Annotated in this window: 43 protein-coding genes (1 of these 43 running past the window's edge); 12 read left to right on the top strand and 31 right to left on the bottom strand. The window is 45.4% G+C overall.

Annotation, left to right across the window (positions count from 1 at the left end):
- Nucleotides 1-90: 90 nt before the first annotated feature.
- From QUB25_RS21660 to QUB25_RS21675, 4 genes are all read right to left on the bottom strand, one after another.
- Entirely contained in the window at nucleotides 91-816 is a 726-nt protein-coding gene (locus QUB25_RS21660) for a hypothetical protein (protein WP_333185944.1), read from the bottom strand.
- 18 nt (nucleotides 817-834) lie between these two features.
- Complete coding sequence (locus tag QUB25_RS21665) at nucleotides 835-2142, bottom strand: glutathionylspermidine synthase family protein (RefSeq protein WP_333185945.1); 1308 nt, start codon at nucleotides 2140-2142, stop codon at nucleotides 835-837.
- A 62-nt stretch (nucleotides 2143-2204) separates the two neighbouring features.
- Nucleotides 2205-2858, bottom strand: coding sequence for a DUF1190 domain-containing protein (locus QUB25_RS21670; protein WP_333185946.1), 654 nt, complete (start codon nucleotides 2856-2858; stop codon nucleotides 2205-2207).
- A 220-nt stretch (nucleotides 2859-3078) separates the two neighbouring features.
- The gene (locus tag QUB25_RS21675; protein ID WP_333185949.1) at nucleotides 3079-4134 is read right to left on the bottom strand and encodes a UPF0104 family protein; all 1056 of its coding nucleotides are present in this window, start codon (nucleotides 4132-4134) and stop codon (nucleotides 3079-3081) included.
- A gap of 383 nt (nucleotides 4135-4517) precedes the next feature.
- Between QUB25_RS21675 and QUB25_RS21680 the strand changes: the two genes are divergently transcribed.
- A complete protein-coding gene (locus tag QUB25_RS21680) occupies nucleotides 4518-6563 on the top strand; it encodes a S8 family serine peptidase (protein WP_333185951.1) in 2046 nt (681 codons plus the stop codon).
- 139 nt (nucleotides 6564-6702) lie between these two features.
- Here the strand turns inward: QUB25_RS21680 and QUB25_RS21685 are convergent, their stop codons facing one another.
- From QUB25_RS21685 to QUB25_RS21725, 9 genes are all read right to left on the bottom strand, one after another.
- A complete protein-coding gene (locus tag QUB25_RS21685) occupies nucleotides 6703-7182 on the bottom strand; it encodes a hypothetical protein (RefSeq protein WP_333185954.1) in 480 nt (159 codons plus the stop codon).
- Nucleotides 7183-7359: 177 nt separating this feature from the next.
- Nucleotides 7360-9030: a glycosyltransferase family 39 protein gene (locus tag QUB25_RS21690; protein WP_333185957.1), complete on the bottom strand. Its 1671-nt coding sequence runs from the start codon at nucleotides 9028-9030 to the stop codon at nucleotides 7360-7362.
- 36 nt (nucleotides 9031-9066) lie between these two features.
- Entirely contained in the window at nucleotides 9067-10683 is a 1617-nt protein-coding gene (locus tag QUB25_RS21695; RefSeq protein ID WP_333185958.1) for a glycosyltransferase family 39 protein, read from the bottom strand.
- Between the two features lie 120 nt (nucleotides 10684-10803).
- Nucleotides 10804-13779 (bottom strand): L-glutamate gamma-semialdehyde dehydrogenase, encoded by a 2976-nt coding sequence (gene pruA, locus QUB25_RS21700; protein WP_333185961.1) that lies wholly within the window; start codon nucleotides 13777-13779, stop codon nucleotides 10804-10806.
- Between the two features lie 84 nt (nucleotides 13780-13863).
- Nucleotides 13864-14793 carry a hypothetical protein gene (locus QUB25_RS21705; protein ID WP_333185964.1) on the bottom strand — a complete coding sequence of 310 codons (930 nt, stop codon included), beginning with the start codon at nucleotides 14791-14793 and terminating at the stop codon, nucleotides 13864-13866.
- A 190-nt stretch (nucleotides 14794-14983) separates the two neighbouring features.
- Nucleotides 14984-17647, bottom strand: coding sequence for a protein-arginine deiminase family protein (locus QUB25_RS21710; RefSeq protein ID WP_333185967.1), 2664 nt, complete (start codon nucleotides 17645-17647; stop codon nucleotides 14984-14986).
- 414 nt (nucleotides 17648-18061) lie between these two features.
- On the bottom strand, nucleotides 18062-19471 hold the full coding sequence (locus tag QUB25_RS21715) for an NAD(P)(+) transhydrogenase (Re/Si-specific) subunit beta (protein WP_333185970.1): 1410 nt from the start codon (nucleotides 19469-19471) through the stop codon (nucleotides 18062-18064).
- Entirely contained in the window at nucleotides 19468-19761 is a 294-nt protein-coding gene (locus QUB25_RS21720) for an NAD(P) transhydrogenase subunit alpha (protein ID WP_006633295.1), read from the bottom strand. The genes QUB25_RS21715 and QUB25_RS21720 overlap by 4 nt, the downstream gene beginning before the upstream one ends.
- A gap of 298 nt (nucleotides 19762-20059) precedes the next feature.
- Nucleotides 20060-21208 carry a Re/Si-specific NAD(P)(+) transhydrogenase subunit alpha gene (locus tag QUB25_RS21725; protein WP_333076316.1) on the bottom strand — a complete coding sequence of 383 codons (1149 nt, stop codon included), beginning with the start codon at nucleotides 21206-21208 and terminating at the stop codon, nucleotides 20060-20062.
- A 448-nt stretch (nucleotides 21209-21656) separates the two neighbouring features.
- Here QUB25_RS21725 and QUB25_RS21730 point away from each other — a divergent pair, with 448 nt between their 5' ends.
- On the top strand, nucleotides 21657-22169 hold the full coding sequence (locus QUB25_RS21730) for a DUF2808 domain-containing protein (protein ID WP_333035270.1): 513 nt from the start codon (nucleotides 21657-21659) through the stop codon (nucleotides 22167-22169).
- A gap of 288 nt (nucleotides 22170-22457) precedes the next feature.
- On the top strand, nucleotides 22458-23729 hold the full coding sequence (locus tag QUB25_RS21735; protein ID WP_333185973.1) for an MFS transporter: 1272 nt from the start codon (nucleotides 22458-22460) through the stop codon (nucleotides 23727-23729).
- Nucleotides 23730-24038: 309 nt separating this feature from the next.
- Here the strand turns inward: QUB25_RS21735 and QUB25_RS21740 are convergent, their stop codons facing one another.
- The 3 genes from QUB25_RS21740 to QUB25_RS21750 all read right to left on the bottom strand — a co-directional run bounded on the left by QUB25_RS21740 (nucleotide 24039) and on the right by QUB25_RS21750 (nucleotide 26348).
- Entirely contained in the window at nucleotides 24039-24806 is a 768-nt protein-coding gene (locus QUB25_RS21740; RefSeq protein ID WP_333185976.1) for an ATP-binding cassette domain-containing protein, read from the bottom strand.
- A gap of 154 nt (nucleotides 24807-24960) precedes the next feature.
- Nucleotides 24961-25839: a glycine--tRNA ligase subunit alpha gene (glyQ, locus tag QUB25_RS21745; RefSeq protein ID WP_333185980.1), complete on the bottom strand. Its 879-nt coding sequence runs from the start codon at nucleotides 25837-25839 to the stop codon at nucleotides 24961-24963.
- 179 nt (nucleotides 25840-26018) lie between these two features.
- A complete protein-coding gene (locus QUB25_RS21750; RefSeq protein WP_333185982.1) occupies nucleotides 26019-26348 on the bottom strand; it encodes a hypothetical protein in 330 nt (109 codons plus the stop codon).
- Between the two features lie 155 nt (nucleotides 26349-26503).
- Here QUB25_RS21750 and QUB25_RS21755 point away from each other — a divergent pair, with 155 nt between their 5' ends.
- Entirely contained in the window at nucleotides 26504-30256 is a 3753-nt protein-coding gene (locus tag QUB25_RS21755) for a hypothetical protein (protein ID WP_333185985.1), read from the top strand.
- Between the two features lie 73 nt (nucleotides 30257-30329).
- Here the strand turns inward: QUB25_RS21755 and QUB25_RS21760 are convergent, their stop codons facing one another.
- On the bottom strand, nucleotides 30330-30545 hold the full coding sequence (locus tag QUB25_RS21760; RefSeq protein ID WP_333185988.1) for a hypothetical protein: 216 nt from the start codon (nucleotides 30543-30545) through the stop codon (nucleotides 30330-30332).
- Between QUB25_RS21760 and QUB25_RS29895 the strand changes: the two genes are divergently transcribed.
- Nucleotides 30475-30675, top strand: a complete 201-nt coding sequence (locus tag QUB25_RS29895; protein WP_445251977.1) for a DUF2887 domain-containing protein — start codon at nucleotides 30475-30477, stop codon at nucleotides 30673-30675. The genes QUB25_RS21760 and QUB25_RS29895 overlap by 71 nt on opposite strands.
- Nucleotides 30676-30721: 46 nt before the next feature.
- Here the strand turns inward: QUB25_RS29895 and QUB25_RS21765 are convergent, their stop codons facing one another.
- The 7 genes from QUB25_RS21765 to QUB25_RS21795 form a co-directional block, all read right to left on the bottom strand.
- Nucleotides 30722-31009 (bottom strand): NfeD family protein, encoded by a 288-nt coding sequence (locus QUB25_RS21765; protein ID WP_333185990.1) that lies wholly within the window; start codon nucleotides 31007-31009, stop codon nucleotides 30722-30724.
- 113 nt (nucleotides 31010-31122) lie between these two features.
- A complete protein-coding gene (locus QUB25_RS21770) occupies nucleotides 31123-31410 on the bottom strand; it encodes an NfeD family protein (RefSeq protein ID WP_333035279.1) in 288 nt (95 codons plus the stop codon).
- Between the two features lie 933 nt (nucleotides 31411-32343).
- Complete coding sequence (locus QUB25_RS21775) at nucleotides 32344-32814, bottom strand: GNAT family N-acetyltransferase (protein ID WP_333185993.1); 471 nt, start codon at nucleotides 32812-32814, stop codon at nucleotides 32344-32346.
- A gap of 280 nt (nucleotides 32815-33094) precedes the next feature.
- Nucleotides 33095-34474 (bottom strand): amidase, encoded by a 1380-nt coding sequence (locus tag QUB25_RS21780; RefSeq protein WP_333185996.1) that lies wholly within the window; start codon nucleotides 34472-34474, stop codon nucleotides 33095-33097.
- A gap of 211 nt (nucleotides 34475-34685) precedes the next feature.
- Nucleotides 34686-35315, bottom strand: coding sequence for a type I restriction endonuclease (locus QUB25_RS21785; RefSeq protein ID WP_333185998.1), 630 nt, complete (start codon nucleotides 35313-35315; stop codon nucleotides 34686-34688).
- 43 nt (nucleotides 35316-35358) lie between these two features.
- Complete coding sequence (locus QUB25_RS21790; RefSeq protein ID WP_333186001.1) at nucleotides 35359-36408, bottom strand: DUF1611 domain-containing protein; 1050 nt, start codon at nucleotides 36406-36408, stop codon at nucleotides 35359-35361.
- Nucleotides 36409-36566: 158 nt separating this feature from the next.
- Entirely contained in the window at nucleotides 36567-37637 is a 1071-nt protein-coding gene (locus tag QUB25_RS21795; protein ID WP_333186003.1) for a dipeptide epimerase, read from the bottom strand.
- A gap of 121 nt (nucleotides 37638-37758) precedes the next feature.
- On the opposite strand from QUB25_RS21795, the gene QUB25_RS21800 reads away from it, so the two are divergent.
- Both QUB25_RS21800 and QUB25_RS21805 read left to right on the top strand, forming a co-directional pair.
- Nucleotides 37759-38472: a hypothetical protein gene (locus tag QUB25_RS21800; RefSeq protein WP_333186006.1), complete on the top strand. Its 714-nt coding sequence runs from the start codon at nucleotides 37759-37761 to the stop codon at nucleotides 38470-38472.
- A 48-nt stretch (nucleotides 38473-38520) separates the two neighbouring features.
- Nucleotides 38521-38967 (top strand): NADAR family protein, encoded by a 447-nt coding sequence (locus QUB25_RS21805; protein ID WP_333186046.1) that lies wholly within the window; start codon nucleotides 38521-38523, stop codon nucleotides 38965-38967.
- Between the two features lie 453 nt (nucleotides 38968-39420).
- On the opposite strand, the gene QUB25_RS21810 is transcribed toward QUB25_RS21805, so the two are convergent.
- Nucleotides 39421-40125, bottom strand: coding sequence for a hypothetical protein (locus QUB25_RS21810; RefSeq protein ID WP_333186008.1), 705 nt, complete (start codon nucleotides 40123-40125; stop codon nucleotides 39421-39423).
- Between the two features lie 275 nt (nucleotides 40126-40400).
- Between QUB25_RS21810 and QUB25_RS21815 the strand changes: the two genes are divergently transcribed.
- The 3 genes from QUB25_RS21815 to QUB25_RS21825 all read left to right on the top strand — a co-directional run bounded on the left by QUB25_RS21815 (nucleotide 40401) and on the right by QUB25_RS21825 (nucleotide 46763).
- Nucleotides 40401-41546, top strand: coding sequence for a hypothetical protein (locus QUB25_RS21815; RefSeq protein WP_333186011.1), 1146 nt, complete (start codon nucleotides 40401-40403; stop codon nucleotides 41544-41546).
- Between the two features lie 114 nt (nucleotides 41547-41660).
- Complete coding sequence (locus QUB25_RS21820) at nucleotides 41661-45326, top strand: tetratricopeptide repeat protein (RefSeq protein ID WP_333186015.1); 3666 nt, start codon at nucleotides 41661-41663, stop codon at nucleotides 45324-45326.
- 87 nt (nucleotides 45327-45413) lie between these two features.
- Nucleotides 45414-46763, top strand: a complete 1350-nt coding sequence (locus QUB25_RS21825; RefSeq protein WP_333186018.1) for a 16S rRNA (cytosine(967)-C(5))-methyltransferase — start codon at nucleotides 45414-45416, stop codon at nucleotides 46761-46763.
- 23 nt (nucleotides 46764-46786) lie between these two features.
- On the opposite strand, the gene QUB25_RS21830 is transcribed toward QUB25_RS21825, so the two are convergent.
- The 6 genes from QUB25_RS21830 to QUB25_RS21855 form a co-directional block, all read right to left on the bottom strand.
- Nucleotides 46787-49366 carry a PBP1A family penicillin-binding protein gene (locus QUB25_RS21830; RefSeq protein WP_333186021.1) on the bottom strand — a complete coding sequence of 860 codons (2580 nt, stop codon included), beginning with the start codon at nucleotides 49364-49366 and terminating at the stop codon, nucleotides 46787-46789.
- 239 nt (nucleotides 49367-49605) lie between these two features.
- Entirely contained in the window at nucleotides 49606-50616 is a 1011-nt protein-coding gene (gene chlG / locus QUB25_RS21835; protein WP_333035306.1) for a chlorophyll synthase ChlG, read from the bottom strand.
- A 627-nt stretch (nucleotides 50617-51243) separates the two neighbouring features.
- Nucleotides 51244-51981 (bottom strand): helix-hairpin-helix domain-containing protein, encoded by a 738-nt coding sequence (locus QUB25_RS21840; RefSeq protein ID WP_333186025.1) that lies wholly within the window; start codon nucleotides 51979-51981, stop codon nucleotides 51244-51246.
- A 105-nt stretch (nucleotides 51982-52086) separates the two neighbouring features.
- Nucleotides 52087-52434, bottom strand: coding sequence for an NINE protein (locus tag QUB25_RS21845; RefSeq protein ID WP_333035309.1), 348 nt, complete (start codon nucleotides 52432-52434; stop codon nucleotides 52087-52089).
- 94 nt (nucleotides 52435-52528) lie between these two features.
- Nucleotides 52529-52741: a hypothetical protein gene (locus tag QUB25_RS21850; protein WP_333067199.1), complete on the bottom strand. Its 213-nt coding sequence runs from the start codon at nucleotides 52739-52741 to the stop codon at nucleotides 52529-52531.
- A 353-nt stretch (nucleotides 52742-53094) separates the two neighbouring features.
- Nucleotides 53095-54687 carry a CPBP family glutamic-type intramembrane protease gene (locus QUB25_RS21855; protein ID WP_333186028.1) on the bottom strand — a complete coding sequence of 531 codons (1593 nt, stop codon included), beginning with the start codon at nucleotides 54685-54687 and terminating at the stop codon, nucleotides 53095-53097.
- A gap of 215 nt (nucleotides 54688-54902) precedes the next feature.
- On the opposite strand from QUB25_RS21855, the gene QUB25_RS21860 reads away from it, so the two are divergent.
- Entirely contained in the window at nucleotides 54903-56264 is a 1362-nt protein-coding gene (locus tag QUB25_RS21860; protein ID WP_333061481.1) for a histidine phosphatase family protein, read from the top strand.
- A gap of 181 nt (nucleotides 56265-56445) precedes the next feature.
- A protein-coding gene (locus QUB25_RS21865; protein ID WP_333186031.1) for a dihydroorotase crosses the window boundary here: on the top strand, nucleotides 56446-57671 show its 5' portion. It continues 88 nt past the right edge of the window; 1226 of the gene's 1314 nt are visible here — the first part of the coding sequence; it begins with the start codon at nucleotides 56446-56448; its stop codon lies off the right edge, out of view.

The following is a 57671-nucleotide window of genomic DNA, read 5'->3' on the forward strand; positions in this document are numbered from 1 at the left end:
CGTTTTGGCATTCTTTATTTGATGGGGGTGGTGTTCCTCCCGATCATATCATGGTTAATCGACCGGACATGATATAACTTGGTAATTCTGTTAGAAAAAAGAGAGAATTCTTTGAATCACTTGGGTATTAAAATTTTTCGGAAAGCGGTGTCTTTCCTGAGCGTGATCGAGAAAGAAAGTCTTGGGATAATAAGCAAGACCGGCTTCCATCTCGCTAATTTTTTCTAATAAGGGTTCGATCTGATCGATTTTGTCGGGATGGCGATGTTGGATGAGAGTCGCAGCATTCCTAAAATGCCGCCCCTCATCCTGCGTCACCAAATGTCCTACGCGAGCAAAGCCGTTCCCATAGTGTTGGTAGAATTCCTTAATATCCCGGTGATAAGACCACACGGAACCCATTTCGTCAAACATTAAACCAACTAGAATGGTGAATTCGTTCTCAATCAAAAACGAGATCGGTTCGAGTTCATGCACCCGACTCTGGTTTTTTTGGTCGATCGCCTCTGGGGACAAACCTGATACCATGTGATAGACCTTACGTAGAGCAACGTAGTGCCGTAATTCGTCTTGCAGCCAAAGTTCGATCGCACTCATGAATTCTAACGAGAACTCCGAACTGCGAGATAGCAGATGCTCGTAGAGTGGCTGACTGTCTCCCTCAGAGAACACATCTCGGCTCAAGAGATCCATAAATCCAGCCTGAATTGTAGGCGCGACTTCGGGAATTTTCAACTCATCGGCAATAAATTCATCTACACTCCACTCACTGCTAAGAATCGGAATTCCCCGGACATCATGAGTTTGTAATTTCATAGTTTTTCTGATTAGAAGTTAAGTATTCACCAGACGATCGCTCACGATATGCGGAACGATTAAGCAATGTCGTCCGGTGATCGGATTGGTATCTCCGCGCAATACGATGCCAGATGGAGTATCGCCGACAATCCAGGAACCTACGACGAAGTGGTAGCCAAAATATTCGGGCAAGGGTTGATAGGACTGAATAATGAATCCTTCGCGATCGTAGCCCATCGCCTCGCGGGCGTGAACTGCTCCGGCAACAAAATCGCCTGTTTCAATAGAAACCCCAACACCTTCTAGACCAACGAGAGGCTTTTTGACGTGCATTTGGGTCAGTAATGCTGTGGATTCGATCGAGATAGTATCTGTGAAGAAAGTGGGTAGCAAGAATTGAGCGTACACTGGGTGGTTGCCAAATAATTCCCACATCCAGACCATCGATCCTTTATTGCTTAAAATCTGTTTCCACAGCGGTTCAATGATTTTCACGTCCCCTGCTATCAGGCGCGATGCAAGGGCTTCCTCTGCGTTAAAAGATTGGGTGGCGAGTTGCAAATCCAGCCAATCGACGATTTTCCACAGCCGCAAGATGCGATTATTGAATTGATCGACAAAAAATCCTTCTTCATCCACGCCCAGATGGTTACGCAATCCTACAAGTTGGGTGAAAAAGCGATCGTTACCCAATTCTTGATTAATAATTTCCACCAGTTGTCCTGCCATCTCGGTATCTTCTGACAGATGCTCGTCAATTAACAAGCTCAGACCGAACTGCTTTAAATCATAATGACGACTTAGAGTGCGGAATCGACCCGCAACTTCATCCCAAAAGTTGTTGAACTGATCGGCATCGTTGGGGAGCGATCGCAAATCTCGGCTGTTTTTTTTCATGTCATCTAACCACAGCCATTGATAGACTGTTTCTGCACCCAAGAGAGGAGTTTCCCCGTTGATTTCTAGAAGGCTAATTTTTCCATCTTCAGTGACTGCAAGATCGAAACGGGTATAAAGAGACATATCTTCTGCTTCGTCAACCCGATCCCACGAAACCTGAATTGCTTCCCAGAAAGCAGGGGGAATAGCGAGTTTTTTCATCCGATTTTCTAGGCCATCAGCGGTGAAAAACCAGTCCAAAAACTCCCGACACATATCCCACAGAGCCTCAGTAGCATCCCAGATCCTCGCCTCTTCCTGGCGCGAAAACATCACCCCAAAGGGACGGTCTAAGGCTTCTGCCCAGTAGCGTTGGTTGATGTCTGCAAGAGGCTGACATTGGTAGGCGTTCTCTAATACGTGCTGCTGCCAGTTGCGCCGTCGCTGGAACAAAAAGGGATACATGGATGAAGCACCTTGCTAGTGAAACTGGAGAATATGGAAAAATAGATAAAAATCGGTCTTGGTTACTTGCCTCCGCTTCCCAAAGGAGCCGTGGAACGGACTGCGCTACCAAACCTCCCTCGTCCTTTGATGGTTCCCTGAGCTGCGTGGCCTGCGGGGCGATTTGGGGTGTCGCCACTGGAGGAAAAGTAGGGAGAATCTAGCGGTATGCCCTGTAGGGGACGAGTAATCTGGGTTCTATCGGGAGTTACAATTCCGATGTTGGAGCGGTAAACTGGTTGCACTGGATAAACCGTGTAGGAGCCGCCGTTGACGCCGTTGACCACTGTTGGAGGGGCATCATCATCGACATCATCGGTGAAATAGAAGCCGCCGAACTCTGGTCGCCATCCGGGGGTAGCAGCGCTGGAATTCGATACCTGCGAGCAAATGCTTGCTGTGTCTTCTTGGCATTCTGGCTGCGTGCGATACACGGGCGTAATGCGTTCGTATTCCTGCATTGCGTACCGGAACTGGGCCTGACACTGCTCTTTGGTGAACCCGTTGCTTTGGTTCATCGCATCTACAATACATTGCTGTTCGGATTCGTAGTAGCGTACTTCGTTGCGTTGGTGCAACATGGTATAAGCAAGATAGCCTAATCCACCGATCGCCAGTACACCTGATGTAATTAGAAGGTAACGAATTGTTGTCGTTCGATTGTTGTTATGAGTCATGGCTAACCGGAGGTTAGAGTCATTATTTCAAAGAACCTGTAATGTGATGAATTTGCTGCCACTGAGATGATTGGATTTACACGGTCAGCCACAGTTCAAGTAATTTACCTAAGTCTGTGAGTTGGAACTCAGGACTTTGATTATAGCTTTTACTACATGGCCCGATTCAGGGTTTCCTCGATCGCAGCAAATTATCTTCCTCAAATATTTGATTTCAAATTCACCTTTTTTGACTGCGCTGATTTCGCTGGCGATCGAGCTTTGCCAAAGCAGCACCGGAAACATCCGCGAGAATGCTAATTATCCGATACAAAGCCACCGCACTCAGAATTATACCCGTAGAAAAGCGATCGGACAGCAGGGCGATCGCCGTTGCTTCAAATACTCCCATTCCCCCCGGTGCACCCGGTACGACTAAACCGACAACAAACGCAAAACAAAAAGCACCGAACAAGTTGGGAATATTGCTAAAGTTCACTGGAGTTAAAGCCGTTACAGTTAGCAAAAAACCGCAGCCCCGCAATCCGATAAAACACATTTGTCCGATTAACGGCACTAAAGGATAGCGTTTAATTGGCAAATTAATTTGGCGGCGGGACTTGACACCCAATGTTTTTTTAGTTAGATTGGAGCTAGACTCTGTAGGAAAATTTAGTTGATCCTCCGCCACCTCCTCAGCCTTTGAAATTTCCCCATCGTTCTTGGATAACTTCAACCGCTCTACAAAGAGAACGATCGGATTTAAAATGCGGGGATGAATCGCCGTTAAAATAGCAGCCCAACCGACAATCCGCAAAAACCAATTGATTTTGTCAAAACAAATCAACCCAATCAAAACGCCCGCAGAAGCCATCAGCAGCGGTTCCAGCAACACGCTGAGAGTAGCAGCTTTGGGGAAAATTCCTGCCTTTTTTGCGTCCAATATTCGACCCCAAAAATGCCAAATATTCCCCGGTAAATACTTGGCAATATTAGTTTTGAGAAAAACTTGAATCGCCCAGGCGGCAGTTACAGGTTGGCGGAATTCTCGCAAAATCAACATCCACACCCAGCCGACAAAAATTAGAGACAATAAAGTGACGCCGAGGGCGATCGCCAGCAACGGAAAACTTTCGGCTCGAATTTGGATATTCGCGACTTCTCGCCAGTGAGTTAAAAAAGCTTTGGCAATAAATAAAAACGTTCCGCCCAAAATCAAATAGCGCAAATAAGGCTTTAAATGCGACTTCGCGATCTTCAAAAAATTCTGAATTCGATGCAAGTGTGGTTTTCCCATTTTCCGATCCCGATTTTGAATTTGGGATGAAGTTATACTGTTTTAGATTTTATGTTTTAGAGAGGGTAAAGCGGAATTGTGGTTAATTTACACGGCATGAGATGACGGAATAAATCTGTTTAACCTGAGATGTTGCACCCTTGTCAAGAACGGGCAAGATGCCCGTTCCACAAAAAATGAATTTTCTTGTGGAACAGGCATCTTGCCTGTTCCTAAACAAGTAATTGAGAATGGTGGAACATCTCAGTTTAACCTAACCTATGCAGACCTCTACAGACTGTGCCTAATGCCCGCCTTACGCACTATTTAGGGCATTTTTAACCACAAACTTAAATTTAAAATCTAAAATTTAGATCGATATACCTCGCTAGGAGTACATTTCTATGCCCGGCCCGAGCCCTGACGGTCTTTCCTATCTTTTAGATGATAGCCCCAATAGTTTCGCCTTGACTCCGGGCTTTTTGACTCCTTATCCTAACGGATTTTTTGCCCTTAGCGGCAACGATTTTATTATCGGTTCGTCGGATGCCGATCGCATCAGCGGCGATAATGGTAACGATCGCATTCTCGGCGGCAGCAATTCCGATACCCTGTTCGGGGGTGCAGACAACGATGTACTTAACGGCGGTGTCAGCAGCGACATCTTGTTTGGCGATGCCGGCAGCGATACCTTGCAGGGAGGTAAGGGAGATGACGCCCTCAACGGTGACTCCGGCAGCGACGTTTTAGTGGGCGATGGCGGCAAAGATATGCTGACAGGGGGTTTAAGTCCAGATACCTTTGTACTCCGCAGCGACTCCGCAGTCACCGATCCGGCTGCTGCCGACGTTATTACTGACTTTAACAGTTTTGTGGATTCGATCGGACTGACTGACAACCTTACCCAAGCTGACTTGATTCTCGAAGAAATATCGATCGCCCCCGGTATTTCCAATACATTAATTAAAATTCGCCAATCCAATGCTATTTTAGGCTTGGTAGCCAACGCATCTCCACAAGACCTCGCCGATACATTCATCTCTGCAACTACCGTATTGGGCAACCAACTCAGCGAAGCTCGCGATTTAGGCATTTTGGGCGACACTCAAACGATCGCAGACTCGCTTAGCAACGCCCGGCCAGACGGCCTTTACCGCTTTACTTTGCCTGCAACTAGCGACTTTAAATTAAGTGTCAGCGGTTTGACGGCTGATGTTGACGTGGCATTAATTAAAGATCTTAACGGCGACAATTCTATTGACTTCACCGATATTATTGCTTCTTCTCAACAACCGGATTTATCGCCGGAGTCGATCGACATCAACGGTTTAGCCGCAGGAACTTACTTTCTCCGAGTTTATCAATACCAAGGCAGTACAAATTTCTCCCTCAATCTGTCTGCAACCCCGGCAACTGTTTTTACTAACAATGCGAGCAACTTGCAGGGTTTTGACTCTCGTTTTGGGTTCGGTTTGGTGAATGCAGCGGCGGCAGTTGCTAAAGCTCGAGGTACTGCACCTTTTCCTGACGTTCCCGACTTGGGCGGCGACGAGTGGGGCAGAGATTTAATTAAAGCTCCGGAGGTTTGGGCCCAGGGCTTGACAGGAGACGGAATTGTGGTGGCAGTTATCGACAGCGGAGTTGACTACAATCACCCGGATTTGACGGGGAATATTTGGAGTAATGCGGGGGAAACCGGTGTTGATGCGATCGGTCGCAATAAAGCTAGCAACGGGGCTGATGATGACAACAATGGCTTTGTTGACGATTTCCGGGGATGGGATTTTGTCAACAACGATAATGACCCGATGGATGATAACAATCACGGCACTCATATCTCGGGTTTGGTTGCTGCGAAAAAAGATGGGGTTGGGATTACTGGAACGGCTCCAACTGCGAAGATTATGCCTTTGAAAATACTTGATGGGGCAGGAGTAGGTAAAATTCGGGATGAAATTAATGCGATTAATTATGCGGTGGCAAATGGAGCGAAGATAATAAATGTGAGTTTGGGTGGCCTACAGTTGAATGCTCAAGAATTGGATGCGATTCGGGCGGCGGAAGCTCAAGGCGCGATCGTGATTTCGGCGGCGGGAAATGATGCTCGCCCACAAGTAGATTATCCGGCTCGGTTTGCCAATGAGGTAGGGATTGCTGTCGGTGGTGTTACCCGAAATGGCTTGTTTGGGAATTATTCTAACCGGGCAGGTGCGGAGACAATTAATTATTTTGTTGCTCCCGGCGGCGACGGTGGCACGACGGATTCTGGTGACGTTTATTCAACTGTGCCGCTTTCTCAACCGGGGATTCCCTATCGATATTTTGCGGGTACTTCAATGGGAGTGCCACAAGTATCCGGGGTGATAGCTTTGATGTTGCAAGCTAATCCGAGTCTGACTCCTGCTGATATTAAGAGGATTCTTGCGGAAACTGCGAATCGATCGGTTTGAATTTGATGCAAGTGCGATCGATCTACAATCCTCCATCTTCTACCAATTATTAAAAGTAAACCGTAGGGACACCGCAATGCCGTGTCCTACTCCCCGCGCCGGACACGCAATGTCGTGTCCCTACTTTTCATAATTGGTATTAAAAATTGGCGGCGTAAGTTAAGTCAAATTGGCGGCACAGGGTGATGCAGCAGTAGCTTGGTCGATCGAATACTAACTCGTAATTCATGTGCCCATCTATTTTGGTGATCGGCTGCTTTAAAGGGATGCCCTGAATATCGTATTGGCGGCGTTCTAAGGCACTCCAGTCGATAATTTTGAAGTCGATTTGGTTCTGCAACTCAGTTGCGATCAGATATAGGTGCATCTTGTCTTCAACTTTCCCAGTCAGGGGAACTTTTATTAACACTGACTGGGTGACGAGGGGTTTTTGGTCGTTGGGATGCTTCTGGGTGTGGCAGCTTTTGAGTTCTATATCGTAAGGTTCTACCTTGAATTTCTCTCCACTGGCGATCGCAGATGAGTGCAAATCTTTCAGGCACTTTTCTAGGTGAGGAATCAGCCCTAAGTCTGGATCGCACAGCAGTTTACGAATGTTGGAGGTTTCAGTGACTGTCATTTGAGATTTTTGATGTTATTTTTTGATTCTTAACTTTTAGCTTACCGCGAAAAGCCACCCTATTGAACTATACTTGCGACATAGTTCCAAAAATACCGCTTATGGTCAGTATGTCGCAGTGAATAAGACATTTATTTTTTGGCAGCAAACCCGTGTTTTTTGCCTTAATGTTTTAGATTATTTTTTGGTAATTTTCCACAGATTAAGCTCGACATTAGGGTCAGCCGGATCTATTTGATAGTTTTGTTGCTGAATTGCCGATCGCAAAGTAGGGGACGGTCTGTATAAAAACAACTCACTGAAACCGCCGGGAATTTGCGGGGGTTGGGGTTTTTTCTTTGCCAATTCTCGATTTTTGTAGCAAGAAGTGTAACAGCGAGGTTCTATTAGCAGTTGGACTTTGGGTTGCAGGTGATAACTTAAAGGCATGATGTATGCAATGTTGGTATCGCTGATTATCAGGGGATTGCTGGCAGAATTGACAGTCGCGGCTACTTCCAAGGCACGCAACCAACCGCTACCTTTATTCCACCAAATATCTGCTTGAGAACTAACTCCACCGGATACAATACCTGCGAAAAAAACTCCAACTATAACTATTTTCCAGAGTTTTTGCTGTTTTAAATTATCCAAATTGTTACTAATTTTCGCAGACATCAGGTAAGCCACTGCTAGGTGAATTCCCACATAACAAGGAACTAAATATCGCGGATTTGCTGATCGCCTTCCACCCTTGATTAGATCAGGTACTGCTAAAAACAAAGCAGTTGTTGCAATTAATAACAATACAATCAACCACACTCGCTTTGGTGTTTGTCGGCATAGATAATAAAGGGCATAGCCGACTAAAGCTAGAACCATGATTCCAACTGGAATTACCAAGGCTAGTTGTGTAGCGTTGGCAGTTCCATCAATGCCAATATCAAAAAATGCTATGGTGATGGAACCAACCCACCTGCTGACTAATCTTAAGAAATTTGTTTGTTCTGCCCATACAGTTGTGCTTCTAACTTGATTGAAGTTTTCTACAGTATTTACGAGGGAAGGCATGAAGCAGATCAAAGCGATTAAAGCTGCTACATAATAGGAAATGAATGTTTTCACATCGCGCCAGTTGGCAATAACTGCGACGTAGATTGCGTGGGCGGCAGCGACGCAGACAAATAACAAGTGGGTGTACAATCCCAGTGTTGCTGTGCCTGCATAAAGCGCCCAGGAAAGAACGACGGCGACAGCATTTTGATTTTCGTCAGAGCGCATTGCTCGCAGCAAGGCTGCACTAGATAAAATAGTAGTTAATGTCCACAAACTGTACTGTCTTGCTTCTTGGGCAAATATGATGTGGTAGGGAGAAATGGCGAAAATTGCGATCGCCATCCACGCTACGGCTGAAGATTCAAATAACTCCCAAGCCAGCCAATAAATTGCGGGAAATACTAGCAGGCTAATCACGGCGGCCAAACTTCTCATTACGGCAATGGAACTGCCGAACCATTGCGCCCAATATCGCGCTAGTACATAATACAGAGGCGGGTGTTGGGGGTCTTCTGTTGCTAAAGAATTCAGGGTATCCCTTAAAGTTTTTTCGGAATTTATCTGCTGATATTTTTGTAAATCCGCAGGCGAGGTTATTTTCTGGTAGGAAATTTGTTTGATTATTTCGGCTTCAGTGTAGCCAGAAACTCTCAAAGAAGTATATGTTTCGTCGATCCAGTAAAATTTGCGATCGAGATTGGCGAAGCGAAATAAAATACCTATGACTAATACGGCGATAATAAAAAATCGCAGCCACTTGTCAAGTGAAGGGTTATGAGAATTTAGTCGATCGCAATTTTTCGGAAATTCCATTTTAAACAAGCTCACCTGCTTTTGCTATATAAAACATCATTTGTTGACTATTTTGCCTAGGATAATTTCGTCATTTTCCGCATAGATTGTTTGTATTTTATATTGATTACTTTTGGCAATTTTTGTCTTTAATTCGCGAGAAATACTGTACAAAAAAATCTCGTTAAAATTCTCCGGAATTTCAACATTATTTTTAGGTGGCATTAGTAATAATTTAGCTTTGGGATCGAGTTGGTGACTCATACCGAGTAAATTGCCGATATCCCATACAATATACTCTGAAAAGTCTGTTATGATTAATGGCTTAGAAGCTGAGTTGACTGTACGGGCGATCGAAACGTTAAGAAGAGAGCCAGATTTATTCCACCAATTATCTGCTGACACATAGAGGGAGCAAGACGCAATTCCCATTGAGAGCAGAACAACGAGAGCTAATCTCCACAGCTTTTGTAATTGAGCTGTAACTTGAACTTGAGTAAAAAAATAAGCCACAGATATCTGGATTCCTAAATAACAGGGAATCATGTAACGAGTGTTGACAGATCGAATCCCTCCCCTAATTAAGTCCGCTGGTAATAAAAATCCTACTATCACGAACGTTAATGTCACAACAAACAACCAAACTCGCATTTTCGTTTTACATACAAGTAAATAAAAAGAATACCCTACCATTATTAAAATCATTAAAATAACTGGCAGAGTAGATATCAAATATGGTCGTGACAAATTCCAGTAAAATCCCACATCAAAAAATTGATTGGTAATGTTCAATACCCAACTTTTTATCAATTCTGAAATAGGTCTTCTCAGAGACAGCCAGGATGTTTTATCAGTGGCATTGCCCGAGTTTTTTATAAAAGCTATAATCCAAGGAGACAGAGCAATCAATCCTGTTATTGATGCTAGCAAATAGCCAATTACCGTCTTGTTAAGCCGGAATTTTTCGATAACTAATACATAGATTCCATGTCCTATTGCAACTATTCCAAATAAGAGGTGAGAATAAAATCCAACTACTAATGTTACACCATAAATTGCCCAACTACTATTAGTTTTTAGGCGCATTGCTCGTAGCAAGACCGCGCTTGACATTAAAATTAACATGACAAACAAGCTGTAAGGTCGAGCTTCCTGAGCATAAACTACCTGAAAAGGCGATACAGCTATTATGGCAACTGCTAACCAAGCTGTCACCGATGACTCAAATAATTCTAAGCATAGCCAATACATACAAGGTAATGCCAGCACGCTAAAAACCGCCGACAAACTTCTAGTTACTGCGATTGAATCTCCAAACAGTTGCACCCAGAATCTCACTGCTACAAAGTACAGGGGAGTAAGTTGAGACTCTTCTAATGCCAATCCTTTTACGGTGTCAAAAACGCTTTTCTCTGTATTTATTCGCTGGTACTTTTGTAGAGTGTTTATTTCCTTGATTTGACCGTCACCAAACTCTTGAATAAATTCAGATTCTGTATAACCCGAAATCCGCAGAGAAGTGTAACCTTCGTCTAGCCAGTAAACTTTTTTTTCGAGATTGGCGAAACGAAAAAATATACCCAGGACTAATATAACTATCATTAAAACTCTCATCCACTTGCCAAGTGAAGGATGGTGATAATTTAGCCTAGCACCATTTTTTGTATATTCCATTTTAAATAAATTTAATTATAACAACAGAATAGCCCAGCCCCGACTTCTTTGAACCAAGATAGCATATACCCGACTTCTTTAAGAAGTCGGGTATCAAATCTTAATCAAACGAATTTAAGATTAATCATCTACTCCTTCAATCGGCGCAAAACCTTGCCGCTGAATATTTTCGGTTATGGTGCGGGGTTCGAGGAATTGCAGCAAATAATCCGGGCCACCCGCTTTAGAACCAACCCCCGAAAGTTTGAATCCTCCGAAAGGTTGCCGCGATACCACAGCGCCGGTAATTCCGCGATTGATGTACAGGTTTCCAACTTCAAAATCCGATGCGGCTCGATCGATATGCGAAGGCGTGCGAGAATACAATCCGCCGGTTAAAGCAAAATTTGTACCGTTAGCAATAACAATCGCTTCGCTGAAATTTTTTGCCCGCATCACCGACAAAACTGGGCCGAAAATTTCTTCTTGGGCGATAGTTGCTGTCGGGGATACTTCCGTAACAATGACTGGGCCGACAAAATAACCGGTTTCCGGTGCCGGCATTTCTAAAGCTATTTTAGCTTCGGCGCGACCTTTTTCGATGTATTCGCGGATGCGCGACTGGGCATTTGCATCGATCACAGGGCCGACTTGAGTGCCGGGATTTTCTGCGGGGCCGACATTGAGCGATCGCGTCGCTTCTACCAATCTTGCCACAAAATTATCGTACACCGATTCGACTACAATTACTCGCGAACAAGCGGAACATTTTTGGCCGCTGTATCCAAATGCCGAATAAACTACGCCTGCAACTGCTTGGTCTAAATCCGCACTTTCATCGACAATAATTGCATTCTTGCCGCCCATTTCCGCAATTACTCGTTTCAGGTGTTTTTGTCCAGGCTGTAAAATCGCAGCATCGGCATAAATCTGACAGCCCACTTCCTGAGAACCGGTGAAAGTAATCATGTGAACGTCGGGGTGTTTCACCATGTAAGCGCCGACGGTTGAACCTTTGCAAGGCACGTATTGAAACACGCCTTTGGGAATGCCAGCTTCTAGCAAAATTTCTGTAATTTTTGCTGCAATTACTGAGGAAACTTCCGCAGGTTTGAGCAAAGTACAATTACCTGCAACCAGCGAGGCAACTGTCATGCCAACGGGAATTGCGAGGGGGAAATTCCAAGGCGAAATAATTAAAGAAATGCCGCGCGGCTGATAGGTGTAGCGGTTAGTTTCTCCGGGAATGTCGTAATTTTTCCCTTGTTCTAACCGTTCCATTTCGTCGGCGTAGTAGCGGCAAAAATCTATAGCTTCGGAAACTTCGGCATCGCATTCTCTGACGGGTTTGCCGACTTCAAACACCATCCAAGCTGACAGTTCGTGCCGCCGCTGTTCCATCAACTCAGCGGCTTTGCGGAGGACGCCGGCGCGCTGGCGGACGGGGGTTTTCCGCCAACTGGTGGAGGCTGATTTTGCTGCTTCAAGGGCTTGTTTGGCTTGTTCTTCGGAAAGCAATCCGATTTTGCCAACTACTTCTGTGGGATTGGAAGGGTTGAGAGAGTTAACTGTTGCTTCAGTATTTTGGTACTCGCCATTAATTAGCGGTAAATAGGTTTTACCTAAGTTAGCCCGCACTGATTTGATGGCTGTTTCTGCTTGTTGCCGCAATTTGGTATTGGCGTAGTCGGTATCGGCAACGTTGGGAAATACTTTGCTGTAAACTAGCTGGTCATTTCCGTTAGCAACTGGCGCGGCTAACAATTGTTCGATCGGCATTTCTTCGGAACTTTGCCGGATGAAAGAACTGTTGGCGGTATTTTCCAGCAAACGGCGGATCAAATAAGCCATTCCCGGCAGCAAATCGCCGTAGGGGCAGTAGACTCGAACGCGATAACCCCGATCGACCAAAAGCTTAGCCAATTTGTCGCCCATGCCATACAGTACCTGCATTTCAAAGCGGCGGCGCGGTATATTGAGAGTTTCGGCAATGGCGATCGCCCTGGCTTGCGATCGCACATTATGACTGCCAATAGCTGCATACAAATATTCGTGATTTTCTAGCAGCAACTGCGTCATCTGCTCGAAATTTGCATCGGTAGTAACTTTGTCATTGTAGACCGGCTGAGGCCAATCTTTCTGCATCGCTTTGATAGTTTCCTGATCCCAGTAAGCGCCTTTTACCAGCCGCACTGTTACCGGATTTCCGCGTTTTTTTGCCCAGGAAATCAGGTTTCGCAAATCTTGGGCACTGTCGCGCAAATATGCTTGCAATGTAATTCCAATATCCGTGCGACTGCGAAACTCTTCCTCTAACAATAAGTCTTTGAGAATTGTCAGAGTTAAACTTTTGTAAGCATACTGTTCCATGTCAAAATGAACAGCCGCTCCCAACTCCTTCGCGCGGCGCAGTAACAGGCGAATTCTCTCGCTTACTTTCTCCTCGCTACCTTTAGCATCCAACGGGTCAAACTGAGAATAAAAAGCCGTTAACTTTACGGATACTTGCACTCGTGGCAGAGTTTCGCCGTCAGCTTTGTCAATTGCATCTACTTGCGGCCAATTCTTCGCTGCATTCGCGAGTTCCTCCATCAATTCCAAATAGCGGTTAAGATAAATTTGCGCCTCAGCTTCAGTGATAACAGCTTCCCCCAAAAGGTCAACTGTAAAACCCATTTTATCTTTGCGAAGTCGCTCTAAGGTTTTAATTACCTGCTTGATATTTTCCCCAGAAATATACTTGTGCGCCAAAGTTTCCACAGCAGGCGCAACCGTCGTCGCCGCCAATTGACCCGGAACCGAATCAGGGCTAGCAAAGTTGAGCAATTTTTTCAATGCTTCGGGCAATTCTACCTCTTGGGCGGTCAGGTATTCTTGCAAGTGGCGGGCAATTTCCGGCCTGCTGCGGAGGGCCGGCAAACAGTCAATAAATCGAAACAACTGCACCCGCAGTCCGGGGCTGGCCATCGCCCAATCCATGAGTTTGTCGTCCCAGCGCATTTGGTCTTGGAGTTGACCGAAAAAAGAGCGCTTTTTCTCTTGAGTTGCCCGCAATATTTCTTTGGCAATTTCTTGAGTTTTTTCTTCGTAGATGTTTTCAGATACTTGTGCGATCATTGGTAATAAGTAATTTGTAATTTGTAATTAGCTACAGGGGGACTTTATGTATTTTGTAAATACCCCCTGATACAATTATAGTTGCTATTTGACTTCAATTTTAACTTGGTAGTTTGCTTGGCGATCGCCTGAAATTTCAATAGTATAATCGCCGCTACTGGCTAGTTGACCTTGCCACTGACCTGTGCTATCAGCAGTACCTAAATTTTCACCGTTAGGAGCAATAATTGCGGCGCTAACTTGACCTTCTTGAACATTTATTGTCATGCTTTGGCCGCTATTGCACTCCAGTAAGTAGCGCCTGGATATGTTGGCTCGCAAACTATTGCTCAGAGTAGTTCCCGTAGCACCAGCTTGAAAGTAAACTCGCTCGGTTACAGGGGTTTCAACCGCAGCGGGAGAAGGAGAAGGAGAAGGCAAAGGAGAAGGCAACGGCGAAGGCAACGGCGAAGCAAGTTGCGGAACGCCAGACACAGAGGGTATTTGAGTGGGACGGGGCGACGGATAGATTGTGGCGGGCAGTCGAGTTCCAGGTGCTGGGGGAAGTCCGGGCCGGCGGCTGGCGGGCGCTGTTGCCACAGGCGGAGGGCTTTCGGGGAGGGGTACGTCAGCGGGTAGTTTGATTTGCAGGTTCGCTCTTTCCTGATACATTCTCCACGCTAGCAAACTGCCGAGACTAAGGACGGAACCGACTAACATTCCGCTGAGAAAAACTGCTAAGATTTGCCAGGAGCGAGCTGGTTTTGGTTCGGGGTTGGCAGTTGGAATTGTTGGAGGCGGATAACTTGCAAGTTGAGTTGTTGCCGGCGCGCTATCGGCGGCAATTGGAATTGTTTCGGCCTCGTCGATTGGCGCTGAAATATCTTTGGACGCGACAATTTCTGCGGGAGTTTCTAGGGGTGCGGAAGTTGAATCGCCACTGGCAATTTCACTGCGATCGAACTCATCACTGGCAGTGGAAATTGTTTCCGGTTGCTGAGTCAAAATTTGTTTTTTTTCCTGTTCGTCGCTCATGGGGCTAAATTTATTTTACAAAGACCGCTTTTAGACATTTTACGTTACTGGTGCGATCGCCTGCACTGAACAACTACGGCAATGCTCTTGACAAATTGCCGTCCGTGTCTATCGAGAAATCTATCTGCTGGGGCGATCGCAATTTACCAATTTTCTGTAAATATTGAGTACAAATTGCGATCGCAAATTACTACTGGGCTCCAGTATTAGGCAAAGACTGCCAAAAAGGCCGCTCTTCTGGCTTCCTCACAGTATTAGTCGCCGACTGCACGTTTCCTTTCAATTCTTGATAATACCTGTCATCCAGAAAACTAACGCTGACGCCAGCAGGAAGCAGGAGTTGGCGCAATCTTTCCTGAGTGTAATCTACACCCTCAATCATTGGCCCGCGCGGATTTGAAACTAACAATTTGCCGTTAACTGGCACCGAATTGACCATATTAGGCCACCAAGCATAACCGCTGTAGCCAAACATCACCGGAACTTGAATAATTTGGTCGTCTCGGAGTAAAAATTCTCTTTTCAACTTCTCTATAATCGGATTAAGTTTCTGATTTTGCAAATAGAGATTGTGTTGAATTAAAGCGCGATTTTGCAAAGCGGCGCTGACAGTTGTTTGAGTGCTCAAACCGCGATTAATCGTCACATCGCCGTAACCTCTTCCCTCCAATTCTTCCAATAGCTTAACTCCGGCTTCGGGACTGGCGATCGCCATTACATATTGTCCGGGAGTTTGAGTGGGAATAAAATTGATAATTTCATCGACTTGGCGAGTCAGAAGCCAAGAAGTATCAATATCCACTGGCGGCCCTTGAATTCGCTGAGCTTGAATAAAATCAAGTACCTCTGGATTAAAACTAGCATTTCCCGAATTCCCGTAATAAACTCGACCCATTGGGTGTCCCGGAATCGGCGGTGTCACCTGCAAATTGCCGTATCCGTCAGACCACTGACTTACAGGGTCTAAAGAACGAGGATTGCCAATTTTAAATACTTTCAAATTCCGGTCTTGAGTTGATTTAACAGGCGGGTTTTTTTCGGGTTCGCTATTGCTTTTTAGGGCTACATTAAACAGGCGTATATCCGAGTTTTCTGGCAATTGAACGTAGCCGTTTTTCTGGGTATCTTGCATCCAAGTGCGATCGCCCTGGAGAATTTTTACTTTAGCGCCCGTGGGTTCTACTGCTTGTTTTAGTTGCGAGATAAATTCGCTGTTTACCGCGCCTCTGTCGCTGACCTGAACTTCGGTTACTGGTGCTGTATTGGGCGCTATCATCCAAGGACTAACGCCCATTTGGATTGTTGTAGAGGCGATTTCTTGGCCGTTGTTTTGGGCAGTGGCTTTGAGATTAACAGTGCCGTTCCAATTGCGATCGGCAAATTGTTTTGCTTCGACACCTAAAACAATATTTGTGCTGAAAACTAGAGGTTTAGCACCGGATATATCTACAGGTTGCCAGCCGTCGCCCGTCTTCTGAAAAACGCTGATGTGAGGGCTAGCAATGCTGTCAGCCGTAATAAATAACTGAGAGGTTTTGAAGTTTTCAGACAGTGTTAAGTTAACTTGAGAAAGCATTGCTGCACGGCGGGGAGCGCTAACTTTGGTTTGTTTCCAAGTCGGTATCTTGCCGCGATCGTTATTGCGATCGTTAAATAAAATTAGCGCGCCCTTGGACAAAGACCATTGTTCTTTTCCGGCTTCGTCTTGCTCGTTAATTTGGCCATCTCTGTTGGTATCTCCCGCAAAGAAAAAGTTCGGCGGCGACCCAGCAGGCGTAACTGGGGCGGGAGTAGGTGTTGCAGTTAATTCAGGAGTTGGTTGAGAAGTTGCTTGCTGATTTCTCTCTAACTCTTGTCTTTCAAGGTCTTGTCTGGCTAATTCTTGTCTGGCTAACTCTTGTCTTTCAAGTTCTTGTCTGGCTAACTCTTGCCTTTCAAGTTCTTGTCTTTCAAGTTCTTTTCTGGCTAATTCTTGCTTTTCAAGTTCTTGTCTGGCTAACTCTTGCCGTTGGAATTCTTGCCTTTCAAGTTCTTGTCTGGCTAATTCTTGCCTTTCAAGTTCTTGTCTTTCAAGCTCTTTTCTGGCTAATTCTTGCCTTTCAAGTTCTTTCCTGGCTAATTCTTGCCTTTGGAATTCTTGCCTTTCTAGTTCTTTTCTAGCCCGGTCTTTTTTCTCTTGCTCTTTTCTCTCTATTTCTCGACGAGCAAATTCTTTTTTCTCTTGCTCTTTGCGGGCTCGCTCTCTTATCTCTTCTTCCTCGGCTCTAACTTTCTCAATAGAACGTGCAACTTGCATTTCATAGGTAGCGACACTGAGGTTTCCTTGGTATTCGATGGTTTTGTCGATCGCCCCATCGGCCAAAAAAGAATCGTGAGGAATGAGTCGCAGCGTATTGATAGCCAACTGCCACAGCCGCTGGGACTGTTCCCAAGTAGCAGAAGAAGGATTAGAAGTGCGTCCTATTAAGACTGCTTGGGCGGCTAATTTAGCAGCATCGTCCCAATTATATTTGGCTCTTTCTTCTATTTGAATCTGACTTTGAACATTTTGGAGTTGCTGCGTCAGAGTTTGAGATTGCTGACGGTGGATTGCTGATTTCCAAAGTTCGGCCGGAAACGGGGCGCTGTCGGGAGTTTTGGCAAGGTTATCTAATTGTACTTTCAGTCGATCGCGCAATTTGTAGAGTTCGGAAAGGGATTGCGGAGTTTCGCGCTCTGGCTGTCGCGCAGAGAGTGCGAGTTGGTAGTTTAAGGAAGGTTGAGCCAGTGTTGTGGGGACTGCAACCCAAATAATACCGATGACGACACCGAAACCATTGACGATCGCGATCGCAATATATTTAACCAAGCGCATATAGTTTATCCTCAGACACGCCAATAATTTTACCTAATCTTGGGAGCAATGGGGGATTTAATTATAAGGACTTACGCATTCGGGCCCAGAAAACAGGTTTTTTACGAAAAGACGCGTTCTTACCCACAGATGAGGTAAGAAACCCGGTTTCTTTGTCGGAGTCCGTATGTCTTGTTATGGCAAATTCGTGCCATGTTTTAAGCACCCTCATTTTCTTTAATAGTTGCTTCAATTTCGTCTGGGTAAGGCTCGGCATCAGCCCACGGATTTACCAAATCAACGACAACGAAGTCCCTCTCGCTGGAGACTGAAGAATATTGATATCAAAACAAAACCCCAACAAAAACCCGGTTTCTACAAGAAACCGGGTTTTATCATCCGCGTTAATCCGCGTTAATCTGCTGTTAAAAAATCCTACAACTGCTTCACCTCAGAAACCAATTTGGCAACCACATCCTTAGCGCTACCAAACAACATCATCGTCTTATCCTTGTAGAACAACTCATTATCTACACCGGAAAAACCAGCACTCATCCCGCGCTTAATCACGATCGTATGTTTGGCCTTATCAACCTCCAAAATCGGCATCCCGTAAATCGGGCTCGCCGTATCGTGACGCGCCGCCGGATTCACCACATCATTCGCCCCGATTACCAAAGCCACATCAGTTTCGTCAAACTGCGGATTGATATCGTCCATATCGTACAACTGCGGATAAGGCACGTTTGCTTCCGCCAACAGCACATTCATGTGTCCCGGCATCCGCCCAGCCACCGGGTGAATCGCGTATTTCACGTCAACACCCATTTTTTCCAAACCGTCGGCTAACTCGCGCACCGCGTGCTGTGCTTGCGCTACAGCCATTCCGTAACCGGGAATAATTACAACCGATCGCGCATAACCCAACATCATCGCACTTTCTTCGAGATTGATGCTGCGAACAGTTTTGTCAGTAGCACCAGCAGCCCCAGCAGCACCTGCAGCACTTCCGCCACCGCTACCAAAGGCGCTAAACAGCACACTAGAAAGCGATCGATTCATCCCTTTGCACATGATTTGCGTCAAAATAATCCCCGACGCGCCAACAAGTGCACCAGCGATAATCAGCATATTGTTCATCAAAATGAACCCAGCCACACTCGCCGCAATCCCCGAATAAGAGTTAAGCAGCGACACCACCACCGGCATATCACCACCGCCAATCGGGAGCACAAACATGATGCCCAAAATATTGGAAATCGCCACCAAAGCCAGGAATACCGGCACATTCTCCGGGTTAAACAGCATATAACCGCTGCCGGCTAAAAGTGCGATCGCCAGCATGGCATTAAACGGCTGTTGCAGCGGAAACGTCATGGGCGCACCAGGTAGCAATTCTTGCAGTTTCGCAAACGCCACAAGGCTACCAGTGAAAGTAATTCCGCCAATCAACACACCCAAAAGGATCGTGATTGTCGCGTCTGGAGTTGGCGATTCCGGGATGCTGAGATAGCGCCAGAATTCACCCACAGCAACGAGTGCAGAAGCCGCGCCCCCGAAACCGTTAAGCAAACCCACCATCTGCGGCATATCTGTCATCGCCACGGTATTCGCCATAATCGTTCCCAAAATGGAACCGACGATAATTCCGACAGCAATCAATTCGTAGCTGACTACTTGCTTTTCGAGCAAAGTACCGACGATCGCAATTAACATCCCGATCGCAGCTAACACATTCCCTTGACGCGCGGTTGCAGGGGAACCCAACTGTTTCAAACCGATAATAAACAAAGATGCGGCAACTAAATAACCTAGTTGAATGCCACTGGGCAGAAAATCGCTCACGCTTTAACCTCTTTTTTCTTGAACATTTGCAGCATTCGATCGGTTACTAAGAAACCGCCGACAACGTTAATTGTGGCCAGGGCGATCGCGATCGTCCCCAAAATCGAAGTAACAGTCACATTGCCTTGGCCTGAAATCAGAATTGCACCTAAAACCGCAATTCCCGAAATCGCATTCGATCCCGACATCAAAGGTGTGTGCAGCGTCGGCGGGACTTTATTAATTACTTCAAATCCCACAAACGACGCTAGAGTAAACACCACTAAACCTGCAATCAATCCTTCTGCCATAACACTTGGTAATTGGTAATTGGTAATTGGTGTGAAATTAACGCTAAAGTCCTTTATCTCTCGTTTGTTGCCGAGTCTCGATCCCCCTAAATCCCCCTTAAGAAGGGGGACTTTGAATACTTCTTGTTCCCCCTTCTTAAGGGGGGTTAGGGGGGATCTGGCCCTAGTCACCAAACAAAAAAAGCCTTTTCTGGAGATATTTAATCAGTTCTTCAGTCCTCTTAAGAGGACTTTAGCTTTGAGGCAGGGGTTTCAACCCTTGCCGGACTTGCCGGACTTTGCCTCATAACGACAGAATCTAACTGACGGCTGAAGCCTGAGCGGCCAAAGCATCGCGAACTCGCTGGTTGCTAATTTCACCGTCGCGGGCGACGCAAGCACCAGCAATGATATCGTCTTCAAAATTCAAATTGAGTTCCTTATCTTTCACCATCAACTGAAGTAAAGCCGAGATATTCTTCGAGTAAGTTTCGCTAGCGTGGACAGGCATCGAGGAGGGCACATTAATCGGGCCGATGACATTAACGCCGTTCCATTCAACATCTTTCCCCGCTTCAGAACATTCGCAATTGCCGCCTTGTTCCGCCGCGAGGTCAACAATTACCGATCCGGGCTTCATTTGAGAAACCATTTCTCTAGTAACTAAAATAGGTGCTTTTCTGCCGGGAACCTGAGCCGTTGTAATCACTGCATCGGAAGCGCTGACGTGTTGGGTGAGCACTTGGCGGGTGTATTCTTTAGCCGCTTCTGATAGCTCTTTAGCATAACCTCCGGCGGCGACGGTTTCTTCCTTGAGTTCGACATCAAGGAATTTAGCGCCCAAACTTTGCACTTGTTCTTTTGTTTCCGGGCGGATGTCGAAAGCTTCGACTACCGCACCCAAACGGCGCGCTGTGGCGATCGCCTGCAAGCCAGCAACGCCCACACCCATTACCAATACTTTCGCGGGGCGAATTGTACCCGCCGCCGTTGTCAGCATCGGAAAATACTTTGGCAAAGCTGCGGCTGCGATCAGTACCGCTTTGTAACCGGCGACGTTACCCTGAGATGACAGCGCATCCATGCTTTGAGCGCGGCTGGTGCGCGGGATCATTTCCATGCTGAATGCCGTTACTTTGCGATCAGCTAAACGCTGAACTAAAGCTGGATCTCCCAGAGGATTCAAAAATCCGATGAAAACGCCTCCTTCCCGGAGTTGATGAACTTCTGATTCTTGCAAGGCCCCGATTTTCACGACGACATCGGCTTCGCCCCACAGCCTAGCGGTATCGGCGACAACCTGAGCTCCCGCTTCTTCGTAAGCAAGATCCGAGAAAAAGGATTGTGCGCCGGCACCGGCCTCAACCCAAACTTCGACGCCCTGTTTGACTAATCGGGCTACAGCGTCGGGTACTAAAGCCACCCGGCGTTCCCCTGCTGCTATTTCTTTTGCGATCGCTAATTTCATACACTCTCCTTATTTAAGCCTTCCTAGGACGGTTGAAACCGCGCCTACACAGCAGACAAAACCTGCCTCCGCAGGTTTCTTGAAGTGCGATTTTTAATCGCCCGATGCCTTGCTTTACATTGAAGCAGCCGTTCCCCTAAACTTCTCTCGTTGATACTAAAGCCGATCGCCCAAATTCGACCCGTATCTTTAACTTATCTTATACATTCAAATTCGCTAAATTGTTCAGTTTGCCACCGATTATGATATAATTTTATGTCGCCTACTTCTGTAGTTTGAATGTCTGTTATCAGTATTACGCAAAAAATACGCAAAAAAAAGTGACCTCAGCCACCTGTCGCTCGCCCTCATCAAATTGCTGAGACATTCGATATTATTGTAGGCACGATCGCAAATTTCGGGCGAGCAATATTTAAGGTTCACCAAAAGTTTAATTAGAGGAGTTGTTATGCGACGATTATTTTCAGCACTAGCGGTTACAGGTTGCTTGGTGGCTGGATTACCCGCCATCAGTTTAGCCCAGTCCATGCCAGGATTCACGATTTTCGGCGGCCCCGAGCGCGCCAACCAATTAAGCTATCGCTTGGATTACGGTACAGCCGGGATGAGCGGCGATAGATATCGGCTGCGAATTCCTTCCAAAAAAGTAAGTTTGGCGATCGCCCAACTGAACATATCCTATCCAGACTACTACAAGGGCGAATTTGACCAAAAAGACATTAAAGTGCGCGTCAAAGATAAAACAATAGAATTGCAAGAAGTAATCTGGGACAAAGAAAATCGATTCATAGAAATTTATCCCAAAGAACCAATTGCTGCCGGCAACAATGTTGAGGTTGTACTCTCCAACGTCAGAAACCCATCTCCCGGCGGAATGTACCATTTCAACGTCCGCATCCGCACCCCCGGCGACGTTCCCTTGCTGCGTTACCTCGGTACTTGGCTGTTGAGCATTAATTGAGGGAAGGATTCGGGGAAGGAATTTTTCGTCAGTCAAGCGATCGCGACAGAAAAATTAAATGTGGCGATCGTTTTGCTGCGGGCAAAAATTTAACAATACTCAAATCCGCGTTTTCGGGAGTTGTAAAATAGAACTTTCGGCTCATATCGCAATTCTCAATGATTCGTAATAATGAGTCTAGGGGCAGTCCCTCGATGGTTGCCCTTGGCTAATTAGGGGTAGGCCCAGGGGCGCTACCCCTACCAAATGTTTACCAATCAAATAGGATTGCTCTAGCCGTACTCTCGCATGAATCTACTAGCAAAAATCAAAACTATACAAATTCCTCCAGCGCTGCGATCGAGAAATTATCGCCTGTTTTTTGCAGGACAAGGCATCTCCCTAATTGGCAATTGGATGACACAAGTCGCTACTGTTTGGCTTGTCTACAATTTGAGCGATTCACCTTGGATGCTGGGCGTAGTGGGATTTACAAGTCAAATCCCCACATTAATTTTACTGCCTTTTGCAGGAGTTTTAATCGATCGCTGGAACCGCCACCGAGTGATAATTGCCACTCAAATATTAGCGATGGTTCAATCCTTAGCGCTAGCATTTTTAGCGCTAACAGGAGTCGTTAACATTTGGCAGATCCTGGTACTGAGTTTCTTTCAAGGCGCAATTAATGCCTTTGACGCGCCGGCACGGCAAGCTTTTGTACCGGAACTTGTAGAAAAGAAAGAAGATTTAGCAAATGCGATCGCCCTCAACGCTTCCATGTTCAACGGAGCCAGATTAATCGGCCCAGCAATTGCAGGTTTGCTGATAGCTACAGTCGGCGCAAGTTATTGCTTTCTCATTGACGGGCTCAGCTACATCGCCGTAATTGCCGGCTTATTAGCGATGCAAATCAAAGCCCGTAAAATTGCCGCAACTAATACCAAACCCTTACAAAGATTAAAAGAAGGATTCGTTTATGCCTTCGGGTTTCCCCCAATTCGAGCAATTTTACTGCTATTAGCATTAGTAAGTTTTGCCGGAATGTCCCACACAGTATTAGTCCCAATTTTTGCCACCAAAATTCTGCAAGGCGACGCACAAACCCTCGGCTTTTTGATGGCATCTTCGGGAGTTGGCGCCTTCGCAGGCGCGATTTATTTGATTTCTCGCAAAAGTATAGTTGGCCTCGGCAAATGGATTGCGATTTCACCGGCCATTATGGGATTCGGACTGATAGGTTTTGGTTTGTCCCGCGTCTTGTGGCTGTCATTAATCATGATGTTGTTTGTGGGGTTTGGTTTCATTATCCAATTTGCAGGAGGAAACACATTGTTGCAAACAATTGTGGAAGACGACAAACGCGGAAGAGTCATGAGCATATACACGATGGCATTTTTTGGAGTGACACCGTTTGGGAATTTAGTTGCTGGCGGATTGGCCAATTATATCAACGCTCCCAATACAGTCATCATTGGAGGTATAATTTGTGTTTTAGGCTCCATAGTTTTTACCAAACAGTTGCCAGCTTTAAAAAACTTAGTCCGGCCACTTTATCAAAAAATGGGTTTAATTCCCCAGTAACAATTTAGTGTAAAAGCACAAAGGCCAACATTAAGCAACATTCCCAAAGCTAATATCTGACTGTATCTCTAGCAATCCTCAACAATTTGTAAACTTCTCTCTTTCCCTCTTCTCTTCTCTTTCTCTGTGCCCTTTGCGCCCTCTGCGGTTAAAAAATCCAAATTAATTACGCAACCAGAGGTTAAACCAAGCAAATACAAGTGCAATCGCATCTCTTTCAGAGATTCAAGCAGCTTTAGGCGCAACTTGAGAAAAAGGTTCTGGGATTTCCACCGCGTATCTAGTCGCAGAAATTGTTTTTTAACTTGTTCACCATTCTTGCTGGGCTTCTGCTTCTGCTTGGATTAAATTTTGCCGCAGTTGTACCCAATTTATTTGATGGGAGGGCAAATCTTCGATGAGCTTTCCGCGCTGTAAATGCAGAATTCGCGTGCTAAATTGCTCGGCTAATTCTAATTGGTGGTTGACCATTACAATTGTGGTTTGGCCGTTTGTTAGCTGTGTCAATACTTGCAAAAGGTGGGCGGCTTTTCCTGCGTCTAGGGCGGATGTTGGCTCGTCTAAAAGCAAGATTTTTGGTTGCAGGATGATGCCGCGGGCGATCGCCACGAGCTGTTTTTGGCCTGTGGAAAGCTGGAATTCGCTGCGATTGAGCCATTCTTGGGGTATGTGCAGTTGTTCGATCGCCCCGCTAATTCTCTCAGCAATGTTTGATGAAGTCACGCCCCGCAGCTTCAAAGGATAAGCCAATGCTTCTCGCACCGACATTCCCAAAAGCTTGGATTCTTGCAGGATGAGGGTGATTTGTTTGCGGAGTTCGATCGCAGGTATTTGGCGATATTCTGTATTTTCCAGATAAATCGAGCCGCTGGTGGGAGTGCTGAGGCGATTTAGCAACCGCAACAGCGTTGTTTTCCCCGCACCTGAAGGGCCAACAATTGCCACGCGAGATCCCTTGTGTACCTGAAACGATATATTTTCCAACAAATGACTTGAGGCGATCGGTGTTTTTAAACTAACATTATCAATTCGCAGTTGAGGATTTGTTTCTGTATTATTTTCCGAATAATTAGGCATTTAATTAATTAAAAATATGGCTTTCGTGGAACTGGCCTCTTGCCCGTTTTTAAGGCAGGCAAGATGCCCACTCCCCAATTTAACTCACTCTTTGTGGAACGGGCCTCTTGCCCGTTTTTAAGGCAGGCAAGATGCCCGCCCCACCAACTCCAACTCAAAGTTTTACAGCTTTTTCTAAAGGAAAACCTAGCTTTTCGCGCTGTTCCAAATAAAGCTGAGCAACTCGCCGCGCCAAATTGCGAATTTTGGTGATGTAGCGGGTTCTTTCCGTTACCGAAATCACGCCTCTAGCATCGAGCAAATTAAAAGTGTGAGAACATTTTAACACATAATCAAGACTCGGCAAAACCAATCCTTTTTTTGTCAATTGTTCGGCTTCTTGCTCGTACAATCCAAATAGAGTAAACAGCAATTCGGGATTAGAAGCTTCAAAGTTATAAGTACACTGTTCTATTTCTCCTTGCAGGTGAACGTCGCCGTAAGTGATGCCATCTTTCCACTGAATTTTCGTCATGGCATCGACTTCTTGGAGATACATTGCGAGGCGTTCTAGTCCGTAGGTAATTTCAATGGATACGGGGCGACAGTCAATGCTACCGCACTGTTGAAAGTAGGTAAATTGGGTGATTTCCATGCCGTCGAGCCAGACTTCCCAGCCGACGCCCCAAGCTCCGAGGGTAGGGGATTCCCAGTTGTCTTCTACGAAACGAATGTCGTGGTCTTCTGGGCTAATTCCTAATGCTCTGAGGGAGTCTAAATAGATGTCTTGGATGTTGGGAGGAGAGGGTTTAATTAAAACTTGATATTGATAGTAATGTTGGAAGCGGTTGGGATTTTCGCCGTAGCGTCCGTCGGTGGGGCGGCGACAGGGTTCGATGTAGGCGACTGACCAAGGTTCGGGACCGATTGCTCTGAGAAAGGTGTGGGGATTCATGGTTCCTGCACCTTTTTCTGTGTCGTAGGATTGGGCGATCAGGCAGCCTCGATCGCTCCAGAATTTGTTTAAGGTGGCAATGACTGATTGAAAATTCACTGGTTTAAATATGGCTAGTATGTGTCTCAACTTATTTAAGCATACTCAAGGCAGGGTTGATTGAAATAAACCCTGCCGAAATTAGATAAGAGATGCTGAACGTATCGCTGGATATTTAAGTTCTTTTTTCAGGTATATTGTATCGATCGAGTTATTGCGCTCGATAATAGCAATGTTTTCTAGATCGATACTCGCATTGCGATCGGGCGCGTTGAGTCACTAACTGACGCAAAGTGGCTCATACATAACTCATGCTGCTGTCTGTATTTGTAAGCATGAGCTTTGGCTAAGCGCACCCAAGGTTCTAGCAGCAAGTATCGATCGAGTTCGACTGCTTCCGATTGGGAGAGAGTGCCGGATTTATGGCGATCGAATAGTTCGACGATTTGGCGATCGTCTCTGGGGGGGTGAGTTCCTGGAGTGCGCGATCGAGGGCTTCTGGGAGGCGATCGCCCAATGGTTGCAGTTTTGCACCCCGGGCGATCGGGGATTTCTAATATAATTTTCATTAGCGGCGATGTGAGGATAGGAATTAGTTCGATTTTAACAAATGGGCGATTGATAGATAGTTTGAGGGTCCCTCAGTTTCCTTACCGTTGGCAATCCGATCGAAGATAGCGCTTAAGTCATCCTGAACATTAATGATAATTACCATTCTTCTCATATGTCAAAAATTAACCAAATTCAAAATAAGTTAAGAGAACTAGACGGTGGGGCTTTCCAAAAACTAGCTGACGCTTACCTCCACAAGAAAGGTTATGAGCAGATCAACTCGGTAGGGTCTGTGATTGGAGCAGATAAAGTCCGAAAGGGAACTCCTGACACGCTGGTGCTACTACCAAATGGTAAATACCTCTTTGCCGAACACACAACACAGCAAGACGGAATCTATGAGAAGCTCAAGAAGGATCTCGACAAGTGTTTTGATGAAGCAAAGACAGGTATAGCCGTTAAAAAAATTGACGAAGTTGTTATCTGCTATACGTCTACCCTTAAAACATCTGAGCTAGATTTACTCAGGGAACAGTGTCAGAAACGTGGGGTTAACCTCAATATCTTCGGCATCGATACACTCTCTTACGATCTCTACCAAAAATATCCAGGCATTGCACGAGATTTTCTTGGCATTGAGGTAGACACGAGGCAGATTGTTACTCCTGATGAGTTTGTTACTGCATACGACAAAAGTGCGATCGCCACTCCTCTTAGCACAACCTTCCACTTTCGGGAAGAAGAGTTAGCGCAGGTATTGCAGGGACTTGAGGAAAGCAATCTTGTTGTAGTGTCTGGTAAAGCAGGAGTAGGCAAGTCTCGGTTTGTACTGGAGTGTTGCGATCGATTTGTGGCAGTTCACCCTGAATACAAAGTTCAATGTATTTTTCTTCGAGGAGTAGATCTTTTTGAGGATTTGCGCGTCTACTTTGCGGAACCAGGCAGCTACCTCATTTTTGTAGATGACGCTAACCGTGTCAGTAAATTTGAATATTTCATTCAACTTCTTAGCGACCAGCGCGAGGATCAACAAATTAAAGTCATTGCTACTGTTCGAGACTATGCCCTGGAAAAAGTCCGAGAGGTAGCACGCTCCTATCCAGATTGGAGGGATTTAGAACTCAACCCTCTGAAAGAAGAGCAGATCAAGCAACTTGTTAATGATGAGTATGGCATTATCCATCCTCTCTACTCCGCGCGAATTGCCGAAATCGCTAAAGGCAATCCCCGACTTGCAATTATGGCCGCGGCAGTCGCGAAGCGGGAGAACACGCTGGAAAGCATTAGTAATGTATCGTCTCTTTATGACGAGTATTACGGCTCAATCCGCCGAGATATCGAAGAACTCGGTGACGAAAACATTTTGAAAGCGGCTGGTATTGTTGCATTCTTTAGGGCAGTAGATTACTCCAATAAGGAAATGATGGGAGCAATCGAGGAAGCATTCGGGATACCCCAGGAAGTGTTTTGGGAAGCGGTACGTCGGTTAGATGGCTGGGAATTGCTCGATCTGTACGAAAACGAGGTAGTACGCACCTCTGACCAAGTTCTTGCTACCTATTTTTTCTACCTTGCTTTCTTCAAGGAGCGATCGCTCGATTTTGCTGCTCTCCTACAGCACTTTTTCCCTCGCCTTCAGTATCGACTTGTTGATGTTCTCAACCCTGTCCTGAACACCTTTGATAGCATGAATATCCTTGAGGTAATGCGTCCTGATGTCGATCGGGCTTGGGAGACATACGAGAAAGCAGGAGATGAAGTAAACCTGATGCGCTTTATGCAAGTGTTTTGGTTACTCAAGCAGACAGATATACTTCTCTATGTTCGTGACTGTATCTCCAAAATTGAACCAGAGTCAGTAGACGTTTCTAAGCTGGAAATTAACCACAGCTCAAATCTCTCATCGCCTTCTCTACTCAGCACATTGGGTTTGTTCAGCTATTCAGATGAGAATAATCTCCGAATTGCGTTAGATCTCCTCTTTAAGTACCTCACCAAACGACCAAGCGAATTATCACAGGCGCTTTACCTTCTTACCAAACGATTAGGGTTTGAGTATGACTCATGGGCTTACGGATTCATTAAGCAGCAGATAGTCATTGATGAGTTGTGGAATAAAGTAAACGACGGAAAGGAGCAAGTATTATCAAAACTGTTTCTCGCAGTAGCTGAACATTACCTACAAACACAATTTGATACCACTAAATTGAATGGGAGAAGTACATTGAATATCATTGAATTTGAATTGCAACCTAGCCCAGAACTCATTAACTTGAGGCGGAGGATTTGGGAGCGGGTATTACAGCTTTACCAGATACCTATTTTCCAAAAAGAAGTGCTTGATCTTCTTCACAAATACTGCTTATCTGGTCACAAAATTTCTGTAAATGAGTTGATAGCACAAGATGCAGTGGAAGTCATTCCTTTTATCGAATCAACACTAGATTCTAGCAGCTATTGTCACTGTATTGTGGTTCAAGATTGCTTAGATCATCTTGAAAATCATCAGGTGGCATTCAGTGAGGATCTGCGCGACCGCTTTACAAACGACACTTATGCTCTATCCAAGGTACTTCTATTTGACTGGGGAGAGAGAAAAAACCGGGATTTGGAATACGAGGAATACCAGCAACTAAAGCGAGAACAGATTGAAGCACACTTCACAAACTACTGCTTCACAGATTACAAGCAGTTTTTCGAGCAATGTCTTGAGATTCAAGGAGAAACAGATCGTCGAAACCATAATAAATCTCATTTTCCGACTCGAGTGGTGGAAGTGCTAATAGCTCTGGCGGATCGGGATGGTGATCTATATGTTGAGGTACTAGAACACTATCTCAACCTTGGAGATCCACTTAAGCTCTATCACCGACCTCTTGTCAATAGGCTGATGAAAATTTATGGAGTTGAAGAAGCCTATCAATTTCTCAACAAACTCGATTACCCTTCAAGGCGGGAATGGTTGTTCGGCTTTTATCGCTTACTTCCTCAAGATGAGATTAAAGTTGAGTGCTTGGATCAGATATACGAACTGTATAGGGAGAGCGCACCCGATGAAATGCCGCAGGATTTAGACTTCCTTCTAAAATACCGCTCGTTCGATGAAAATGTAGTCGTCCGGGTAGTAGAGATTATCCTGGAGAAGATCGCTGAGGATTCAAACTACTCCTCTGCTCTATCTCTCTTCAAACAATACATGGAGGTAGACCAAGCTTTACTCGACCCCTTCAATAATTATCTAGATTTGCTCAAAAAAGCCTATCTTGCCGTCCTGAAAACAGACTGGCATAGAGAGTGCAACGAGCAAATTTTTACCTACATCCTAGACCTCGATCCTAACTTCATCTTTGAATATATCGATTGGATTGATAAGCAGAAAGAACAATCACACCATTTTCACGATACCCGTGACTATTCATTTCTTTGGAGGCGTGAAAACTATGAAGAAATAATGAGTCAGATAGTTGAACACCTTTATACACGGGAGCAAGAGCCCCGTCTATTGCCTATAAAATTTTTCATACTCACTGAAGGTGCTAGAGACAACGCTCTCATAGAAGAAAGACAGGATAGCTTACTAACAAAGCTCCTTGAAAAGCGGCATAAAGACATTGAATTTATACGGTTTTTGTTTGGTGCTATCGGCGATTTTTCTGATGAAAGACGCTTTCGATTTATCGCTTTATTCCTTAAAAGCAATAATAATTTTGAGGAATTTGAAAAACTTCCTCTTGAACCCGCTACTTGGAGTTGGCAAGGAAGTGCTGTTCCCATGTATCAGACTCGTGTCAAGTATTTCGAGTCGCTCCTTCAACTGCTCAATACTGTGGATTTTCTGCAACACAAGCAATATGTGGAACGATACGTTCATGGGCTTCGGGAAAGAATTGAGCAGGAAAAGAAGAAGAACTTTATGGAAGACTAAGTTTCAAATTAATGTCAGCAGTGCGATCGCAGTGCTGACCTAGTACGTAGCACGATAGCCTTTGCGAAAAAATTCAACAGGGCGATCGTTTCCCCAAAGTCCTATAGCGAGATCGCAATTTCAGCAGATAACCAGTCAGCGCGTCCAACGGATTTACCTCGATGAATTGCCAGAAGCCACAGATCGATCGCGCTTGAGTCAAAGTTGTTAAACTGATAATCGAGCCAGCAGAGACAGCAGCAGAACAAGCGCGGCAGTCGATCGCAATAACCCGACAACCGATATCCAATCCCACCGTTCAACGCGATTTAATTAACCTCATCGAAACAATTATCGTCTACAAACTCCCCCAGAAAAGCCGCGAGGAAATTGCCGCCATGTTGAATTTAAGCGAAATAGTCAGAACCCCGACTTCTTGAATAAGTCGGGGTTCTGACAGTGAAAAAGTTGAGATTACTTTCTAGTTTAGTCTGCAGGAGCGAGGGAAACTAACAGAGTGATGTTGTCAACGCCGATGACATAAACCGTGTCTCCCGGTGTGAGGGTGATTTGGCCATCGCACCGTGCGGGCCACCAGCTACCTTGGAAGCGGACGCGACCTGTTTGATTCGGGTAAATCGATTCATCGACGACTGCTTCTTCGTTGAAGTAGTGAAAATTGGTGTTGATGTAGTTATCCATTAAGAGATTGTTTTCTGGGCTGTAGGTGTGAGTAGAAAAAATAGAACCGAAAGCTTTTATTACGTTAAACATTTTGTTGACTCCTTTTGTGTTAAAATATATCGAAGTTTAATCGCCTATTTTGTGTTCTTTGAAAAGTAGCATTTCCTGGTTGAAATTGATGACCAGGTTGTTCATGCTCTGATTTAGTCTGCGGGAGCGAGGGAAACTAACAGAGTGATGTTGTCAACGCCGATGACATAAACGGTGTCTCCTGGTGTTAGGGTGATTTGGCGATCGCAACGTGCGGGCCACCAGCTACCTTGGAAGCGGACGCGACCTGTTTGATTCGGGTAAATCGATTCATCGACGACTGCTTCTTCGTTGAAATAGTTAAAATTGGTGTTGACGTAATTTTTGATGAGCATATTGTTAGCGCCGCTGTATCCTTGGGTAGAGAAAATCGAGCCGAAAGCTTTTACTACGTTGAACATGATATTTACTCCTGTGGTGTTAAAATATGTGGATGTGTAATTGTCTGTTTATGCTATTTGAGAGGCTGCATTTCCTCGGTTAAGATTGATTGATTGCCTTGATATTTCATTGTTCCTGCCTTCCGTCGTTCTATCAGGATAAAAGGCAAAGAATTTTTGAAATGTTGAGGGGATTTGAGAAGCGGTTGGGGGGAGTATAAATCCAGTAATTCCGAGGTATTGAATTAAGGATTTCATTGTTGAGCAGTTGGTGGGATTTACCTCAAGGGTAGATGTGGTTAGCTACATTAGAGATTGTCTGATTCCGCATTACTGCTGCTGTGAATATCTGTGATTTTTGGGTTTAACTTTTGGGTTGAATTTTTTGATTGGCTTGTGACTCACTTGCTTTACATTTACTAATTTGCCAGGAGTCGAATATCTTTGGTGCGATCGCCAGTCCACTTTCCGAGTCTGGTACTGGCACAGGACACTTTCAAACCTGCAAACAACGATTTTGCAAAGGTTTCTGCCTACCTATCAGGCTGGTAGCTGTGCCAATTTAGTCAAGTGGACTATCGCAAACACTGAATTATGAACTTACGCCGTCTCGATCGCCCAATCCGGAATATCCATACATATCTAGTCCGTGACTTACGCACCAAACCTCTAAAAACCCAGTTTCTGACACCCTGTGCGCCATTAGGGGCCCGTAAGCGGATCTATGATATGAGGCACTTTACCAGGGCACTCACCCGCCCTCCCCATGCGATGTTGATTTGTACCTACCTATTTAGGCATAGAAAATAGGCGATCGAGATTGACGCAGATATCAGGAGGCGGTAGGAGTTTTTGATCGATGCGGCTCGATCGCACCCTGTTATCCAATTATTGAACGGGTCGAACTTAAAATCCATTCATAAATTCAGAATCTTAAGTTCATAAAAGTCATAATTATAGACAACCTGCTTGATACTGCATAATTGTTACAGGAATTCTGAATAAAGTTTTAGCTAATTGAGACAAACCGAACTTGAATTTAAGCGACTGTGGCAATTCTTGTACGGAAACTTCTACGAAGCCAAAGCGAGTATAAAATGATGCGAGCCGCTTTCCCAAACATTCTAAATATAGCGGTTCTGTAGCTTGTTGAATTAAATATTTTGCGAGGTAGCTTCCCAAACCTCGATCGCGCCAATCTTTCGCCACCACCAAACTGCCCAATTCTTGCGCGCCCGCAAAGTTCCGCAACTGTCCGCAAGCTGCCAATTTTCCCTCGCATTCGATGACCCAGAATTGCTCCCAGCGCAACTGAGTTGGATCGAGTTGGGCGCTCCACACTAACATTCTAATTGATTTGATGTCTTGAGCTGATGCTGGGCGGATGGCGCATTCAGACGGCAACGAAAAAAAACTTTCATTCATTATGATTCCATAAAATTAGCTTTAAGTAGGTAGGCGCTCTAAAACACAATTATGTTAAGGATTGTAAAGTATCCAAATGCCCTAAGCGTTGCTAAGTTAGCCCTGTTGACCTATTGTTACATAGCTCGGTTTAATCGCGCTTACCTACTTAACTACCGTCAGGCTTTTTTCAAGCTATACCGTAGGGTACAGAGTAATCTTTATGGGCTGGGACAACGCCGATGGCTCTTGGTCATTGCTCCCGCAGTCAGATGCCCGACACCAATGACAAATGACATTTCTAATACCCAGGCGGGCGTTGAAAAAAACCAGTTACTTGAGTTAATTTTTCCGCAATCTCTAGCAGTTTCAGATCGCTTCCACGGCGTCCCACCACTTGGACGCCGATGGGTAGTCCTTCTTTTGACTGGGTAAAGGGCAGCACTACGGCAGGGTTGCCAGTTAAATTGAAAATTGTTACGTAAGCACCTATTGTTGTCCAATAAGAGAACTCGCGACCATCCACCTCAATGGGTTCTCCTGGCTGACGGTGGGTGAAAGCAGGCACTGGCACCACTGGACACAGCCAAGCATCCCAATTAGATAAGAAACTTTCGATATTAGCAATCAGAATATCGCGCTCAATGAGGGCGGTGACATATCGTTGTTGCTGTTGAATCTGCGTCAGGTTTGGCTGGGATAAACCCAATTCAAATTTATAAATATTGAGGTAAGTATCACGTACCGCATTGCTATCAAAATTTGGCGGCACGTTGTGTTGCTCTACATAGCATCCTATATCTGTCAGGGATGATGCTAATTTCTCTAGAGCAGCTTTGGTTTGAGCTGTGGCTGGAATCTCACCAAAACCTTCTGTCCAAGCGTAGCGGTACGATTGTAGCGTGGTTGCTGGGTTAACTTGTTTGGATATCGGTATTACTTCTGGCTGGCGGGGGTCTGGATCTTGAATCAGTGACAGGCACAATCGCAAGTCTTCTACAGAGCGGGCAAGAGGCCCTATTGTTTGTAAGTGGTGGATAGTTTTAGGTGTTCCTGGTAATTCTGGAATATGTCCAAATGTTGAGACGCGATTCTGGGTTGGTTTCAAGCCGAAAATGCCACAGAAGTGAGAGGGAACGCGGATTGACCCACCAATATCACTACCAAGTTCAAGAGGGGATAACCCCGCAGCTATAGCACTCGCTCCACCCCCAGTGCTGCCGCCTGGCGTATATTCATGGTTCCAGGGGTTGTTTGTTCTACCAAACAGAGGACTGTTGGTCTGAAAGTTACCAGCTAGTTGTGGTGTATTCGTCTTGCCCAAAATAATTGCTCCAGCAGCACGCAGTCGAGCGACGACGGTAGCATCTTGCTTTGGGACATAATTAGCTAAGGGTTGATAACTGCTGGTTGTGCCTAATCCTTTGGTTTCGAGGGTGTCTTTGATAGTTACGGGTACTCCATGTAAGGGCCCCCAATTTTCTCCTTGAGCTAATGCTCGATCTGCCACTTTCGACTGCGCGATCGCATTTTCCGCATCCAGAGTCACAATCGCATTTAGTGCTGGGTTGTATTGAGCAATCTGACTCAAATAAGCTTCTATTACTTCTGTTGAAGAGACTTGACGAACACGGATTGCTTTTGCTAATTGATGAGCAGTTAAATAAACTAAATCATTCATTCTAATTAACTCTTGTTATCAATACCTAAGTAGGTAGGCGCTGTAAAACACAATTATGTTAATGATTGTAAAGTATCCAAATTCGCTAAGCGTGGCTAAGTTAGCCCTGTTGACATATTGTTACATAGCTCGGTTTAATCCCGCTTACCTACTTAGTAAATTTATTCTTATTTTCCGGGTCGAGTTCCAGAGGGTGCATTTAAGTATAACTTCAATCACTAGAAATTATACCACCTAGCCGCTTCAAAATGCGAAAAACTTCGTAAAGTTCATTTCCGGTATTCGCAATATCGAAAAGTTTAGATACGGCATACTGCGGTGTGTCTCGTTTGGTCATTTTGATAAATCGAAAGCTGCTACCATTCGTCAGAAGCCCAAATGTTACTGGTTCGGGGCTGGGGCCATTCAGCATATAAAATAGTAACTGATGAAGCCCAGCTTCAATAGAATATTGAGAGCGTTTTTCTTCGATCGCAACTACCCAAAAAGATTTCAGCAATAGCAGGACATCGATGCTACCCTTGACAATTGTATCTTCATCTTCAATAGTCAGTTCAACTGATTTTTCTGCCTCTATGTGAAAGGGAGTCAAGTAGAAATCTGCTAAAAATAGCAAAGGAGCCAGTACCACCATTTTTACGGTATCTTCCAGCATCGCGTACTTGACACTGTTGATATAACCTGCTTTTACGTTGTCGAGCGCTCGCTTTTTGTCATCGCTAATTTCCGGTAAATCGTCAATCCACTCCCGGAAGAATTGCTCGTCTTCACAAAGTTGAAAATAAAATTTTGTTTCGACATCTAGCAGAGTCAGTGTTTTTGCTTGAATGCTTTGTGTCATAGTTTTATTTAGTTATTTATTAGCTGTAATTTATTGTAGCATATCAACTGTCGATCGCCTCCAACAACACCTCCGCGCCAAACCTTACCGCATCGGTACAAAGCAATCCCGTTTCTGCTTGAACTTCAGCTATTGCTAACAGCGCATCTTCCTGATTTAAGTGATGAGTGTTGAGGGCAATCGCGCTCACTTTTCCCCCTGCAAAAGCACCCGCAGCAGCAGCAACCATTTCGTACAGTTCGACCACTTTTGATAACTTAGGAATCGATACGTGCGGGTGATTGCGAATGCTAGTTTGTCCGGCTCTGTGGGCTAAAATTAAGTGAGTTGGCTGCGAACCCCGCAACAGCGGCAGAGTCGCCGTCGAACCTGGATGCAATAACGAACCTTGCCCTTCTACGTGCAGAATATCGCATTCAGAACCCAATTTAATCACCATTTGTTCGACAGCACCAGCGGCAAAATCAACTCGCACTGCATCCAAAGGAATACCTTCATTTCCGATCATTAAACCCGTTTGTCCGGTTGCCAAAAATTTGGAACGCAAACCCCGCTGTAAGCAAATGCGGTTGAGTTCTAAACTGGTTGACATTTTGCCAACGCTCATATCTGTGCCAACGGTTAACACGCGGCGACAGTTTAATTTAGCAGCAGCGGCAGAGGCGATCGCACCGACAGATTTCGGTTCCTGACGCACGTCCCAAATCCATTGATTTTCGGTTAAGGGAACTGTTATCAAAGGTGCAAGTTTTGCGTGCAAACCGTTGACAATTGACAAACCTGCTGCTACCGCTTGATTAATTTCTGGCAGCCATTCCGCAGGCAAAACACCGCCGGAAGGAGCGATACCAATTAACAGAATATCCGGCGCAAATAGCAGTGCTTCTGCAACGGAAGCAACTATCGGTGCTTGTTGAGGAATGCCAGTTAATTCAGGTAAAGATTGTCCTGCACATTGGAGGTCTATTACGGCTACAATTTGTGCTTCGCTATAGCGCAAAAATGCTAAGCCTGTTTTGCCGGAAGGACCAAGAATTCCCTCATGCAGCAAGATAGCAACTTTGCCATTTTTGATCGGATAGTTTTTAGTCATTGGTTCACTGTAAGTAGATGAAGCTTGAAAATACATCAGGGCTGGACGCAGTGAGTGAAACTTTAGCTTTCACGAGCCGAAGGAAGGCAATCGCAAAGTTTATGATAGCTTGATATGCTGTTACATAGTAAAGTTTATTTTCGCCGACCTACTTACTTCTATTCTCCAATCTCAATTCGCCGCACTCCCAATCCCGATCGCCCGTTTGGCAGCAAACACCCATTTTCGACGATCGCACCGGTGAAAGGATCGTCTAATAAATTTAAGTGACTGTCCAAATCCAAATAGTCCGCTAGGGGGGAAAGTTGCGCTGCTGCTGTATTTGCGATCGCGCTATCTGAATAGCAGCCGAACATTACTTGCAAATCGCAGGCTTTTGCTGTGTGAATCATCCGCATTGCTTCGGTCAATCCCCCTGACTTCATCATTTTGATATTGATGCCGTGGACGCAGTGCGCTAACTTGGGTATATCGGAACTATTAAAGCAACTTTCATCCGCAAAAATTGGCAGGGGCGATTGACGGTACAGTTCTGAGAATTCCTCCATATCTGCCAGGGGTGAAAGCGGCTGTTCGACATAATTTATATTGTATTTTTCCAGCCAGTGACACATCTCTGCTGCATCTTTTAAACTCCAACCGCCGTTAGCATCTACACTGATTTTAAGGTTAGGGGGGGCTTCGTCTAGCACTGCTATTAACATAGCTTTGTCGGCTTCTATTCCTGCGGGATTTCCTAATTTGACCTTGACGGCGCGGTATTTGATACCTGCTGGATCTTTGCCAAACCAATCGCGCACTCTTTCTCTTGCACCAGAGGGCGAATTAATGCCGATTGTGACGGAGGTGGGGACGATGCGCGATCGATCTAATCCCCACATTTTCCACAGCGGCAAGCCTGCTTTTTTGCCCAGCCAGTCGTGCATTGCCATGTCTATGCCGGCCCGGGCGGCTGAGGGTAAGTTGACCTCTGTTAATACTTGTTCGATTTTTTGGCGATCGAACGGAGTAAACTTTTCTAGCAGCGGTGCAACTTCCTGCAATGCAGCTACCAGAATTTTGGTAGTTTGGGGCTGAGAACCTGTGGAAAAGGGCGATGCTTCTCCCCAGCCTTCGATTCCTTCGTGTGCTAATTTTACCCATAAATTGGTACTTTGGGCTGTTGTACCGCGGCTGATGGTAAGCGCAAACCGCTTGCGTACAGTGAAAGTTTCAATTTGAACGTGCATTGTCAGTGATTGGTTATTTTTTGTAGATAAAAATCCGAGGTGGCGGATTGCGCCACTATTGCCATTTTTTACTTTTTACTTTATAGTTTGATTTTCCTTGTTCTAGTTTATCAAAAACTTGATGAAATTCCTGATTTCTGTTTCGCCGAAGAGAGTTGCTTTCTCTCTCAGCATTTGGGTGCTCTTCTTTGCTGTTGCTGGTTGCATCGTACAAGTTCTCCGCTACGGTTTTAACTATCAACAACGCTGGATTAGTTTGTTTAACTTAGACAGAGAAATAAATTATCCTTCGTGGTACTCGTCATTTACTTTGCTGTTTTGCGCGATTTTGCTAGGTATTATTGCTAGTGCTAAGAAGAAGCAGGGCGATCGCTATTTTGGACACTGGAAAGCGCTGGGGTTCATCTTTGTATTTTTTTCGTTAGATGAAATTTTGAGTCTGCACGAAATATTAATTATTAACGACTTGCGAAAGGCACTGGATTTAGGGGGACTTTTTTACTTCATTTGGGTAATTCCGGGGGCGATTTTTGTTGTTGTTACTGGGCTGGCTTATCTCAAGTTTCTCCGGCACCTACCCCGGAAAACAAGGGATTTATTTTTACTGGCAGGCAGTATATATGTCGGTGGAGCACTTGGCATGGAAATGGTTTGTGGCTATTATGCAGATGCGGTAGGTCAGCGAAATTTGATCTACGGTTTGATGGCTTCTGTTGAGGAAATTTTGGAAATGGTAGGGGTGATCGTATTTATCTATGCCCTGCTGTCTTACATCGGTTCCCATCTTGAAGATATTGATGTGCGGTTAAAGATAGTGCAGAATCAAGAGAGGTAAAACTGACGATTGACCCAAATTATTAGGGCGGTTGAAATCGCCGACATTATGACTATCTACTTTTACAGCACTCGCAGCGAATACGGCTGTTTTTCTAATTTTTCCAGTCATGGATTCGAGTTAGAGGGAGAATATTGGCCCACTACTGAACATTATTTTCAAGCACAAAAGTTTCCCGCAACGCCTCACTGCGACCAAATTCGCCAAGCAAAAACGCCGAAGGATGCAGCAAAAATGGGGCGCGATCGCTCTCGTCCCCTCCGCAAAGATTGGGAAGAAGTAAAAGATGATCTCATGGGAAAAGCCGTACTCCGCAAATTTGAAACTCATCCCGACATTAGAGAAATTTTACTAGCTACTGGCGATGAGGAAATAGTCGAAAATTCTCCTAGTGATTACTATTGGGGTTGCGGTAAAGATGGCAGTGGCAAAAATATGTTGGGCCAGATTTTAATGGAAGTAAGGGAAATATTGCGAAAACGCACGCCAGAGTAAAACATAATTTAAATTTCCCATCATAAAGCAGGACTTGTTTAATCGTAAGTCCTGCAAGGCTCTAGGCGAGCATTTTCCCAATTTTATTAAACACGCTGACTCAAAAATCCGCCTGACCAACTGTCGAATTTTGTGCCAATCTCCTCAGGCTGTTCTGGTAGAGGGTTTAGCCTCTCCGAGAAGACTGCAAAGCAGGGGAAACGGTAAAAACCCTGCACCACCTTTTGATTCCAACAACTACTGTCAACCCGAATTAACTTTTCTCGTCGCAAGTACAGCATTTGTGCGCCAGTCGCCTCCCGGACACCGTTCTCCTTAGGTTGGCGATTCACAGGTCAAACAGCAAAAGTCCTGTTCTGGTTAAAGTTTGTTTTTTATTGATGCTGTATCTTTCTATTGTGTGGGATTTATGTCAAGTTTTAGCTGTTGTACAGAATTCTTTACATTGGTGATTTATTTGGATATAGTTGCGCCACTCTGTCGCAGTTGCTGTTGAATTCGGTTAAATTCTTTCTGTTCTGCGCTTAGCAAAGTATTGTCGATCGGCGATCGCATATCCCACTGCAATTCGGACAATAACAACAAACAGCCGGCCATAATTATTCCTGTGGTTAGATATTGCCAAGGTGCAACAAATGTTAATAGAGGTATGCTAAATAAATGAGTTAGTCCAATCAGGAGAAAAGTGCGCGATCGCAAACCTAATCCCGTCAACAAATAGCCGATCGCGCTCAACCCCAACCACAAATCGCAAAGGTGCAGCAAGAAACTTCCCCAACCGGCAAAAATACTGCAATCCGTCAGAACCAAACCAGTTATCATCAAAATCGCCCAAGAGTAAAGAATCCAGCTAACACGCTCGACTCTTACCCAAAACAAAGTCAAAACAGCCATTACCGCAGTACCAATTAGAGTCAAACTTGACCACAGAATCGCCTGAAAGCTCCAACTGATGGGGAAAAACTGAGCCGTAAAAAAAATCCCCCCTGTCACCAAACCCCAAAGCAGAAAAGTTTGGTCGATGCGGGTATAAAGTCCTGAGAAAAGAGTAATATTTCCAATTTGCCAGCGGAGTTGCAACAGGCCTTCGCGGTCTTGTACGTCGAGATGTTCCTGTTTGCAGCGGATTAGGGGTTCGGAGGCGTTGAAAAAGGTCATCCAGTGTTGGGGAAAGTATGAAGTTTTGTGTATTGTAACAAGTCTTAAGGAATATTTTTCAGATTTTTTCTTGTTTCCCGGCTCTGCCTGGGGACGCAGATTTGGAGGCTCTGCCTCGCAAGTCTTAGACTCGCGGGAGGCAGAGCCTCTGGATATCGATTCCCAGGCAAAGCCGGGAAACCAGTTAATTGATTTTGTCTGTCGATTCCTGATATACGTCAAATTTGACGTACAATAAAAAAAGTAGATTTCAAAAATATAATTAAGGAGAGAATATGAAAGCGAATCCAGGGGGAAAAATTGCTCCGGCGGAAGTCATCGGCAGGGGTGAGCTAATTTCAGGTTTGTGGGAGATTTTAGAGCGGCAAAGCCTGATTTTGAGTGCAGAGCGCAGGATGGGAAAAACTTCGGTAATTCAAAAGATGTGCGCGGAGCCTCGCTCAAACAAATTGCCTATTTATCATGACTTAGAATTTGTTCGATCGCCCTTAGAATTTGTCGAGACTGTCTTTAAGGATGTCGAAGAATATTTAACAGGTTTTAACCGCAATGCTAAGAAGACTCGCGCATTGCTAACTCAACTGGGAGGTACAGAATTTAGCGGTTTCAAGTTACCCGAAATTGCCGCCCCTCACTGGAAAGCATTGCTGACTCAAACGATCGCAGATTTGGTAGAAAATCAAGACCCCACTATCATCTTTTTTTGGGATGAAGTGCCGTATATGCTCGGTAAGATCGGCGACGAATCGGCAATGGAATTGCTGGATACTTTGCGCTCGATCCGCCAGATGTACCCTGCTGTCAGAATGGTTTATACAGGCTCAATTGGCTTGCATCATGTCATTGGCTCTCTCAAAAAATCTGGCTATGCGAACGATCCTACTAATGATATGTACATCCAAGATGTGCCGCCGCTGTCTCCTACAACTGCCACTAATTTAGCCCGACGGTTGCTTGAAGGTGAGAACATTTCTACACCTGATATTCAAGGAACAGCGGTTTTTATCGCTGACGAAGTGAATTATATTCCGTTCTACATTCACCACATAATTGCTAAAGTAAAACAGCTCGGCTGCTCGGTGGATATACCAGCGATTAAAGCAATAATTGCTGATTCTCTGAACGATCCCCTGAATCCGTGGATGATGCAACATTATGGCGATCGAATTAAGACATATTATAAAGATTCGCAGTATCTTTATGCTGTGAATTTGCTGGATATTTTGGCAGTTGCAGACCAGCCTGTGGTATTTGATGAATTGTTTAATCGTCTCAAGCAAGAGTCAGAAACTCAAGACAAGGAAATAGCGAGGGATGTGTTAAGGCTTTTGCAGCAGGATTATTATATCAAAAAGGGTGATTTAGGATTTCAATTTCGCTACCCGCTGATTCAAAAATACTGGAAATCCTTGAGATGTTGATATTCTCCTAGTTCCCAGGCTTCACTTTAAACCGAAACTCCGAAACTCCGACAGTCCGACAGTCCGACAGGGAATTCATTCCCTGGCGGACTAAATAACCAACCCAATCAATCCATGAAAAATACATTTATCTCTCGATTTACTCCTAGCTTAATGGCACCAGAAACCCTGGAAGCTATCTTAGTAAAACGTCACACACTAGCAGAACGATTAGTAGAGCTAATTCGGGTGAGCGCGCTAACAGATAACAAGCATTTTCAACTGCTAATTGGGCCGCGCGGCATTGGCAAAACGCACTTGGTTTCACTGATTTATCATCGCGTTGCTAAGATGGAAGATTTGCAGGAGAAATTGCTAATTGCGTGGCTTAGGGAGGAGGAGTGGGGGATTGCGTCTTTTTTAGATTTATTGCGGGGAATATTTCGGGCAATTGCTAAAGAATATCCAGAAGTATATGAAGCTCAGTTACATGATGAGGTTGAAAAGCTTTATGATTTATCGCTGGAACAAGCTGAATTTACGGCGGCAGAATTGCTGAAAAATTTTGTTGGCAAGCGGGTGCTGTTGTTGATTGTCGAAAATTTAGAGGACGTGTTTAGCGGGTTGGCGGATTTCGGGCAAAAGCAGTTGAGGGCCTACATTCAAAATTATTCGTTTTTGACGATTTTGGCGACATCACAAAGTTTGTTTGATGGAGTCAAACTCTATGATCATCCTTTTTATGGCTCTTTCAATCCACATATATTAAATGAGTTTAACGTCGATGATGCTGTAGATTTGTTAAATCACATTGCTAAGTTAGAAGGAAATAGTGATTTAGCATCTTTTATTCAAACTCCAAAAGGGCGCGATCGCATTAAAGTTGTTCATTACCTTTCTGGTGGCAGTCCTCGCGTGTATATTGTTTTTTCTGCTTTTCTGATGACTCCTGAATCGCTAGATAAATTGGTAGAACCGTTCATGGCAATGCTGGATGACCTCACGCCATACTATCAGGATCGGATGAAATATATTTCACCTCAGCAGCGCAAGATTGTTGACTTTTTGTGCGATCGAGGTGGTGCTGCACCAGTCAAAGAAATTGCTAAACGCTGTTTTATCGAACAGCGAACTGTATCTAGCCAACTTAAAGATTTGCGAGATAAGGGTTATGTCACAACTGAGGAGATAGGACGGGAATCGTGGTATGAATTGCGGGAACCATTGATGCGTTTTTGTCTGGAGGTAAAGAAGCAGCGAAATGAACCGATTCGATTAATTGTGGATTTTATTCGGGTTTGGTATACGCGGCAAGAGTTGCAGCAGCGATTGGGATTGAGGATGGCCGATGTTGATTTGGCGGAGAAAGAAAGTCATTTTATGTATCGGCAAGGTTTGCAACCGATTCCACCTGACGCTGTGATGGAACGAGAATATTATACCCGGGCGCTTGAGGCTATTGAGAGAAATGAGGAAGACCCGCGTCTGAAGGCTTATTTTGATGAAATTGAAAATTGTCACGAACAAAAAGATGATGCTTCGGCTTTAGAATATGCGGAAAAATTGGTAACGAGTCGCGGCGAGGCAAAGGATTGGGTAGAAAAGGGACGCTGCTTAAATAGGCTTAAACGCCACGAGAAAGCTTTGGAATGTTTAGATAAGGCTATTGAAAAGGACTCCTATGATGCGAGGGCTTGGCGTATCCGAGGTGATGTACTCGACGGCCTCGAACGCTATGAAGAAGCTTTAGTCTCTTACGATCGGGCGCTCGAACTTGACCCTAATGATAAGTGGGATTGGGTTCGGCGAGGCGATGTACTCAACAGTCTTAAACGCTATGAAGAAGCCTTAGCATCTTTTGATCGGGCGCTCGAGCTTGATACCAATGATCAGTTGGTTTGGTTTCTTCGAGGTCTTTTACTCGACGACCTCGAACGCTATGAAGAAGCCTTAGCATCTTTTGATGGGGCGCTCGAGCTTGATACCAATGATCAGTCTGCTTGGAGGTGGCGAGGCAATGTACTGAAAAACCTCAAACGCTATGAAGAAGCCTTAGTATCTTACGATCGGGCGCTCGAACTAGATGCCAACGATCAGTGGGCTTGGGTTAACCGAGGCAATGTACTCAAAAACCTCAAACGCTATGAAGAAGCCTTAGAATCTTACGATAGGGCGATCAAACTAGATGCCAATTATCAGTGGGCTTGGCATATGCGAGGTGATGTACTCAACAACCTCGAACGCTATGAAGAAGCCTTAGAATCTTTTGATCGGGCGATCAAACTAGATGCCAATTATCAGTGGGCTTGGGCTAACAGAGGTAATGTACTCAACAACCTCGAACGCTATGAAGAAGCCTTAGAATCTTACGATAGGGTGAGCGAGCTTAATGCCAATGATTCGCCTGTTTGGGTGTTACGAGGCAATGTACTCAACAACCTCGAACGCTATGAAGAAGCCTTAGAATCTTACGATAGGGCGCTCGAGCTTGATGCCAATGATTCGCCTGTTTGGGTGTTACGAGGCAATGTACTCAAAAACCTCAAACGCTATGAAGAAGCCTTAGAATCTTACGATAGGGCGCTCGAGCTTGATGCCAATGATCAGTGGGCTTGGGGTGTACGAGGCATTGTACTCAACAACTTAAAACGCTATGAAGAAGCCTTAGAATCTTACGATAGGGCGCTCGAGCTTGATGCCAATGATCAGTGGGCTTGGGGTGTACGAGGCATTGTACTCAACAACTTAAAACGCTACGATGAAGGTTTAGTATCTTTTGATCGCGCGATCGAACTTGATGCCCATTATCACTTGGTTTGGTTTCTTCGAGGTCTTTTACTCGACACACTCAAACGTTATGAAGAAGCCTTAGTATCTTACGATAGAGCGATCGAACTTGATATCAATTATCAGTGGGCTTGGGTTAAGCGAGGCAATGTACTCAAAAACCTTAAACGCTATGAAGAAGCCTTAGTATCTTACGATAGGGCGATCGAACTTGACGACAATGATCCGTGGGATTGGGCTAGCAGAGGCGATGTACTCGACAATCTCAAACGCTATGAAGAAGCTTTAGAATCTTACGATCGGGCGATCGAACTTGATATCAATTATCAGTGGGCTTGGGCTAATCGAGGCAATATACTCAATAACCTCAAACGCTATGAAGAAGCCTTAGCATCTTTTGATCGAGCGATTGAACTTGATGCCCATGATCCCTGGGATTGGAATCAGCGAGGCGATGTACTCTACAATCTCAAACGCTATGATGAAGCATTAGCATCTTACGATCGAGCGAGCGAACTTGGTTATCAAGATTCATCTGTCTTCTTCAACCGCGCTATTACCATTCTCGGATTGAATCGCTGGGATGAAGGCATCGCCACCTTAGACGACGCATTCCAACGCCTAGAACCAGGCGATGAAGCTGAGGCAGATGGTGCCAAGTTAATTATCAAAAACCTATTCGCGATCGCCCACGCTCGAACGATAACTCAAACTCGTATCACTAGCCTAATTGCAGTTTACGAAAAACACGAATATCTCTCAGTCTTAGGACAGGGAATTGTGCGAAACATCCCCGCGCTAATGTCAGAAATGGTAAGCGACAAAGCAGCACGCACTTGGTTAGAATTGTGGCAAGAACTAACCAGCAAGTACGAAGAATTCCAAATTCCCATCCGCCTGCTGAATGCGGCTGTCCGCTATAAGGAAACCAAGGGCGACCGACGAGTTTTGCTAGAACTTCCCATAGAAGAACGCAATTTATTAGAACCGTTGGTGTCAACAAAACCAGAATAAGCTGAAAACTAAACTAGCTATAATTTAGATAAGCAGCTATTTACACTATACACTTAACATTGTGTAAGTCCTTTTATGTAATATGTTATGCAAAATCCCCGCCAAATAGCATTTCTCGCACTCCGCGAAGTCCACCGCCGCGGTGCATTCGCAGATGCCGCACTCGATCGCGCTTTCAGCAATTCTCAACTCAACGACCTCGATCGGCGTTTAGTGACAGAATTAGTTTACGGTAGCGTCAGGAGAATGCGATCGATCGACTTCATCATCGACCAACTAGCAACAAAGAAATCCTCCCAACAACCGCCCGAACTCCGCACCATCCTACATTTAGGGTTATATCAACTCGAATATCTCAACCAGATTCCCCCCTCCGCCGCTGTCAACACCACCGTTCAACTAGCAAAAGAAAACGGATTTTCAGGACTCAGCAGTTTTGTCAACGGTTTGTTGCGCCAATACATCCGTTTAACAGATAACGGCTTAAATCCATTAACAGTTACTAATTATAAATCAACCGTTGAACGCCTAGGAATTTTGCACAGCTTCCCCGAATGGCTGGTAAAATTGTGGATCGAACAAATAGGCGAAACCGAAACCGAACAACTCTGTGAATGGTTCAACCAATCTCCCACAATTCACCTGAGAATCAATCCTTTAAAAAGCTCGATCGCTCAAATCGAAGCCGCCTTCAAATCCCAAAACATCAGCGTTAGCAGAATCCCACATTTACCACAAGCATTAAGACTAAATGGCAGCATCGGCGCAATTCAAAACCTCCCCGGCTACAGCGAAGGTTGGTGGACAATCCAAGACAGCAGCGCTCAATTAGTCACCCATTTATTAGGGCCGCAGCCGGGGGAAACTATCATCGATGCCTGCGCCGCACCGGGGGGGAAAACCACCCACAGCGCCGAATTAATGCAGGATGAAGGCACTATTTATGCCTGCGACAAAACCGCCAGCAGACTCAAAAAACTTAAAGAAAATGCAGACAGACTCCAGATGAAATCCATTAAAATTCATACCGGAGACAGCCGCCATTTCCCAGAGTTTGTTAACCTCGCAGACAGAGTTTTACTAGACGCACCTTGTTCTGGCCTCGGAACCCTCCACCGCCGCGCCGACGCCCGCTGGCATCACACGCCCGAAAACATTCAACAACAATCTCAACTGCAATCGGAATTACTAGCAAATGCAGCGACATTTGTCAAGTCCGGCGGCGTATTAGTTTATGCAACTTGCACAATTCATCCCTTGGAAAATGAAACAGTTATTCGATCGTTCTTAGACAGCAATCCTCACTGGCAAATAGAACCGCCAACAATTGATTTACCCGTACAGCCATCACCCGAAGGATGGGTGAAAGTTTGGCCGCACAGACATCAGATGGACGGCTTTTTTATGGTGAGGCTAAAGCACTTGAAAAAGCAGTAAAGTCCTTACTCCAAACCGATAGTTTAATATCCCGGTTCTTGATAAGCAGGTTCTTCATAAGCAGGCTCTTGATAAGCAGGCTCTTGATAAGCAGGTTCTTCATAAGCAGGCTCTTGATAAGCAGGCTCTTGCGGTGGGTAATACTTCGGTTCAGGATTAGGATTGTAAGGCACGATCGCACCATCCTCATTCACAATCATCCCCCGAATAATCCTCTTAGGCTCCACCGGTTTCGCCTTAATACTGCCTTTGCGGCCCTCCAACTGCGGCAACTTTGGAAACTTCTCTACCGGCATTCCCTTAACAGCTTGACTCATAAAATCGCGCCAATTGTAAGCCGCCGTACCGCTAGTTCCCCAGGTGGGATAATTGTCATCATTCCCCAACCAAACGCCAGTCACCACTTGCGGAATGTAACCAATAAACCACAAATCCCGCACATTTTCCGAAGTACCAGTTTTGCCTGCTACAGCGCGATCGTTTAAAGCAGCAGGTCCCCCCGTACCCTCTTGCACAACGCCCTCCAACATCCAAGTCGTAATCGCAGCACTATCCTTATCCAAAACCCGTTTCGGTTTAAAATTAGCCTGATAAATCACATCTCCCCGCTGATTAATCACCCGCTTAATTCCGTGGGCTTCAATAAAATTCCCTTGGGCGGCTAAAGTACCGTAAGCATTGGTTAACTCCAGCAAATTAACCTCTGAAGAACCCAAAGCCAGGGAATAAATCGGACTCAATTTAGACTTAATCCCCATATCGTTGGCTAATTTTATCGCCGGTTCAAACCCCACATCCATCAACACCTTCACAGCTACGACATTCACCGAGCTCGTCAAAGCATCAGAGATCGATCGCCAACCGCTAAATTTTTTGCCATAATTATTCGGTTGATAGCCGTCGATAATAATTGGTTCGTCTTCGTAACTGTCATAGGGAGAAAAACCAGCCGCCATCGCTGCGGCATAAACCAACCCTTTAAACGTCGATCCGGGCTGCCGCAAAGCCTGCGTAGCACGGTTAAACTGACTTTCCTTAAAATTTCCGCCACCCACCAGCGCCTTAACTTCGCCCGTCTTAGTGTCCATAGAAACTAAAGCGGCCTGTTCAAAACCCTGACGGCGACCATCAACTTCGATCGCATCTTTAACCACCTTTTCCGCTATTTTCTGCCACTTCAAATCCACCGTCGTCTCGACAGTCAAACCGCCCGCTTCCAAAGCATCCTGAGAAACATAGCGCGGCAATTCCTTCCGAATGTAACTAGCAAAATAAGGCGCCACTACATTAAATCGCTTCGGCGGACTTGGTTTAACCGCTATAGGTTCCGCCATTGCCTCCTTCGCCTGAACCTCTGTAATGACCTTCGCTTCCTGCATTTCTTGTAGCACAAGATTGCGGCGTTTCTTAGCCATATCCGGATTAACTAAAGGCGAATATTCGCTCGGTGCCGGCGGCAAACCCGCCAAAGTTGCCATCTCTGCCAAAGTTAATTTATCGACTGTTTTGCTAAAGAAAACCAAAGCTGCATCTGCCACTCCGTAGGCATCCGAACCCAAATAAACCAGATTTAAATATCTTTCTAAAACTTGGTCTTTACTCAACTCCCGCTCTATTTTCTGAGCTAAAAGAGCTTCCCGAACTTTCCGCCTAATACTTCTTTCCTGATTAAGAAAAACCACCCGAGCCAATTGTTGCGTAATTGTACTGCCGCCCTGCACTAAATCTCTCGCTACCAAATTAGAAACAATCGATCGCACAATACCTTGATAATCCACCCCGCGATGTTTGTAAAAACGGCGGTCTTCTATGGCAATAAAAGCTTGAACCAACTGTTCAGGAATTTCTTTAAGTTTCAGTTTATCTCTAGTTGCAGGCCCCGACTGCAACAAAATCGTATTATCTGCCGCCTTAATTGTCAGCGTTCCGTCGCGGTTAAACGCTGACAAATCGTTAACATCCGGCAAACCTTTGTCTAAGGTATACAAAATCCATAAACCGTAGATTAAAGCGCCCCCGCCTATACTGGCAACACCTAAACTTATCCAAAATCTAGGCGGGCGGGAGATCCGTTTTTTAGTATTTTCCTGCGGTGCGCTATTTTCCTGTAGTGCCGTATTTCTCGGGAGTTCGGTGTTCTGCGATTCGCTATTTTCAGGCAATTCGCTACTATCCGATTTTTGGGGTGATTTAGTTCCCAGCAAACTTGATCCCGGCCGCAACAATTCTTTTCCCTTGGTTTGCAAGCTGGTAACTTGAGGTTCAATTTCCAACCAAGCAATTAAGCGCTTCAACCCTTCCCACTCGCGCTTGACTATTGGATATCTATCGTATTCTGGTTCTAAATATTCTGATTCTAAATATTCTGATTCTAATTCCGACTCTTCTAGAGGTGCAGCCTCTTCTGATACCACATACTCCGATCTTTCCGCCGTTGTCCCTCTATAAAATTCCGCCTCCGATTTCGGCGAGTTGAGCTTATTGCCCTTCGCAGGCTTCGGCGGTTCTCGATCGGAATTACCGCTTATTGCGTTAGTGACTTTGCTCAATGTATCTTTGATATTTGAGAAAAATTCTGCCACGTTCAGACCTTCAAACCTCATCAAGTCCGATTAAAAATTAAAAATTTAAAAAGCTAGCATTCTTAAATTCTTAATTTTTAATTCGACATTTTTTATTGAATAACACGCTGCCTTGAATTAGATTTTTTGAATTAAAAAGTTTTTAATTCAAAACTCCAAATTCAAAACTTTTCTTAACGCTGCAGAGCTTGGTATTTTTTTGAGAAGTGAATTATATTTTTTGTATTCAAAATTTTTTAACTCAAACCTCAAAACTCTGCTTAACTCGCATGACCCAGTGCCAAGGCTGCTACCAGCATACCCAAAACCAGGAAAGGCTGAGCACTTGCCTGATATTTAACATCATTTTCCAGGGGATTACGCAAAAAGTACATATCCTGAAAAGTAATTTGGGGAATTATCAGCAGTAGCAGAATGACAGCGTAAAGGTTTTGGTGGATGCTGATCAGGTAGCCTGCAATCCCAGCTTGAAATATGTCGATCATCAACACGCAAATCCAAGCTGCGGTGCTAATGCCAAACATCACTGGCAAAGATTTTAACCCTAATTGCCGATCGCCTTCCACACTTTTGAAATCATTGACGATCGCAATCCCCAGCCCTGCCAAACTATAAAACAGGGTCAAGATCATAATGGTGGGATCTAGTGTACCAAACAAAGCTTGACCAGCCCACCAAGGCAGGGCAATATAGCTAGCACCCAGGGCATAATTTCCCAACCAGCCATTCTGCTTGAGTTTCAGCGGGGGCGCAGAGTAGATATAAGCTAGAAACGCGCCGCCGAGAGTCAAAACCGTCATTATTGGGAATTCATGACCCGCCCACAAGTCTAGAGCATAAGCCACCCCAATGCCAGCCGCTAATAATACCAAAATTTGCGTTACTACTTGGGGAATCGAGATAATACCGGAGGGAATCGGACGGTAGGGCTCGTTGATGGCGTCGATGTCGCGATCGTAAAAATCGTTCAAAGTTTGAGTGTACCCGGTCAGCAACGGCCCTGACATCAACATACAAGCTGCTGCGATCAAGAAATTCTCTAGGTTCCAAACATAGTTTCCAGAAGACGCCGCCCCGCACACCACGCCCCAAATTAGGGGAATCCAGGTAATCGGTTTCATCAATTGCAAGCGAATCTTCCAGATGGAAGTTTCCCCGCTAGCGGCCCCTTTCATGCCCAACAGTTGCCTAGTTTTGGCACTGCGGTTTTCGGTAGCAGCACTTTCCGGTGCTGCTTCTGGGGAGATTTGGGATGGAGGAGAGTCAGACATAATTTGATGTTAGCGGTACTGCTACTATTGTGTCGTTTTGCATTTCAATAATAATTCAGATAGCTTACCACTGATATTTAAGGCAGATTCTTGAAAACTTACCCTGGTTTGGAGTTGATGCTAGGGAAAAGTACGAGTTTCACAATATATTGAAATATCATTATTTTTTGTAAATGTCAAGAGGATAAATACTTTTTTTATAATTTCGCTGAGCCCGCCTGCTGGGGGAGATTTTTGCCAACAGGTGCATTTAATGTCAATTACCAGGAGGCGATCAAGTTTTTTGCCATACTACCCTTGAATCATCTCATCTGGCAGAAAATCAATCCATTTTAGATTTTATATTTTAGATTTTAGAAATGTTACCGCTTCTTTGATCCAGTTTAAATTGCCATTTAAGCAAGTGCAGGAGAATTACCACCAGATTACTCTCTCAACTCCGGCTTTCACTTGGCCCCATGTCTTCTATTTCTGCAATCAGATTTTCCCAGTTAATGTTTTAAAAGTCGCGAACCCGCAACTTTTCCACACTGGTTTCCCTCCATCTCAGGTAATATGTATCATACAAGTTTTGTCGGTCAACTTCTAATTTTGTTGGCATAAGCGTTTGGTGCTAACCACTGCAAATTAACAAATATGGCGATAGGAATCAAAAGGCAGTCCCGTCCGTCGCTTGACTTCGACAACTGATTTGTAAGCGCCTTTTCTCTGCCTTTCTCTAACTATTTTTTCCGCAACATATCGATCTAAACCGCTGGCGATTAACTCTTCCGGCGAAAGAATATTTAACCGTTTCCAAGTAAACTGCGATTCTTTTTGATAATTGTAGCTGAAGCAAATCATTGGGGCGATTCGTCTGACGTGACTTTCGGGAACTCCGGCTATTTGTGATAACTCTTCGGCGTAGGTAAAAATGTAGCCTTCGTTTTGCAAAGATTCAATATCGTTGGCGTAGACGATCGGCAAACCCAAGATTCTGACCATATCGTCTTTGGTACACTCGTTAATATCTATTTTGCCGCGCACGTTTGCCAGTTCTTCGGCATTCGTCGCACTCGCCGGAACCAGTAAACCTCTGGGTGCGGTTTTGATCAGATAGCGCTTTTTCAAACTAAAAGCAGTGACAATTTGAGCAATCCACACGATCGTACCCAAATTAGTTGAAGAAGATACCGCTAGTGCTGCTAAAGTAATGCCAACACCCCATCCCATCCAACTACGAATATTTGACTTTTGGCCTGCATAGGCGATCGCCAATCCGCCGAAATAGGGAATAAAAGCATACCACACCCAGTTTGGAGTTTGACGCAGCCAGTATAAATCTTGAGACACTTTAATTTTATCCTTAAATAGTTGTGTTCTCACACTTTCTTATGTCACTCCCACTTTCTTAATAGTGGGCTTTCTTCTTCCTTCTTCCTGACATCCGTTACATCCGTTACAAAATCCGTTGCCGAACTTCCTTCTTAATTACAATTCTCGCAGCAATTTTTGGCGTTTTTCTTCATATTCTTCGGCGGTAATTGCGCCCATATCGTAAAGTTTTTTCAATTCGCCGATCGCCCCGGTTACATCTTTTGCCGCTCTGAGGACATACCCAGATGGCAACGTGCCGCCATTGTACTGAACCTGAAAAGCTTGTTCCGACATCAGCAGCAGCCCGAGAAAATCGAAAAACGCGATCACGAACGGAATTAATGTCCCAGAAAATAGCAAGTATAATACCCCTGCTAAGTTATTGCCCAAATAAAATTTGTGAATTCCGAAACCTCCTACAAAGAAAGCTAACAGAACTGCTACGGTTTTATCTTTTACCATTTTTACTTTCCCCAGTTTTTTATTTTAACTTCCGCCATTGACTTTGAATGCACGACCTTGAACAATCGAGGTAAGTAATTTTACTAATTTTTACTCATTTGTTTGGGTTTTTGCGAAACTTAGACATCGCAAAATACAGTAGAACTATACCGGCTTGAGCTTGTAGAATGACCAAGTAGCCTCTCAAGAAATAATTTAGTTCGCTGCCTGAATTGAGAGAAAATATTAAAATGCCCAAGGCTGCGTAGGGTGCGAAACGCATCCAACTCGGCGTTCCCTCTAAGTTGCGGCTGTTCAAATTGCTCATGGGTTTAAGCCTCATCCTAAATTAAAATTTAGCTATAAATTAGCCGGATTGTCAACTTCCGCTTGGTGCGATCGCCCGGGTGAGTCTCTCAATCATCAGCCGACAAGATATTACTTCCATGTTAAACCCTGTTTTTCCGCTCAAGTAAGGAACCGGGGCCCGTCGAGCTGGAGCTGTGGCTGATATTACAGATTAGGGTGAAGCCGCCCCTAATGAAATTCCGGTTATTTTACCGGACTACATATCAGGGGCGCACCGAGCACCCTACTGCTGTTTTTGGCAAGAGTCGATCGCCCGCACGAAAACTGTCAAAAAAAACTCGGTTAATTCACAATTATTAACAACCGTCCGAATTAACTTGCGCCGCCGCCCAAAAGAAACAGACTCAGGAGAGTACCGCTGTTCCAAAGACTGTGGAGAAGCATAGGAGCAAGGAGATTGCGAGATCGCGTGTACACAAACCCCAAAACCGCACCCAAAGTCGCCAAAGGCAGAATTTCAGAGACACTCAAGTGAGCCACAGCAAACAAGAAAGCAGAAGCGGCGATCGCCCCCCAAACAGGCAAATAGCGAGTCAGAGAAGGCAGCAGAAAGCCCCGAAACACAATTTCCTCAAAAACCGGAGCCGCGATCGCAGCAGTGCCGAAAAACACCACCAAAGCCACGTTGTCCCTACCTTCGAGAACGATCGGCAAAATAGGATTACTGCCACCTTGTCCCTGCCACAATTGCTGATTGATCAGCGACACCAAAACTACCAAAGGCAAAGCAACAAAATAGCCGCCAAAACCCCACAAAAACCAACTTCCCCGCCAATTAATCCGAAACCAACCTTCCGGCAAAGGCAAAAAAGATTTGACCGAAAAATACAGTACCGAAAGCCCCCCACTCGACAGCAACAAATAAGTAGCAAAGATATAAAAAGCCTTGTCGCGCGGGTTAAAAGTAGCTGGATTGAGTTTTAAAACAGCCAGAGAAACTGGCAGTAACAAATAGGGAATCAAGATTTGGCCGACAAAGAAAAAGCCGACCACAAGTACCTGCCAAACAATCTCGCCGTCCCAAGGCACATCCCAAGTCAAGCTCGCATTTCGCGCCAAAACCGGGCCGGAACCTGCTGTATCTAACTGCTTCCGCTGCAACAACCACTGCACGGTCAAACCAACCAGCAAAACCGTGCCAATACAAAGTGCGATCGCCGGAACGCCAACTATAATTGCCAACTTTTCTACAGCTTGCTCTGCCGTTACTTGCTCTGCTGCTTGCAGCGCCGCCAGCTCTTTAGAACGTTCTTGCAACTTGTAAAGTTGAGCGAGAGCGCGATAGCGAAACCAGCCATCCAAAGACTTTTGAATGCGCGGCTCGGCATCCGGCAGCAGTTGAGCCGGATTGCTCCAAATTCCCGTTAAAACTTGAGCAGTTACCACCGAAGAATCGTCATCACTTTTAGTTTTGTAGCGCTCAACTAAATTTTTCCAAGTTTGGAGAGCTGCCTCAGTTTTGCCACTGCTTGCCTGCAAAATTCCCAATCGCAAGTCAAGTTCGTTTAGCAGCGCTGACTGTTGCTTAATCGACTCGGACGCCGCCTTATTTTGAGCTAAATTCAGAGTATTATCAGCCGACTTGGAGGCGATAGCAGACTGAATTACTTTAACTTGTGATTGAGTTGTTTCGAGAGTTTTGCGAGTCGAGTCTCGCGCTTCTTGATATTGCGTCAAAGCCGTATTTAAAGGATCTGCACCGACAATATTGTTGCGCGCCGAACTTAAATTAGCACTCTGATTATTTTCTCCTTGCCACTCCGAGGCGTGCAGCAGCAAATTTGTCTGGTAGAGTTCCAGCCGGCTTTGAATTTGTGGCTGATTCCAACTAGCAAGTAAAGATAAACCGACCAGGGCGATCGCGATCGCCGTTAAAATACCTAAAATAACCCGCTTCAGTGTCATTCCTCGTTTTCCGTCCCGCGCGAATCCGTGGCTAAGTCTTTTCCGTCTCTAATCATAGGCGTTTGCAGCCGAGAGTATCCCGACAACTGGTAAAATTTCACTGGCTCATCTTTTTGACTCGCCTCGCACCCGAAGACTGGGTAAGGCGTGCACCGCGCACCCGAAGTGCGGTAACAGGCTAAATCTAAAATCTAAAATCTAAAATCTAAAATCGAATGACTCGCATTATCTTAGTCCGTCACGGCAAAAGCACTTACAATCAAGAACGCCGCATCCAAGGCCGCCTCGATAAATCAATTTTGACAGAAGCAGGCCGCAGCGCCGCCCTGCAAGTAGGCGACACACTCAGCAGTATCGCCTTTGATGCCGCCTATACCAGTCCTCTACAACGAGCCAAAGAAACAGCGGAAATCATCCTGTCGCGCTTGACAAATCCGCCACAACTCCAACCAACTGATAATTTGATGGAAATCGATTTGCCTCTGTGGGAAGGAATGCTGCGCCAAGATGCGATCGACAAATTCCCCGAAGCATATCAGCAGTGGCAAAGACAGCCAGACAAATTTTCCATGAAACTGCCATCTGTGGATGGCGAAATCGAACACTTCCCCGTATTGGCAATTTTTGCTAACGCCCGTCATTTTTGGCAAGAACTTTTATCGCGCCACCGGGACGGCACAATTCTAGTAGTAGGTCATAACGGAATCAACCGCGCTCTCATAGCTACAGCATCAGAAATTAACCCGAATTACTACCAATCTATTCAGCAGTCAAATTGCGGCATTAGCGTCCTTAATTTTGGATATTCCCCTGTTACCACCGACGAGCCAGGAGAGCCAAAAAAGAAAGTTCCGGTTCAATTAGAATCCCTGAATTTAACTTCCCATACCGGGGAAATTTTTCCCAAACCGAGAGACGGACACCAAGGCCCGCGCTTGTTGCTGGTGCGTCACGGCGAAACCGACTGGAATAAAGCAGGTAAATTTCAAGGGCAGATTGACGTGCCTCTCAACGATAACGGCCGCGAACAATCCCGGCGGGCGGCAGAATTTCTCAAGGATGTAAAATTAGATTTTGCTATTAGCAGTTCGATGCTGCGCCCGAAAGAAACTGCGGAAATTATTCTCAAATATCACGGCGGTTTGCAACTGGAACTGCGCGATGAGTTGAGAGAAATCAGCCACGGACTTTGGGAAGGAAAATTTGAATCGGAAATCGAACAATCCTATCCGGGTTTGCTACAGGAATGGAAAACATCTCCTGAAACAGTCCAAATGCCCGAAGGAGAGAATTTGCAGCAAGTTTGGCAGAGAGCGATCGCATCTTGGCGAGAAATCGTACAATCAGTTTCTGGTACTGGGATTGTCGTTGCTCACGACGCCATTAACAAAGCGATTCTCTGCCATCTATTCGGTTTGGAACCCGAACATTTCTGGAAATTCAAACAAGGAAACGGAGCCGTTAGCGTGATTGATTATCCCCACGGCCCCGATGGTTTGCCGGTATTGCAGGCAATGAATGTCACAACTCATTTGAGCGGCGGCGTTTTTGACAAAACAGCAGCCGGAGCACTGTAATCGGTAAAGTGCTGGGGGCGAACTCGTAGCGGAAGGAACGCCCACCGCTACGCTTCGCCCGCCTGAAAAATGTTTGAATTTTTATAGCAACCGCGCCCGACGCTTAGGAAGTTCTTAATTCCTGAAACTAATGCGGTGGATTGCTTCTTCCTTCTTCCTTCTTCCTTCTTCCTTCTGTTATATGAGCCGCGAACTGCTACAAAATGTACGGGTGCTAGATCCAGTTTCAGGGAGCGATCGCATCGCTGATATTCTGATTACTGAAGGTGATATCAAAGCAGTTGAGGAAAAAATTGCTGAGTTTCCCTCAGACACGGAAGTGCGGGATTGCCGGGGACTGATTTTGGGGCCGGGGTTAACTGATATCTACAGTCACAGCGGAGAACCGGGTTTTGAGGATCGGGAAACCCTGGAATCTTTGATGCAGGCTGCAGCGGCTGGGGGTTTTACGCGAGTGGCGATTTTGCCGGATACCTCGCCACCTGTTGACAATTTGGCCAGTTTAGCTTTGTTGCAGCAACATATCCGCAATTTGTCGCCCGGGCTGCCCCGCTTGTATTTTTGGGGCGCGCTGACCGCGGGCGTTAAAGGGCAGCAGATGGCTGAGTTGGGCGAGCTGGCCTCCTGTGCAGTGGTGGGTTTTGCGGACGGTTCGCCGCTGTCTAATCCGGCTCTGGTGAGGCGTTTGCTTGAGTATATCCAGCCTTTGGGCAAGTCTGTGGCTTTGTGGCCGTGCGATCGAACTTTGGCAGGAAAGGGCGCGGCGCGGGAGGGTGCGGTGTCGGTGCGGTTGGGTTTACCAGGAATTCCGGCGAGTGCGGAAACTTCGGCTTTGGCGGCAATCTTGGAGTTGGTGGCATCTGCGGGCACTCCGGTACACATTATGCGCGTTTCTACAGCGCGCAGCGTGGAATTGATTCGGGATGCGAAGGCGCGGGGTTTGCCCGTGACTGCGAGTGTGACTTGGATGCACTTGCTGTTGAATGTCGGGGCCATTTCAGGCAACTCTCAAGATTCCGGCGGAAAAAATGCTCTGACTGGTTCGTTAGCCTACGATCCGAATTTACGCCTAGAACCGCCGTTGGGCAATCTCAGCGATCAATTAGCGTTGATTCAAGCTGTGAAAGATGGGGTAATTGATGCGATCGCAATCGACCACAACCCGCATACTTATGAGGAGAAAACTGTGGCTTTTGCTGATAGTCCGCCCGGGGCGATCGGCTTGGAATTAGCTTTGTCTTTACTATGGCACGGACTGGTAGAAACTGGCGATTTTTCGGCTTTAGAACTGTGGCGAGTTTTGAGTACCCTGCCGGCCGTTTGTCTCGGACAAACCCCCGCCACGGTTGCACCGGGAGCCTCTGCTGAGCTGATTTTGTTCGACCCGCAAATGAGTTGGACTGTTGA

This window comes from Microcoleus sp. B3-D7 (assembly GCF_036705305.1).
In the GTDB taxonomy this organism is placed as follows: Bacteria; Cyanobacteriota; Cyanobacteriia; order Cyanobacteriales; family Microcoleaceae; genus Microcoleus.

Excerpts from the sequence above, each read along its gene's own strand:
- QUB25_RS21820 (WP_333186015.1), top strand. The coding sequence starts at position 41,661 with ATGAAAAATACATTTATCTCTCGATTTACTCCTAGCTTAATGGCACCA.
- QUB25_RS21845 (WP_333035309.1), bottom strand. The coding sequence starts at position 52,434 with ATGGTAAAAGATAAAACCGTAGCAGTTCTGTTAGCTTTCTTTGTAGGA.
- QUB25_RS21710 (WP_333185967.1), bottom strand. The coding sequence starts at position 17,647 with ATGCGCTTGGTTAAATATATTGCGATCGCGATCGTCAATGGTTTCGGT.
- chlG (WP_333035306.1), bottom strand. The coding sequence starts at position 50,616 with ATGTCTGACTCTCCTCCATCCCAAATCTCCCCAGAAGCAGCACCGGAA.
- QUB25_RS21740 (WP_333185976.1), bottom strand. The coding sequence starts at position 24,806 with ATGCCTAATTATTCGGAAAATAATACAGAAACAAATCCTCAACTGCGA.
- QUB25_RS21705 (WP_333185964.1), bottom strand. The coding sequence starts at position 14,793 with ATGAGCGACGAACAGGAAAAAAAACAAATTTTGACTCAGCAACCGGAA.
- QUB25_RS21770 (WP_333035279.1), bottom strand. The coding sequence starts at position 31,410 with ATGTTCAACGTAGTAAAAGCTTTCGGCTCGATTTTCTCTACCCAAGGA.
- QUB25_RS21855 (WP_333186028.1), bottom strand. The coding sequence starts at position 54,687 with ATGACACTGAAGCGGGTTATTTTAGGTATTTTAACGGCGATCGCGATC.
- QUB25_RS21780 (WP_333185996.1), bottom strand. The coding sequence starts at position 34,474 with ATGAATGATTTAGTTTATTTAACTGCTCATCAATTAGCAAAAGCAATC.
- QUB25_RS21795 (WP_333186003.1), bottom strand. The coding sequence starts at position 37,637 with ATGCACGTTCAAATTGAAACTTTCACTGTACGCAAGCGGTTTGCGCTT.
- QUB25_RS21720 (WP_006633295.1), bottom strand. The coding sequence starts at position 19,761 with ATGGCAGAAGGATTGATTGCAGGTTTAGTGGTGTTTACTCTAGCGTCG.
- QUB25_RS21670 (WP_333185946.1), bottom strand. The coding sequence starts at position 2,858 with ATGACTCATAACAACAATCGAACGACAACAATTCGTTACCTTCTAATT.
- QUB25_RS21685 (WP_333185954.1), bottom strand. The coding sequence starts at position 7,182 with ATGACAGTCACTGAAACCTCCAACATTCGTAAACTGCTGTGCGATCCA.
- QUB25_RS21750 (WP_333185982.1), bottom strand. The coding sequence starts at position 26,348 with ATGAAAATTATATTAGAAATCCCCGATCGCCCGGGGTGCAAAACTGCA.
- QUB25_RS21690 (WP_333185957.1), bottom strand. The coding sequence starts at position 9,030 with ATGGAATTTCCGAAAAATTGCGATCGACTAAATTCTCATAACCCTTCA.
- QUB25_RS21800 (WP_333186006.1), top strand. The coding sequence starts at position 37,759 with ATGAAATTCCTGATTTCTGTTTCGCCGAAGAGAGTTGCTTTCTCTCTC.
- QUB25_RS21850 (WP_333067199.1), bottom strand. The coding sequence starts at position 52,741 with ATGAGCAATTTGAACAGCCGCAACTTAGAGGGAACGCCGAGTTGGATG.
- QUB25_RS21725 (WP_333076316.1), bottom strand. The coding sequence starts at position 21,208 with ATGAAATTAGCGATCGCAAAAGAAATAGCAGCAGGGGAACGCCGGGTG.
- pruA (WP_333185961.1), bottom strand. The coding sequence starts at position 13,779 with ATGATCGCACAAGTATCTGAAAACATCTACGAAGAAAAAACTCAAGAA.
- QUB25_RS21665 (WP_333185945.1), bottom strand. The coding sequence starts at position 2,142 with ATGTATCCCTTTTTGTTCCAGCGACGGCGCAACTGGCAGCAGCACGTA.
- QUB25_RS21680 (WP_333185951.1), top strand. The coding sequence starts at position 4,518 with ATGCCCGGCCCGAGCCCTGACGGTCTTTCCTATCTTTTAGATGATAGC.
- QUB25_RS21825 (WP_333186018.1), top strand. The coding sequence starts at position 45,414 with ATGCAAAATCCCCGCCAAATAGCATTTCTCGCACTCCGCGAAGTCCAC.
- QUB25_RS21805 (WP_333186046.1), top strand. The coding sequence starts at position 38,521 with ATGACTATCTACTTTTACAGCACTCGCAGCGAATACGGCTGTTTTTCT.
- QUB25_RS21660 (WP_333185944.1), bottom strand. The coding sequence starts at position 816 with ATGAAATTACAAACTCATGATGTCCGGGGAATTCCGATTCTTAGCAGT.
- QUB25_RS21765 (WP_333185990.1), bottom strand. The coding sequence starts at position 31,009 with ATGTTTAACGTAATAAAAGCTTTCGGTTCTATTTTTTCTACTCACACC.
- QUB25_RS21775 (WP_333185993.1), bottom strand. The coding sequence starts at position 32,814 with ATGAATGAAAGTTTTTTTTCGTTGCCGTCTGAATGCGCCATCCGCCCA.
- QUB25_RS21695 (WP_333185958.1), bottom strand. The coding sequence starts at position 10,683 with ATGGAATATACAAAAAATGGTGCTAGGCTAAATTATCACCATCCTTCA.
- QUB25_RS21785 (WP_333185998.1), bottom strand. The coding sequence starts at position 35,315 with ATGACACAAAGCATTCAAGCAAAAACACTGACTCTGCTAGATGTCGAA.
- QUB25_RS21755 (WP_333185985.1), top strand. The coding sequence starts at position 26,504 with ATGTCAAAAATTAACCAAATTCAAAATAAGTTAAGAGAACTAGACGGT.
- QUB25_RS21730 (WP_333035270.1), top strand. The coding sequence starts at position 21,657 with ATGCGACGATTATTTTCAGCACTAGCGGTTACAGGTTGCTTGGTGGCT.
- QUB25_RS21830 (WP_333186021.1), bottom strand. The coding sequence starts at position 49,366 with ATGAGGTTTGAAGGTCTGAACGTGGCAGAATTTTTCTCAAATATCAAA.
- QUB25_RS21810 (WP_333186008.1), bottom strand. The coding sequence starts at position 40,125 with ATGACCTTTTTCAACGCCTCCGAACCCCTAATCCGCTGCAAACAGGAA.
- QUB25_RS21735 (WP_333185973.1), top strand. The coding sequence starts at position 22,458 with ATGAATCTACTAGCAAAAATCAAAACTATACAAATTCCTCCAGCGCTG.
- QUB25_RS21815 (WP_333186011.1), top strand. The coding sequence starts at position 40,401 with ATGAAAGCGAATCCAGGGGGAAAAATTGCTCCGGCGGAAGTCATCGGC.
- QUB25_RS21790 (WP_333186001.1), bottom strand. The coding sequence starts at position 36,408 with ATGACTAAAAACTATCCGATCAAAAATGGCAAAGTTGCTATCTTGCTG.
- QUB25_RS21860 (WP_333061481.1), top strand. The coding sequence starts at position 54,903 with ATGACTCGCATTATCTTAGTCCGTCACGGCAAAAGCACTTACAATCAA.
- QUB25_RS21675 (WP_333185949.1), bottom strand. The coding sequence starts at position 4,134 with ATGGGAAAACCACACTTGCATCGAATTCAGAATTTTTTGAAGATCGCG.